This window comes from Nocardioides sp. WG-D5 (assembly GCF_054031175.1).
In genome coordinates this window covers 5814436-5869728 of record NZ_CM132928.1, presented here as the reverse complement: position 1 = coordinate 5869728, position 55293 = coordinate 5814436, and the positions used below count along the sequence as shown (strand labels likewise).

Annotated in this window: 51 protein-coding genes and 1 riboswitch (2 of these 52 cut by a window edge); of the genes, 23 read left to right on the top strand and 28 right to left on the bottom strand. The window is 70.8% G+C overall.

Features of this window, described 5'->3' with window-relative positions; genetic code table 11:
* On the bottom strand, positions 1–613 hold the 5' portion of the coding sequence (locus ACWZJV_RS28265) for an LLM class F420-dependent oxidoreductase (protein WP_008359599.1). It extends 266 nt beyond the left edge of the window; only the first 613 of its 879 coding nucleotides appear in the window; the start codon lies at positions 611–613; its stop codon lies beyond the left edge, outside the window.
* Positions 614–677: 64 nt separating this feature from the next.
* Positions 678–2099 (bottom strand): alpha/beta hydrolase family protein, encoded by a 1422-nt coding sequence (locus tag ACWZJV_RS28260; protein WP_196874171.1) that lies wholly within the window; start codon positions 2097–2099, stop codon positions 678–680.
* 153 nt (positions 2100–2252) lie between these two features.
* Here ACWZJV_RS28260 and ACWZJV_RS28255 point away from each other — a divergent pair, with 153 nt between their 5' ends.
* Entirely contained in the window at positions 2253–2675 is a 423-nt protein-coding gene (locus ACWZJV_RS28255; RefSeq protein ID WP_196874172.1) for a PPOX class F420-dependent oxidoreductase, read from the top strand.
* Positions 2676–2753: 78 nt separating this feature from the next.
* On the opposite strand, the gene ACWZJV_RS28250 is transcribed toward ACWZJV_RS28255, so the two are convergent.
* Positions 2754–3188, bottom strand: a complete 435-nt coding sequence (locus ACWZJV_RS28250; protein WP_457179746.1) for an SPW repeat protein — start codon at positions 3186–3188, stop codon at positions 2754–2756.
* 137 nt (positions 3189–3325) lie between these two features.
* Between ACWZJV_RS28250 and ACWZJV_RS28245 the strand changes: the two genes are divergently transcribed.
* From ACWZJV_RS28245 to ACWZJV_RS28220, 6 genes are all read left to right on the top strand, one after another.
* Positions 3326–3691 (top strand): MmcQ/YjbR family DNA-binding protein, encoded by a 366-nt coding sequence (locus ACWZJV_RS28245; RefSeq protein WP_457179745.1) that lies wholly within the window; start codon positions 3326–3328, stop codon positions 3689–3691.
* 95 nt (positions 3692–3786) lie between these two features.
* Entirely contained in the window at positions 3787–4062 is a 276-nt protein-coding gene (locus ACWZJV_RS28240; RefSeq protein ID WP_040755562.1) for a hypothetical protein, read from the top strand.
* Between the two features lie 124 nt (positions 4063–4186).
* Entirely contained in the window at positions 4187–4936 is a 750-nt protein-coding gene (locus tag ACWZJV_RS28235) for a VOC family protein (RefSeq protein WP_008359588.1), read from the top strand.
* Between the two features lie 9 nt (positions 4937–4945).
* The gene (locus ACWZJV_RS28230; RefSeq protein WP_457179744.1) at positions 4946–6070 is read left to right on the top strand and encodes an endonuclease/exonuclease/phosphatase family protein; all 1125 of its coding nucleotides are present in this window, start codon (positions 4946–4948) and stop codon (positions 6068–6070) included.
* 103 nt (positions 6071–6173) lie between these two features.
* Positions 6174–6365 carry a hypothetical protein gene (locus ACWZJV_RS28225; protein ID WP_008359586.1) on the top strand — a complete coding sequence of 64 codons (192 nt, stop codon included), beginning with the start codon at positions 6174–6176 and terminating at the stop codon, positions 6363–6365.
* Positions 6362–6904 (top strand): MauE/DoxX family redox-associated membrane protein, encoded by a 543-nt coding sequence (locus tag ACWZJV_RS28220; protein ID WP_196874177.1) that lies wholly within the window; start codon positions 6362–6364, stop codon positions 6902–6904. The genes ACWZJV_RS28225 and ACWZJV_RS28220 overlap by 4 nt, the downstream gene beginning before the upstream one ends.
* Here the strand turns inward: ACWZJV_RS28220 and ACWZJV_RS28215 are convergent.
* Entirely contained in the window at positions 6859–7329 is a 471-nt protein-coding gene (locus ACWZJV_RS28215) for a GNAT family N-acetyltransferase (protein WP_457179743.1), read from the bottom strand. The genes ACWZJV_RS28220 and ACWZJV_RS28215 overlap by 46 nt on opposite strands.
* Before the next feature lie 187 nt (positions 7330–7516).
* On the opposite strand from ACWZJV_RS28215, the gene ACWZJV_RS28210 reads away from it, so the two are divergent.
* The gene (locus ACWZJV_RS28210; RefSeq protein ID WP_457179742.1) at positions 7517–8245 is read left to right on the top strand and encodes a peptidylprolyl isomerase; all 729 of its coding nucleotides are present in this window, start codon (positions 7517–7519) and stop codon (positions 8243–8245) included.
* Positions 8246–8342: 97 nt separating this feature from the next.
* Here the strand turns inward: ACWZJV_RS28210 and soxR are convergent, their stop codons facing one another.
* A complete protein-coding gene (gene soxR / locus ACWZJV_RS28205) occupies positions 8343–8816 on the bottom strand; it encodes a redox-sensitive transcriptional activator SoxR (RefSeq protein WP_457179741.1) in 474 nt (157 codons plus the stop codon).
* Positions 8817–8876: 60 nt separating this feature from the next.
* Here soxR and ACWZJV_RS28200 point away from each other — a divergent pair, with 60 nt between their 5' ends.
* Positions 8877–9575, top strand: coding sequence for an SDR family NAD(P)-dependent oxidoreductase (locus tag ACWZJV_RS28200; protein WP_457179740.1), 699 nt, complete (start codon positions 8877–8879; stop codon positions 9573–9575).
* On the top strand, positions 9572–10633 hold the full coding sequence (locus ACWZJV_RS28195; protein WP_457179739.1) for an S-adenosylmethionine:tRNA ribosyltransferase-isomerase: 1062 nt from the start codon (positions 9572–9574) through the stop codon (positions 10631–10633). The genes ACWZJV_RS28200 and ACWZJV_RS28195 overlap by 4 nt, the downstream gene beginning before the upstream one ends.
* A 10-nt stretch (positions 10634–10643) precedes the next feature.
* Here ACWZJV_RS28195 and ACWZJV_RS28190 read toward each other — a convergent pair whose 3' ends face one another.
* Complete coding sequence (locus ACWZJV_RS28190) at positions 10644–11081, bottom strand: OsmC family protein (RefSeq protein WP_457179738.1); 438 nt, start codon at positions 11079–11081, stop codon at positions 10644–10646.
* A 37-nt stretch (positions 11082–11118) separates the two neighbouring features.
* On the opposite strand from ACWZJV_RS28190, the gene pepN reads away from it, so the two are divergent.
* From pepN to ACWZJV_RS28170, 4 genes are all read left to right on the top strand, one after another.
* Positions 11119–13569: an aminopeptidase N gene (gene pepN, locus ACWZJV_RS28185; RefSeq protein WP_457179737.1), complete on the top strand. Its 2451-nt coding sequence runs from the start codon at positions 11119–11121 to the stop codon at positions 13567–13569.
* Between the two features lie 60 nt (positions 13570–13629).
* Complete coding sequence (locus tag ACWZJV_RS28180) at positions 13630–14829, top strand: exonuclease SbcCD subunit D (RefSeq protein ID WP_457179736.1); 1200 nt, start codon at positions 13630–13632, stop codon at positions 14827–14829.
* Positions 14829–17750: an AAA family ATPase gene (locus tag ACWZJV_RS28175; RefSeq protein ID WP_457179735.1), complete on the top strand. Its 2922-nt coding sequence runs from the start codon at positions 14829–14831 to the stop codon at positions 17748–17750. Before ACWZJV_RS28180 ends, ACWZJV_RS28175 begins: the two co-directional genes overlap by 1 nt.
* Positions 17751–17873: 123 nt before the next feature.
* Positions 17874–19097, top strand: a complete 1224-nt coding sequence (locus ACWZJV_RS28170) for a hypothetical protein (protein WP_457179734.1) — start codon at positions 17874–17876, stop codon at positions 19095–19097.
* A 76-nt stretch (positions 19098–19173) separates the two neighbouring features.
* Here the strand turns inward: ACWZJV_RS28170 and gcvP are convergent, their stop codons facing one another.
* From gcvP to ACWZJV_RS28155, 3 genes are all read right to left on the bottom strand, one after another.
* Positions 19174–22062, bottom strand: coding sequence for an aminomethyl-transferring glycine dehydrogenase (gcvP, locus tag ACWZJV_RS28165; protein WP_457179733.1), 2889 nt, complete (start codon positions 22060–22062; stop codon positions 19174–19176).
* 58 nt (positions 22063–22120) lie between these two features.
* A riboswitch (glycine riboswitch) is annotated at positions 22121–22212 on the bottom strand.
* 82 nt (positions 22213–22294) lie between these two features.
* Positions 22295–22906 carry a MerR family transcriptional regulator gene (locus ACWZJV_RS28160; protein WP_008359558.1) on the bottom strand — a complete coding sequence of 204 codons (612 nt, stop codon included), beginning with the start codon at positions 22904–22906 and terminating at the stop codon, positions 22295–22297.
* Positions 22907–23051: 145 nt separating this feature from the next.
* Positions 23052–24458, bottom strand: coding sequence for an MFS transporter (locus tag ACWZJV_RS28155; protein ID WP_457179732.1), 1407 nt, complete (start codon positions 24456–24458; stop codon positions 23052–23054).
* Positions 24459–24638: 180 nt separating this feature from the next.
* On the opposite strand from ACWZJV_RS28155, the gene ACWZJV_RS28150 reads away from it, so the two are divergent.
* Entirely contained in the window at positions 24639–25466 is an 828-nt protein-coding gene (locus ACWZJV_RS28150; RefSeq protein ID WP_196874188.1) for a helix-turn-helix transcriptional regulator, read from the top strand.
* A 15-nt stretch (positions 25467–25481) separates the two neighbouring features.
* Here ACWZJV_RS28150 and ACWZJV_RS28145 read toward each other — a convergent pair whose 3' ends face one another.
* From ACWZJV_RS28145 to ACWZJV_RS28100, 10 genes are all read right to left on the bottom strand, one after another.
* A complete protein-coding gene (locus tag ACWZJV_RS28145; protein WP_040755456.1) occupies positions 25482–25949 on the bottom strand; it encodes a bifunctional nuclease family protein in 468 nt (155 codons plus the stop codon).
* Between the two features lie 42 nt (positions 25950–25991).
* Positions 25992–26744: a transcriptional regulator FtsR gene (ftsR, locus tag ACWZJV_RS28140; RefSeq protein WP_008359552.1), complete on the bottom strand. Its 753-nt coding sequence runs from the start codon at positions 26742–26744 to the stop codon at positions 25992–25994.
* Between the two features lie 3 nt (positions 26745–26747).
* A complete protein-coding gene (locus tag ACWZJV_RS28135; protein WP_008359550.1) occupies positions 26748–27230 on the bottom strand; it encodes an FHA domain-containing protein in 483 nt (160 codons plus the stop codon).
* Positions 27231–27354: 124 nt separating this feature from the next.
* Positions 27355–27741 (bottom strand): glycine cleavage system protein GcvH, encoded by a 387-nt coding sequence (gene gcvH, locus ACWZJV_RS28130; RefSeq protein ID WP_008359548.1) that lies wholly within the window; start codon positions 27739–27741, stop codon positions 27355–27357.
* Between the two features lie 93 nt (positions 27742–27834).
* Positions 27835–29145, bottom strand: coding sequence for a DUF881 domain-containing protein (locus ACWZJV_RS28125; protein WP_457179731.1), 1311 nt, complete (start codon positions 29143–29145; stop codon positions 27835–27837).
* A gap of 19 nt (positions 29146–29164) precedes the next feature.
* Complete coding sequence (locus tag ACWZJV_RS28120) at positions 29165–29497, bottom strand: small basic family protein (RefSeq protein ID WP_008359542.1); 333 nt, start codon at positions 29495–29497, stop codon at positions 29165–29167.
* A complete protein-coding gene (locus tag ACWZJV_RS28115; protein WP_457179730.1) occupies positions 29494–30405 on the bottom strand; it encodes a DUF881 domain-containing protein in 912 nt (303 codons plus the stop codon). The genes ACWZJV_RS28120 and ACWZJV_RS28115 overlap by 4 nt, the downstream gene beginning before the upstream one ends.
* Complete coding sequence (locus tag ACWZJV_RS28110) at positions 30398–31090, bottom strand: CDP-alcohol phosphatidyltransferase family protein (protein ID WP_196874192.1); 693 nt, start codon at positions 31088–31090, stop codon at positions 30398–30400. Before ACWZJV_RS28110 ends, ACWZJV_RS28115 begins: the two co-directional genes overlap by 8 nt.
* A gap of 49 nt (positions 31091–31139) precedes the next feature.
* Entirely contained in the window at positions 31140–32198 is a 1059-nt protein-coding gene (locus tag ACWZJV_RS28105; RefSeq protein ID WP_457179729.1) for a hemolysin family protein, read from the bottom strand.
* Positions 32198–33541, bottom strand: coding sequence for a hemolysin family protein (locus tag ACWZJV_RS28100; protein WP_457179728.1), 1344 nt, complete (start codon positions 33539–33541; stop codon positions 32198–32200). The genes ACWZJV_RS28105 and ACWZJV_RS28100 overlap by 1 nt, the downstream gene beginning before the upstream one ends.
* Positions 33542–33838: 297 nt before the next feature.
* Between ACWZJV_RS28100 and ACWZJV_RS28095 the strand changes: the two genes are divergently transcribed.
* On the top strand, positions 33839–35455 hold the full coding sequence (locus ACWZJV_RS28095; RefSeq protein ID WP_457179727.1) for a GMC oxidoreductase: 1617 nt from the start codon (positions 33839–33841) through the stop codon (positions 35453–35455).
* A 148-nt stretch (positions 35456–35603) separates the two neighbouring features.
* On the opposite strand, the gene ACWZJV_RS28090 is transcribed toward ACWZJV_RS28095, so the two are convergent.
* The 3 genes from ACWZJV_RS28090 to ACWZJV_RS28080 all read right to left on the bottom strand — a co-directional run bounded on the left by ACWZJV_RS28090 (position 35604) and on the right by ACWZJV_RS28080 (position 39484).
* A complete protein-coding gene (locus tag ACWZJV_RS28090) occupies positions 35604–35939 on the bottom strand; it encodes a DUF1048 domain-containing protein (RefSeq protein ID WP_457179726.1) in 336 nt (111 codons plus the stop codon).
* Positions 35940–36070: 131 nt separating this feature from the next.
* Complete coding sequence (locus ACWZJV_RS28085; protein ID WP_457179725.1) at positions 36071–37366, bottom strand: DUF222 domain-containing protein; 1296 nt, start codon at positions 37364–37366, stop codon at positions 36071–36073.
* Positions 37367–37693: 327 nt separating this feature from the next.
* A complete protein-coding gene (locus ACWZJV_RS28080) occupies positions 37694–39484 on the bottom strand; it encodes a gamma-glutamyltransferase family protein (RefSeq protein WP_457179724.1) in 1791 nt (596 codons plus the stop codon).
* A gap of 66 nt (positions 39485–39550) precedes the next feature.
* Between ACWZJV_RS28080 and ACWZJV_RS28075 the strand changes: the two genes are divergently transcribed.
* Positions 39551–40672: a calcium:proton antiporter gene (locus ACWZJV_RS28075; protein ID WP_196874196.1), complete on the top strand. Its 1122-nt coding sequence runs from the start codon at positions 39551–39553 to the stop codon at positions 40670–40672.
* Between the two features lie 10 nt (positions 40673–40682).
* On the opposite strand, the gene ACWZJV_RS28070 is transcribed toward ACWZJV_RS28075, so the two are convergent.
* The 3 genes from ACWZJV_RS28070 to ACWZJV_RS28060 are packed head-to-tail and all read right to left on the bottom strand — an operon-like array spanning position 40683 to position 46295.
* Positions 40683–44039: an ATP-binding protein gene (locus tag ACWZJV_RS28070; protein ID WP_457182010.1), complete on the bottom strand. Its 3357-nt coding sequence runs from the start codon at positions 44037–44039 to the stop codon at positions 40683–40685.
* Between the two features lie 2 nt (positions 44040–44041).
* Positions 44042–44794 carry a DUF4194 domain-containing protein gene (locus tag ACWZJV_RS28065; protein WP_457179723.1) on the bottom strand — a complete coding sequence of 251 codons (753 nt, stop codon included), beginning with the start codon at positions 44792–44794 and terminating at the stop codon, positions 44042–44044.
* The gene (locus ACWZJV_RS28060) at positions 44787–46295 is read right to left on the bottom strand and encodes a DUF3375 domain-containing protein (protein WP_457179722.1); all 1509 of its coding nucleotides are present in this window, start codon (positions 46293–46295) and stop codon (positions 44787–44789) included. Before ACWZJV_RS28060 ends, ACWZJV_RS28065 begins: the two co-directional genes overlap by 8 nt.
* A gap of 99 nt (positions 46296–46394) precedes the next feature.
* Between ACWZJV_RS28060 and ACWZJV_RS28055 the strand changes: the two genes are divergently transcribed.
* On the top strand, positions 46395–47567 hold the full coding sequence (locus tag ACWZJV_RS28055) for an Ig-like domain-containing protein (RefSeq protein ID WP_457179721.1): 1173 nt from the start codon (positions 46395–46397) through the stop codon (positions 47565–47567).
* Here the strand turns inward: ACWZJV_RS28055 and ACWZJV_RS28050 are convergent.
* Both ACWZJV_RS28050 and ACWZJV_RS28045 read right to left on the bottom strand, forming a co-directional pair.
* Positions 47564–47998, bottom strand: coding sequence for an SRPBCC family protein (locus ACWZJV_RS28050; RefSeq protein ID WP_457179720.1), 435 nt, complete (start codon positions 47996–47998; stop codon positions 47564–47566). The genes ACWZJV_RS28055 and ACWZJV_RS28050 overlap by 4 nt on opposite strands.
* Before the next feature lie 24 nt (positions 47999–48022).
* Positions 48023–49699 (bottom strand): putative PEP-binding protein, encoded by a 1677-nt coding sequence (locus ACWZJV_RS28045; RefSeq protein WP_457179719.1) that lies wholly within the window; start codon positions 49697–49699, stop codon positions 48023–48025.
* A 122-nt stretch (positions 49700–49821) separates the two neighbouring features.
* Between ACWZJV_RS28045 and ACWZJV_RS28040 the strand changes: the two genes are divergently transcribed.
* The 5 genes from ACWZJV_RS28040 to ACWZJV_RS28020 all read left to right on the top strand — a co-directional run bounded on the left by ACWZJV_RS28040 (position 49822) and on the right by ACWZJV_RS28020 (position 54642).
* Positions 49822–50589, top strand: coding sequence for a DeoR/GlpR family DNA-binding transcription regulator (locus tag ACWZJV_RS28040; RefSeq protein ID WP_457179718.1), 768 nt, complete (start codon positions 49822–49824; stop codon positions 50587–50589).
* Positions 50586–51545 (top strand): 1-phosphofructokinase family hexose kinase, encoded by a 960-nt coding sequence (locus tag ACWZJV_RS28035; RefSeq protein ID WP_457179717.1) that lies wholly within the window; start codon positions 50586–50588, stop codon positions 51543–51545. The genes ACWZJV_RS28040 and ACWZJV_RS28035 overlap by 4 nt, the downstream gene beginning before the upstream one ends.
* Positions 51542–53602 (top strand): PTS fructose transporter subunit IIABC, encoded by a 2061-nt coding sequence (locus ACWZJV_RS28030; protein ID WP_457182009.1) that lies wholly within the window; start codon positions 51542–51544, stop codon positions 53600–53602. Before ACWZJV_RS28035 ends, ACWZJV_RS28030 begins: the two co-directional genes overlap by 4 nt.
* Before the next feature lie 28 nt (positions 53603–53630).
* Positions 53631–53888 (top strand): HPr family phosphocarrier protein, encoded by a 258-nt coding sequence (locus ACWZJV_RS28025; protein WP_008359516.1) that lies wholly within the window; start codon positions 53631–53633, stop codon positions 53886–53888.
* Positions 53889–54054: 166 nt separating this feature from the next.
* A complete protein-coding gene (locus ACWZJV_RS28020; RefSeq protein ID WP_457179716.1) occupies positions 54055–54642 on the top strand; it encodes a DUF5134 domain-containing protein in 588 nt (195 codons plus the stop codon).
* A gap of 10 nt (positions 54643–54652) precedes the next feature.
* On the opposite strand, the gene ACWZJV_RS28015 is transcribed toward ACWZJV_RS28020, so the two are convergent.
* A protein-coding gene (locus tag ACWZJV_RS28015) for a pyridoxal-phosphate dependent enzyme (RefSeq protein WP_457179715.1) crosses the window boundary here: on the bottom strand, positions 54653–55293 show its 3' portion. The gene runs 637 nt beyond the window's last position; the window shows 641 of its 1278 coding nt (coding positions 638–1278); the start codon falls outside the window, past its right edge; its stop codon occupies positions 54653–54655.

Genomic DNA, 55293 nt, shown 5'->3' with positions numbered 1-55293 from the left:
TGGCGGCGCCGAAGAGGTTGGTGCCCTGGCCGTACTTGGCGACCAGGCGGAGCGTCTTCTTCTCCCCGCCCCCACCGATCAGGACCGGCACCGTGCCGTTGACCGGCTGCGGCAGCGAGATCGTCTCGGCGAGCTGGTAGTGCTTGCCCTCGTAGGCGCCGTCGTTGTCCGACCACATCTGGCGGCAGATCTCGATGGTCTCCTCCAGGCGCTCGAACCGCTCGGCGGTCGGCGGGTAGGGCACGCCGAGGCCCTGGTGCTCGCGCTCGTACCAGGCCGCGCCGATGCCCAGCAGCGCGCGGCCGCCGGAGAGCCGGTCGAGGGTCGTGACGGTCTTGGCGAGCAGCCCGGGGTGACGGTAGGTCACTCCGGTGACAAGCAGGCTGAGGCGTACGTTGTCGGTGATGCCGGCCAGGTAGCCCAGCGTGGTGTAGCCCTCGAGCATCGGCTCGAAGGGGCCGCCGGCCTGCTCCATCTGGAACCAGTGGTCCATGACGGTGAGCAGGTCGACGCCACCCTCGTCTGCGATGCGGGCGGTCTCGGTCAGCTTGTCGGCGAGCGTGGTCTCCCACTCGGGGTGGGTGAACGTGAAGTAGTGGAGTCCAAGATCCATACCTCAGACGCTAGAGCTTCGAGCGCGCTCTAAGACAAGCCCCTTTCCTCGACTCAGTGGCAACTCACGGACGCATCCGCCGCTCCTCGCGCAGGTCACGCTTGTCGAGCTTCGCGTCGTACGCCGCCAGCGGCTTCGCCTTCGTCGCGTCGGCCTCGACGGCCGCGGTCGCGACGCCGGCCCACTCCAGGATCCGGGCGGTGGCGAGCTCACGCTCGTCGGCGACCAGACCGGCGACGTTGGCACCGTGGTTCATGCCTGGGGCGGTGAAGACGTAGGAGTCGGTGGCGAAGAATCCCGGGCGGAAGCGCTCGGCGCCCCACGGGTCGGCCTCGCCGTAGACGAAGAGCATCTGGTGAGCGTGCTTGCGCACCCACGAGTCGACGTCACGCATGGCGGAGGGGTCGAACCGCATGTCGATGTCGCGCGGGACGAAGCTGCGCGGCGGCTGGTAGCCGTAGCGGATCAGCTCGTCCTCGATGTGCGGGAAGCCGATCGTCGGCGCGCCCAGCTCGGTGCCGGCCTGATAGTAGTAGGGCGTGTAGGGGCTCAGGCCCTGGTCGGTGTAGAAGCTGAAGCCCGAGTAGTAGTCGATCGAGTCCCAGATCGCCTGGTCGGTGGCGGTCGCCGCGTCGGCGGGGATGTTCGAGCACTGTGAGGTGCCGGCGTACTGCCAGAAGGCCCACACGTAGTCGAGCACCACCATCTCGTACGCAGCGTCCAGGCTGCCCACGGTGTCGAAGGTGTAGCCCTCGGCTGCCGCCAGGTCGGCGTATTTCGCCTTCAGCGCCTCGCGTCGGACGAGAGCCTCGCGCTGCACACCGTTGAGCCGGTCGCGGCAGTCCTCGGTGCCGACGGTGGCGAAGAACTCGTCGTAGGCGGAGTCCTCACGGTTGACCACGTCGTTCGGCGCGACGTAGGCGACGATGCCGTCCATGTCGCGGGGGTAGAACCGCTCGAAGTAGGTCGCGGTCATGCCGCCCTTGGAGCCGCCGGTGGCCAGCCAGTTCGCGGAGTAGATCGGCTTCAGCGCCTTGAAGATGGCGTGCTGGTCGCTGGCCGCCTGCCAGATGTCGAGGTCGTCCCAGTCGGCGGGGTCGGGACGCGACGGGGTGAAGAAGCGGTACTCCATCGAGACCTGGTTGCCGTCCACGATCCGGGTCGGCTCGCTGCGGCCCGGGTTGGTCGAGACGTTGTAGCCACTGGTGTGGAACACGGTCGGGCGGGCGGTGTCCTTGTGGAGCACGGTGAAGCGCTGCTGGAAGGTGTCGCCGTCGGGACGCCGGTGGTCGACCGGCTGGGTGAAGCTCAGGACGAAGTAGCGGTAGCCGGTGACCGGCTTCTCCTGGATCAGGCTGACGCCCTCGATGGCGAGGAGGCGGTCGAGGATGTCGTCCTCGGCGGCGGTCGCGGGGTTGGCGGGTGTGACGAGGAGCAGGGACACCAGCCCCATCGCCACCAGAATCCGGCCGATCAATGCACGCATGTGGGGTCTCCTTCGGTGCGGGGTGCTCGGCAACCTAGCCGACCCGCGCGGGGCGCACCTCCGAATTAGGAACGCGGGAAGGAAGTCGCGGCCCGGTGCCTTCTAGAAGGCAACGACCATCTGGGCAACGCCCGCCAAAGGAGGCGCTTCACCATGACGTTCGACCCGCATGAGCTGCTCGCCACGACCCGCCACGGGATCCTTGCCACGATCAAGGCGAACGGGCTCCCACAGCTCTCGCCGGTGTGGCAGTACTACGACCGTGAGCGCGGCGAGATCCTGATCTCGACCCGCGAGGGGCTGGTGAAGACGAAGAACCTCCGCCGCGACCCGCGGGCTGCGATCGAGGTCGACGGTCCCGGCGGGCGCTCCTGGGCCACGGCCGAAGGCACGGTCACGCTGACCGGACCGGGCACCGCTCCCGACGGACCGGAGGTCGACGCGCTCGTCGACTACTACCGGCGCGGTGCCGGCGAGCATCCCGACTGGGACGAGTACCGAGAGGTGATGGTCAAGGACCGCCGGGTGCTCATCACGATCGCCGTGACGAAGGTCTACGGCGCGGACCTCGGCTGAACCCGGTCGCCCGAATCCACCTGAGGCCGGCCGAGCGCTCCTCGCTCGGCCGGTCGATTCGGGACGATTCCGCGAGCGCTACCTACGCGGATTGAAGAACGTGCCGAACCCGGACGAGCCGAGCCCGCACAGCATGATGACGGCCCCAACGATGACGTTGGAGGCGATCATCCCCCCGGTCGTGTCGACGCCGTTCATGAGCCACGGCGAGACGATCGCCCATGCCCCCATGAGCGGAACGGTCCAGGCCAGACCGTGTGTGCGGCCGAACGCCGACGCGAACCCGAGCGCCAGCAGTGCAACCGTGAGACCGATGATCAGGTTGCTGATCATCAGTGGCGATGCCGTGGTGTTGAAGCCCACGATCCACGGCGATACGGCCAGATAGAGGCCGGCCAGCATCGTGACACCATCGACCACCTGAGCGGTGGCGGAGGATCCGGTCAGATCGAACCGGTCCCGAAGTGCCGCGATGTCGGGGTGTTCCTGAATGGACAGGTTTTCAGACGACATTTGTATTTCACCTCCTCAGCCCCATGCCAAAGGAAGAACGACTGTCCTCGGCCAATATTCTAGGCCTGCCGTCTCGCATTTGACCCACCGGAAATCGCGGCCCACGACGACGCGCGGGCGGTGGCAGGATGGGCGCCATGGACGTGACCTCGCTGCAGGCCTACTGCCTCGCCAAGCCCGGCACCTGGCCCGACAACCCGTGGGATCACGAGCATCCGGTGATCAAGGTCGGGCCGGGTGAGCGCGGCAAGATCTTCGCGTTCCTCGGAGCCGCGAAGGTCGGGCTCAAGTGCGGTCCGTCGCGCGAGGTCGCCGACGAGTGGCTGCTGCGCTATCCCGACGACGTGACGGTCACCGGCTACATCGGGCGGTCGGGGTGGAACGACCTGTCCTGGGGCGGTGAGATCCCGGACGAGGAGATCCTGGAGGCGGTCGACGAGTCGTACGCCGCGGTGGTCTCGAAGCTCCCGAAGAGCCTTCGTCCGGAGGGCTGGGACGCCTGATCCCGGGCGACCCGCGGCCCCACGGGCTTGAATGAGGCCGATCGGTGAGGAATGGTGGAGCGGGTACTCCGTACCCAACCATGGAAGATCTCGACATGCTTCAGCTGACCGAGAACGCCACCACGATCGTCCGCTCGATCTCCGAGCAGTCCCAGGGCGCCGGCCTTCGCCTCGCCTCCAACGCAGAACCGGACGGTGCGTTGAGCGCCGCACTGGTCCCCGAGGCCGAGGCCCAGGACCAGGTCATCGAGCAGGAGGGCGCACGCGTCTTCCTCGACCAGGGCGCCGCCGCCGAGCTCGACGACAAGGTCCTCGACGCCGGGATGGATGCCTCCGGCAACGTACAGTTCGGGATCTCCCAGCAGGGCTGATCCCCGACTCTCGACACGCCGGGGCGCGCCGCACTCGCGGTGCGCCCCGGCGTGTCTCATTCAGTCCCCGCGAGTCTCCTCGTGCGCCTGCGCGGGCCTCGTCGCACGCGTAGGGTCGACAGACATGAGCACCGCTGGCGTACCTGCCTGGTTCCATCTCTTCCTCGACGTCCCGCGCCCGCGTTGGGAGGAGGCGGTCGCGTTCTGGTCGGCCGCGACCGGCTGGGCGATCTCGCCGCCGCGGGGCGAGGACAAGCAGTTCGTCACCCTGGTGCCGCAGACGGGTGATGCCTGGCTGAAGCTCCAGGCTCTCGAGGACGGCGAGCCACGGGTCCACATCGACCTCGACGCGGCCGATCGCGAGGCCGCCGTCGAGCGGTCGACGTCCCTCGGCGCACACCCGGCATGGACGTACGACGAGGTGCCGGTCATGCGCTCCCCCGGTGGGCTGCCCTTCTGCCACACCCTCGGCGACAGCTCCGCGCCCCGGTTCGCGCGCTCGGAGCCCGAGCGGGTGGTCGACCAGATCTGCATCGACATCCCCCGTGGTCGCTGGGACGAGGAGGTCGCCTTCTGGGCGGCGGTCACCGGACGGACGGCGGAGCCGGCCAAGACCCCCGAGTTCGTACGCCTCGCCGACCCCGACGCTCACGGCGGCCTCCGGATCCTGCTGCAACGGCTCGAGGACGAGGACGGCGAGGTGCGGGCACACCCGGACGTCGCGGTCGCCCACCGCGCCTCGGAGACCTGCCGTCATGAGGCGCTCGGCGCCGAGACCGTCGGGGTCTTCGAGTGGTGGACGGTCATGCGTGCTCCGTACGGGCAGGTCTACTGCCTCACCGATCGCGACCCGCTGACCGGTCGGGTGTCCTAGCCTGGAGGTATGCGGCTCGCATCCTTCAATGTCGAGAACCTCTTCGCCCGGCCGAAGGCGATGGACACCGACGCGGCCGACGCCAAGACGCGGCGGGCGGTCCTGACCGCTCACTCCCGCGTCTCCACCCTCCTCGCCCAGCCCAGCTATGCGGGCGACGAGCAGGAGATCTTGGACAACCTCGCGAAGCTCGGCCTGCTCAAGAGCGACGAGGGCGAGTTCGCGCGGCTGCGGAAACTGCGGGGCGCGCTGCTGAAGCGGCCGCGGTCGGGCGACGTGCAGCTGGTCGCGAAGGGTCGCAACGACTGGGTCGGCTTCGTCGAGCTCAAGACCACGGCCGTCGACGAGGTCGCCACCGAGAACATCGCGCGCGTCTTCGCCGAGCTGCGTGCCGAGGTCGCGGTGGTCGTCGAGGCCGACGACCGGCCGGGGCTGCACATGTTCTCCGAGACGCTGCTGCCGGAGGTCGGCGCCGAGGCGTACGAGCAGGTGATGGTCGTGGAGGGCAACGACGAGCGGGGCATCGACGTCGGCGTGATGGTCGGCGACGGCTACCGTCTCGTCCAGCTCCGCACGCACATCTTCGACCGCGACGAGGAGGGCGTGATCTTCTCCCGCGACTGCTGCGAGTACCACCTCGAGGCTCCCAGCGGCGCGCGGATCGTGGTGCTGGCCAACCACTTCAAGTCCAAGGGCTACTCGGAGAAGGGTGATCCCCAGGGCGCCAAGCGGCGCGGACGGCAGGCGACACGGGTCGCGGAGATCTACCGCGGGCTGCTCGAGGAGGGCATCGAGCACATCTGCATCGCCGGCGACCTCAACGACTCCCCCGCCAGCGAGTCGCTGAAGCCCCTCCTCTCCGTCGACGGCCTCGTCGACGCCAGCGAGCACGAGCACTGGGACTGGAACCACCGCCGCGGAACGTACGGTTCCGGCAACGAGGACGACAAGATCGACTACCTCCTCCTCTCCCCCGCGCTGCGCGCGAAGCAGACCGGCGGCGGCGTCTTCCGCAAGGGCGTCTGGCACGGGCCGCGCACCAAGGACCCGTGGGACCTCTTCCCCACGTTGACGGCCGAGCAGCACGCGGCCTCCGACCACGCGTGTCTCTACGCCGACTTCACCGACCTGTGATCTGGGCGCCCCGTTCCTGAGAAGGCGGCCCGCAGCCTGAAGATGCGCTGAAGGCGGGCGTCCGGGCGGTGGTTGCGGCCCTGGACTGTGGCACGCTGGCCGCGTGAACGAGGTGTGGTACGTCGTCGGGCTGGTCGCGGTCTCCGTGGCCGTGCTGGCGCTCGGGGTGTGGTTCGTGCGGCGCGAGATCCGGGACGAGGTCTCGCCCGCGCCGCTGCTGTGGACCGGCTACGCGGTCGTGGCCGCGTTCGTCGTCTTCGGAGTCCTGCGCACGTCGTGGGTGGTGCTCTCATGAGGACCCGCGCAGCCATTCTCAACGAGCACAGCCTGGGCTGGATCGGCCTCGCCGGCCGCCTCTACCTCGGCTTCGTGTTCCTCGCCGCCGGGCTCGCCAAGCTGCCCGAGCCGACGATCACCGAGCAGGCGGTGCGTGGCTACCAGCTGCTGCCGTGGCAGCTGGCCCCTGCGTACGCCATCGCGATGCCGATCGCCGAGATCGTGCTCGGCGTGCTGCTCATCCTCGGCCTGTTCACCCGGACGGCGGCGGTGGCGACGGCCCTCGGCCTGTGCTCGTTCCTCCTCGGGATCACCTCGGCGTGGGCGCGCGGGCTCAACATCGACTGCGGCTGCTTCGGCGGTGGTGGCGCGTCGGCCGACCCCAGCTACCTCGCCGACACCTTCCGGGACCTGGGCTGGCTGGCGATCGCCGTCTACCTGATCCTCGTACGCCGCACCAAGCTCGCTCTCGACGACCTGCTGTTCCGACGGAGCACTCCGTCGGTCGAGGACTACAGCGAGAGCTCGAAGAAGACCGAGTTGGGGTCGAGCACGTAGCTGCCGAAGGGCGGGCGCTCGGTGAAGCCGTTGCCCGCGTAGAGCCGTCGGGCGGGCTCGTAGAAGGCCTCCGTCCCCGTCTCCAGGAGCACCCGGCGGCCGCCCTGTGACCTGGCCTGCTCGATCAGGTGGCGCAGCACCGCGGTCGCGATGCCGCGGCCACGGGCGGCGGCCGTGGTGCGCATCGACTTGAGCTCGTAGTCGCCCTCGCCGAGCGACTTCAGCGCACCGCAGCCGACCAGCTCGGTGTCCTCCCAGGCCGACCAGAACGCGATCTCGGGCACCTTCAGTGCCTCGAGGTCGAGCGCGTGCACCGATTCGGCCGGCGTCACCGCGTACATGTCCTCGAGATGCTCCTCGAGCATCCGGATCACCTCGGGACGGGTCATGTCGTCGAGCTCGAAACGCAGCGAGAGCAGTGGCACGGCTGGAGGCTAGCCGAGCCCTCCCCTGTCGTGGCGTTTCGGGGTGCGGTGAGGCTGGTGCAGTATCGCGGCACGCAACCAGGCTGTGCGATAGTGCGCGGCACCGATGCTGGTGACGGATGTCGGTGGCATCGCTGCCGCGGGGTCGGTCGCGAGTGGATTCGGGCGGCTCCCCTAGCATCTGGGCATGCTGACTCGTATGCTCCCGGCCGCTGCCGCCGCTGCCCTGCTTCTGACGCTCTCCGCCTGTGGCTCCTCCAGCGGTTCCGGGGACTCGGGTGAGGCTCAGGAGAGCAAAGGCCCGAAGTCGAGCGAGTCGAGCGACTGGAAGTCGATCGTGAAGGCCGGTTCCACCAGCTGCGACTACGCCGAGGACCCGATGGGCGCCTCGAAGGAGGTGGACGCGCCGGAGAAGACCGCGCAGTACACTGGCAAGGTCGCCGCCACCATCAACACCTCCGTCGGCCCGCTCGCGGTGACCCTCGACGCCGACAAGGCGCCGTGCACCGTCAACTCGTTCCTCTCGCTGGCCTCGCAGGACTACTACGACGGCACCAGCTGCCACCGCCTCGGCGCCAACCCGGGCTTCGAGCTGCTGCAGTGCGGCGACCCGACCGGCCAGGGCACCGGCGGCCCGGGGTACACCATCCCCGACGAGTTCAAGCCCAGTGACACCTTCCCGGCCCGCACCCTCGCCATGGCCAACACCGGCCAGCCCGACTCCGGCGGCAGCCAGTTCTTCATGGTCTTCGGCGACACCCAGCTCGAGCCGGCCTACACCGTCTTCGGCACCCTCGACGAGGCCGGCATCAAGACCCTCCAGGAGGTCGGCGAGGCAGGTGTGGCCGAGGCCGGCGGCGACGGCACCGGTGCTCCCAAGACTCCCGTCGAGTTCGAGACGATCACCGTCGGCTGATCACCCTCACGCCGAATCGGTGGTTGTGGGCGACGAAACTGTTGTTTCGTCGCCCACAACTGCATTCTCGGCTCGCCAGTTCGGCGGATTCGGCGGGTCAGGGGCGGCGGCGGGGAGGGTCGCGGCGCAGGACCTTGGGGAGGTACGCGGCGCCGGAGCTCTGGGCGGCAGCGGCGTCGCCGGGGTTGGAGATGCGGCAGCGCTGGAGCGAGAGGCAGCCGCAGCCGATGCAGGAGTCGAGGTTGTCGCGCAGACGCTCCAGGGCGTGGATCTGCTCCTCGAGGCGGCGGCGCCAGTGCTTCGACATCCGGGCCCAGTCGGCCTTGGTCGGGGTCCGGTCCCCCGGCAGACAGTCGAGCTCGGCCTTGATCTCGTCCAGGGAGAGCCCGACGTTGGCGGCCGCCCGGATGAAGGCGAGGCGGCGCAGGACGCTGCGCTCGAACGTACGCTGTCCCCCGGCCGATCGCTCGGCCTGGATCAGGCCCTGGCTCTCGTAGTAGCGGACCGCGGAGGCCGCGTAGCCGCTGCGGCGGGTCACCTCGCCCATCGTGAGCTGGTCGTGGGTGTTCATCTCACTCTTTTCTGTCGCAGCCCTTGATCTCGAGTTCACTTTAGGTTGAATCCTAGCGGCATGAACCGATCACACAACCACGTCGCCGTCATCACCGGCGGCTCCGCCGGCCTGGGCCTCGCCCTGACCACGGCGCTCCTCGAATCAGGGTGGAGCGTCGTCACCGACGCCCGCCACGCCGACCGCCTCCACGCCGCGCTGCCGGACAGCGCTCGGGTGACGACGCTGGCCGGCGACGTACGCGACCGGGACCACCAGGACGCCATCGCCGCCGCCGTCGCGCGGCACGGGCGTCTGGACCTGCTCGTGCACAACGCCAGCGAGCTCGGCCCGATGCTTCCCCTGGCCGAGGTCCCCGAGAGCCTCTTCTCCCAGGTCCTCGAGACGAACCTGCTGGCGCCGCTCGCGCTCACCCAGCGGCTCCTCCCCTACCTGATCGCCTCCCGCGGCACCCTCGTCGGCATCTCCAGCGACGCGGCCGTCGAGCACTACCCGACCTGGGGGACGTACGCAGCCAGCAAGGCCGCGCTCGACCACCTTGTCCTCACCCTCGGCGAGGAGAACGGGGTCCGCGCCTACGCCGTCGACCCTGGCGACATGCGCACCGCGATGCACCAGGCCGCCTTCCCCGGCGAGGACATCTCCGACCGCCCGCTCCCGGAATCGGTCGTTCCGCACCTGCTCGCACTGCTCACGAGCACGCAGCCCTCAGGGCGCTACCGCGCCACCGACCTCGCACCCGCAGGAGCAAGCCGATGACGATGCTCGCCGAACGGCCCACGACCACCTTCCCCTTCCCCGAGGACACCACCGCTCCCGCGCCCGCGGAGTGGCGCGGCCTGGAGCGCGACGGCGTGCGCCTGCTCGTGGCGACTCCGGGCGGCGTACGACATGCGCGGTTCCGCAATCTTGCCGACCACCTCTCCCCCGGCGACCTGGTCGTGGTCAACGACTCGATCACCGAGGCGCGTCAGCTCGATGCCGACATGGTCGGTCGTGGCCGGGTCGTGCTCCACCTCGCCCAGCGCCTCGACACCGGCTGGGCGGTGGAGATCCGCTCGGCGCCGGACGCCGCCCGGTCCGTGCTCGACGCGGCCGAGGGCGACGTGGTCGTGACCGCGGGGCTCCGGGTCACGCTGCTCGAGCCCTACCCCGACGGTCGCCCATCCTCCCCCACGGGCAAGGGAAACCGGCTGTGGCGCGCGGAGGTCACCGGCGACGTGACCGCCGAGCTGGCGCGGGCCGGCCGGCCGATCGCGTACGGCTATCTCGACCGGCGCTACCCGCTCGACGCCTACCAGACGGTCTTCGGGCACCGCCCCGGGAGCGCCGAGATGCCCTCGGCCGCGCGACCGTTCACCCATCCCCTGGTCACCGAGCTGGTCACGCACGGCATCCAGATCGCACCGGTCACCCTGCACACCGGCGTCTCCTCCCAGGAGGCCGGCGAGGCCCCCGGCGCGGAGTGGTTCGAGGTCTCCGAGACCACGGCCAGGCTGGTGGAGCAGACCAGGTACGCCGGTGGCCGCATCGTCGCGGCCGGCACCACCGTCACCCGGGCCCTGGAGTCGGCCGTCGTCCCGGCGACCGGTGCGGTGAGAGCAGCCAGCGGTTGGACCGACCGGGTGATCACGCCCGCCAACCCGCCGTACGTCGTCAACGGGCTCATCACCGGCTGGCACGACCCACAGGCCAGCCATCTCCTGCTCGTCGAGGCGGTCGCCGGTCCCGAGCTCACCCAGGCGGCCTACGACGCCGCGGTCGCCGAGGGCTACCTGTGGCACGAGTTCGGCGACTCCGCCCTCCTGCTCCCCTGAACCCTGAGTGCTAGGACAGGGCGCCCTCGCCGTAGGTGACGGGGGTGCCGACCGCGACGGTGCGGCCGACGGTGCACAGCCGGGTCTCGGACTTCTTGATCGCGTCCGGGAGGACGGTGCGGGCAGCGTCGCCGGCCTCACCCTCGGGGAAGGTGATGTCGAAGGTGACCGAGATGTCGACCAGGCGGTTGCCCTGCTCGTCGCGGATCTTGGTGGCCGCGGCGAGGGCCTCGAAGGTCTCCATCGGCGACCGCTTTCCGGTGATGAAATCGACGTCCAGGGCGCTGCAGCCGGCCAGGGCGGCGAGGAGCAGCTCGACCGGCGTGAAGTCCGGGTCGTCCCCGTGGCCGATCACCACGGTGCCCCCGCGCGCGTTGGTGGCACGGAAGCGGTGCTCGCCGATCTTCTCCAGAGATACCGAACGCTGGTCTGCCGAAGACGAAGTCATGGGGTAAGAGTGCCACCCGCCCGTTAGCCTGTGCGACGTGACCACCCAGAGCCTGCCCCTACGCCGCGACGAGGCCATCGCCCGTGCCGGACTGCTGAAGATCGAGGACTACGACGTACGTCTCGACCTTGCCTCCAGCGAGGAGACCTTCCACTCGGTGACGACGATCCGGTTCACCTCGAAGGGCGGGTCGACGTTCGTCGACCTGAAGCCGGTCTCGGTGGCTCGGATCAGCCTCAACGGCAGCCCGGTGGACCCGGCCACGCTCGCCAAGGGACGCCTCCCGATCACCACGGTGGAAGGCACCAACGAGCTCGTCGTCGAGGCCACGATGCCGTTCCGCAACGACGGCGAGGGGCTGCACCGCAGCGTCGACCCGGCCGACGGGCGGGCCTACGTCTACGGGATGTGCTTCATGGACGCCGCCCCGACGATCTTCGCCTGCTTCGACCAGCCCGACCTGAAGGCGCCCTACACCTTCCACGTCACCGCGCCCCAGGACTGGACGGTGATCGGCAACGCGCCCGGCACCCAGACCTCCCCCGGTGAGTGGGAGTTCGAGCGGAGCCAGCCGCTCTCGACGTACTTCGTCACGCTCGTCGCCGGTCCCTGGCACATGATCCACGACGAGCACGACGGCATCCCGCTCTCGCTGAGCTCGCGGCAGAGCATCGCCGCCGACCTCGACAAGGACGCCGAGGAGCTCTTCACCCTCACCAAGCAGTGCTTCGACGAGTTCCACCGGCTCTTCGGCATCCGCTACCCCTTCGGCAACTACCACCAGGCCTTCGTGCCGGAGTTCAACGCCGGCGCGATGGAGAACCCGGGCTGCGTGACCTTCCGCGACCCGCTCGTCTTCACCTCGCGGGTCACCCGTGGCATGCGGATCCAGCGCGCCACCACGGTCGCCCACGAGATGGCCCACCAGTGGTTCGGCGACCTGGTCACCCCGCAGTGGTGGGACGACCTGTGGCTCAACGAGTCGTTCGCCGAATACATGGGCAACCGGGTCACCGCCGACGTGACCCAGTACGACGACGCCTGGGCCGACATGTCCTACGCCCGCCGCCAGTGGGGGCTCACCGCCGACCAGCGTGGCTCGACCCACTCGGTCGCCGGCAACGGCGCCGAGGACGCGGTCTCCGCGCTGCAGAACTTCGACGGCATCTCCTACTCCAAGGGCTCCGCGATCCTGCGCCAGCTCGCCGCCTCCCTCGGCGACGACGTCTTCTTCGCCGGCGCGATCGACCACTTCACCCGGCACCGGTTCGGCAACGCGACGATGCACGACCTGTTCGCGTCCTGGGCCTCGGCCGCGGACGAGGCGGGCGTCGACTTCGACCTCGACACCTTCACCTCCCAGTGGCTGCTCACCGCCGGCCCCGACACCCTCTCCTGGGACCCGGCGAAGATGGTCGTCAACCGCACCGCACCGTCGCTGCACCCCGCCGACCGCCCCCACACGTTCCGCGCGGCGATCCTCAACGGGACCCGGTGGACCACCGAGGAGATCACCGTGGCCGGCGACCAGACGCCGCTGAAGGTCGCCGCCAACGCGGTCGTGCTCGACCCCTACGACGACACCTGGGCCGCGGCGATCCCCGACTGGGAGACGGTCCAGGCGCTCAAGGCGGCACTGCCAGACGTCACCGACGGCGGCCTGCGCGCGGGCGTGTGGAACAACCTGCGCAGCGCCTGGTTCAACGCCGCGGTCGACCCTGCCGACGTCATCGACATCGCCGAGGCGTCGCTGCCGATCGAGGACGTCGAGGACAGCCCCCGGCGCACCATGCCGTGGCTCTTCGGCTCGGTGGTGCCGCTGGCGCCCGCCGGAGCCCGCGAGCGGCTCCACCAGGCCGCTCTCCGCAAGCTCGAGGAGGTCGCCCCCGGGTCGGAACTGCAGCTGTCGGCCTTCCGTGCGGCGATCCGCTCGGCGACCTCCGAGACGCTGCTGCGCGAGTGGCTGGCCGCTCCCCCGGCCGGCATCGAGACCGACCTCGACCTGCGCTGGCGCATCCTCGCCAAGCTCGCCGAGAACGGCTTCGCCTCTCGTGAGGAGCTGCAGGCGGCCTATGACGCCGAGCCGGCCAACGACGCCCGCATCCACCTCAACGGCGCCCTGGTCAGCATCCCCGACGCGGAGGCGAAGGCCTACGGCTGGTCGGTCTTCACCGGTGAGACCGACCTGCCCAACTACGACATCCTGGCCGCCGGGCGGGCGTTCTGGACCGGTCCGGCCGAGCTCACCGCGGGCTATCTCGAACGCTACTTCGCCGAGCTTCCCGCCACCGCCGAGAAGCGCTCGGGCTGGAGCCTGGCCGAGGCCGCCGAGGCGTTCTTCCCGAGCGGGTCGGTGACCAAGGAGACCCTCGCTGCCGCGAGGGCGGTCATCGAGCTGGATCTCGACCCGGGCGTACGCCGCCGGGTGTCCGATGCCGCCGACAACCTGCAGCGTCAGCTCGCGGTGAAGGTGACCTATCCCGCGTAGCCGAGGCGTCGCGGTGAGTCGGCGGCACGAGTGTCCGTACTCACCGATAGTTTTCGTTTCATGCGGATCCTGCACACCTCCGACTGGCACCTGGGCCGGTCCTTCCACCGGGAGGGCATGCTCGGGCACCAGGCGGCGTACGTCGACCATCTCCTCTCCGTGGTGGAGCAGGCAGAGGTCGACGTGGTGTGCGTCTCCGGCGATGTGTACGACCGCGCGCTTCCGCAGGTCGACGCGGTGCGGCTGGCCTCGGAGGCGCTCGCTCGGCTGGCGGCCTCTCGGGCGAAGGTGGTCATCACCAGCGGCAACCACGACTCCGCCCAGCGGCTGGGCTTCGGCTCCGAGCTGATCGACGCCGCCGGCATCTTCATTCGCACCGACCTGGCCGGCGTCGGCCGCCCGGTGATGCTCCCCGACGAGCACGGCGAGGTCGCCTTCTACGGCCTCCCCTACCTCGACCCCGACGCCGCCAGGGCGTCCTGGGGCCTGGAGTCGCGCTCCCACCAGGCGGCGCTCGGCGAGGCGATGCGCCGGGTGCGCGCCGACCTCGACCGGCGGGGTGCCCGCAGCGTGGTGATGGCGCACGCCTTCGTCACCGGGGCCGAGCCGTCCGACTCCGAGCGCGACATCTCCGTCGGTGGTGTCTCGATGGTGCCGGCCAGCCTCTTCGAGGACATCTCCTACGCCGCCCTCGGCCACCTCCACGGCCGCCACACGATCACCGAGACGGTGCGCTACAGCGGCTCGCCGCTGGCCTACTCCTTCTCCGAGGCCAACCACCTCAAGGGCTCCTGGCTCATCGATCTCGACGAGTCCGGGTTCGTCGCCAGCGAGTTCGTGGAGGCGCCGGTCCCGCGCGCGCTGGCCCGGCTGCGCGGCACCCTCGAGGAGCTGCTGAGCGACCCGCGCCACGAGGCCCACGAGCAGTCGTGGCTGCAGATCACCCTGACCGACCGGATCCGCCCGGCCCAGGCGATGGAACGGCTGCGGAGGCGCTTCCCGCACACCCTCGTGCTGGGCTTCGAGTCCACCGCGCCGGTCCTGGGCGCGCTGTCCCAGCCCGACCCGTCCCGGCCGCGGCGTGACATCGACCTCGTCACCGAGTTCGTGACCGAGCTGCGCGGCGAGCCCGCGGCCAAGGCCGAGCTCGCGCTGCTGCAGACCGCCGTCGACGCCTGCTGCGAGGACCCCGAGGTCGACTCCCTCGACTCGCGCGCCGGTGCGGCCGAGGAAGAGGAGTGGCTCGAGGTGCTCTTCTGATGCGCCTCCACCACCTCGAGGTCACCGCGTTCGGCCCGTTCACGGGCACGGTGACCGTCGACTTCGACCAGCTCTCCGAGGCCGGGCTCTTCCTGCTCTCGGGCGCCACCGGCGCGGGCAAGACGAGCGTCCTCGACGCGGTCTGCTTCGCACTCTACGGCGACGTTCCCGGCGACCGTTCGGTCGCGAAGCGACTGCGCAGCGACCGGGCCCCGGCCGAGGTCGCCACGCGGGTCGTCCTCGACGCGACGCTCGCCCAGCGCCGCTTCCGGATCACCCGCTCACCGTCGTGGGAGCGCCCCAAGCGACGCGGCTCCGGCACCACGACCCAGCAGGCGTCCGTCGTGCTGATGGAGCTGGTCGGCGAGGAGTGGCGCACGCTCACCAACCGCCTCGACGAGGCCGGCCACCTGGTCTCCGACCTCCTCGGCATGACACTGACCCAGTTCGTGCAGGTCGCGATGCTCCCCCAGGGCCGCTTCCAGGCCTTCCTCCGCTCCAGCACCGAGGAGCGCAAGCGGCTGCTGGAGCGGCTCTTCCGCACCGAGCGCTTCGCCGACGTGGAGCGCTGGCTCCGTGAGCGCCGTGTCGAGCTCCGCCGTCGTTCCGAAGAGCTCAACGCCGGCGTCGCCGAGGTGGTCAGCAGGATCAGCGAGACGGCCGCCGTGACTCTCCCCGACGACTGGGACGTCCACGACCTCGGCCTGCCCGCCGGCGACGGAGCGATCGCCACCTGGGCCCGCACCCTCACCGAGGAGGCCACCGAGGCGCAGGCCGTCACCTCCGGCGCCGCGATGGAGGCCCTGGCCGCGGAGTCCGAGACCCTGGCCGCCCTCGACGCCGCCCGCGCGATGGCCGAGAAGCAGCGCGGCCTCCGCGCCGCCGCCGCGGCCGAGAGCCGTCTCGTCGCGACGGCCGAGGAGCAGGCCGAGCGCCTACGCCGCGTCGAGGCCGCCCAGCGCGCCGAGGCCGTCGCCGGGGTCAGCGACCTCGCCGAGCAGGCGCGCCGCGAGCACGCCCGGGCGGTCGCCCTCGCGCCGAGCGACCTGACCCTGACCGAGGCCAAGGCAGCCGTCGACCGGATCGCGGCGCGCCTGGCCCAGGCCCGCGCCCTCGTGCCGGTCCAGCGCCGGCTCAGCGAGGTCGTCCGCGAGCTCGCGACGACCGGCGCACAACGCGACCGCGTGGTCGCCCAGACGCAGGAGCAGGCACGGCTCACCGAGCAGCTACCGCAGCAGACCGAGGCCCTCGCTGCCGAGCTGGTGGCGGCCACCGAGGCGGCCGCCGCGATCCCGGTGCTCCGCGCTCAGGTCGCGGCCGAGACGGAGGTCGGCCGGCTGACCCGGGAGCTCGCCGATGCCCGAGCCCGGCACGAGTCGGCCAGGACGGCCGCCATGGAGGCGCGCACCCACTATCTCGACGTACGCCAGGCACGGCTCGACGGCATCGCGGCCGAGCTCGCCGGCGCCCTCGCCGTCGGCGCGGACTGCCCGGTGTGCGGCTCCCACGAGCACCCGCACAAGGCCTCTCCCGCAGAGGGTGCCCCGGACGCCGCGGCGGAGAAGGCCGCCCAGACGGTCTACGACAACGCCAGCGCCGAGGAGCACGCCCGCGACCAGCACGTGCGCGACCTCAGCACGCGTCTCCAGCTCGCCCAGGAGGCCGCCGGTGAGACCGACGAGCCTGTCGAGTCGCTGGCCGAGCGCCTCGCCGGGCTGGAGCGTACGGCTGCCCGCGAGGCCGACCTCCGCGCGAAGCTCACGTCCGCCGAACAGGCGCGGGAGCGCTCGGTCGCGCTCCGCGCCGAGCTCGAGACCCGCGCTGCCGAGCTGGAGACCACGCTGCGTCACCTCACCGAGGAGCGCGAGCGTCTCGAGGAGCAGCTGAGCGACGTCCGCAACGAGCACCCCGACGTCGACGCCCTGCTCACCGCGCTCGACCGCGACCACCGGTCGGCAGCAACCGCCCTCGAGCGGCTCGAGGCGGCCACGCGTGCCGCCGAGGCGCTCGCCGGGGCCGAGCGCACGCTCACCGCCACCGCCGACCGGGCGGGCTTCGACAGCCCGGAGAGCGCCCTCGCCGCCGCGCTCCCGCCCGAACGGGTCGCGGCGCTGAACAGCCAGATCAAGACGTACGCCGACAGTCTCGCGGCCGCCCGCGCGACCCTCGACTCGCCCGGCGCCGCCGAGATCCTGGCCACCGACGAGCCCGACCTGCCGGCGCTCTCCGACGCTCACCGCAAGGCCGCCGACGCCGCCGACGCCGCCCGCTCGGCGGCCGACACCGCCGCCAACCGAGCCGCGCGTCTCGACTCGTTGCAGCGCGATCTGACCCGCGCGCTCTCGACCTGGGCGCCCGTACGCGACGACCTCGAGGTCGCGGCCCGGATCGCCGCCTTCGCCGAGGGGAAGAGCAGCGACAACCAGCTCCAGATGAGCCTGTCGGCCTACGTCGTCGCCTACCGCCTCACCCAGGTCGTCGCCGCCGCCAACGAACGGCTGGCGAAGATGAGCGACCAGCGCTACGCCCTGGAGCACTCCGCGGCCAAGGGCGCCGGTGACCGTCGCGGCGGACTCGCGCTGATGGTCCGCGACGACTGGTCGGGCGAGTCGCGGGACCCCGCCACCCTCTCCGGCGGCGAGACCTTCGTGGTCTCCCTCGCCCTGGCGCTCGGCCTGGCCGACGTGATCATGAACGAGGCCGGGGGCCAGATGCTCGACACCCTCTTCGTCGACGAGGGTTTCGGCTCCCTCGACGCGGACACGCTCGACGACGTGCTCGATGTCCTCGACACGCTCCGCGAGGGCGGCCGGATCATCGGCGTGGTCAGCCACGTCACCGAGATGCGCGAGCGCATCCCCACCCAGCTGGCGGTCACCAAGGGCCGCGAGGGCTCCACCCTCCACGTCCTCGGCACCTGACCCGAAAATTAACCGTCGAGGCGACGGTTATTACCCAGCAGTAGTTCCCCGGGAGTGACGTACGTCACTAGCCTGAGGCGGCTCCGCGTCGCGGAAGCCGTCCCAGACCACCCGGAGGTTTCCGTGCCACGTCTCACCACCCGTGTCGCCCAGGTCGCCGCAGCCCTTCTCCTACCCGCGTCCCTGCTCTCAGCAACGACGATGCTGGCCTCGCCCGCGCACGCCGACGGCCCCGGCAGCGGCACGCCGTGGATCGTCACCGTCGGTGACAGCTACGTCTCCGGCGAGGCCGGTCGCTGGGCCGGCAACAGCAACTCCGGCGAGTCGCTGATCGACGCGGGCGGCAGCGCGACGTACTTCGACAACGCCACCCACACCGCCGAGACGATCAACCGCTGCCACCGCAGCACGGCCGCCGAGGCGTACGTCGGCGGTGGCGTGAACGGGCTCAACCTGGCCTGCTCGGGCGCGAAGGTCGCCACGACCACGACCAGCGAGGGCTACTTCAAGCCCGGGATCGACTTCTACTCCAGCGGCGGCAACCAGGGCCAGGCCCTCATGCTGCAGAGCTTCGCGGCGAGCCACAACGTCAAGGCGGTGACGATCGGCATCGGCGGCAACGACTTCAACTTCGCCGCCATCGTCACCCAGTGCGTCCAGGACTTCCTGGCCTCGCCCTCCTGGTTCAAGGACTACTGCAAGGACGACGCGGTCGTCACCAACGCCATGGCGGCAAGCAACGTCGCCGCGGTGCGCGCGCGGATCGCCACCGCCTTCCAGAACGTACGCACCGCCATGCGCAACGCGGGCTACGCCGACGGCGCCTGGACCCTGATCGTCCAGAACGTGCCCTCGCCCCTGGCGACCTCCTCGGTCTACCGCTACAGCGAGTCCGGCTACACTCGTCAGAACACCGGCGGCTGCGGCTTCTGGAACGCGGATGCCGACTACGCGTACAACACGATCCTGCCGACGATCAACAACGCGATCTCGGGGGCGGCGACCGACTCCGGGCTGACCAACATCAAGAAGGTCGACGTCACCGGCGCGTTCGCCGGCCGCCGTCTGTGCGAGAACACCGTGGGCCTGCTCGAGGAGAAGGGGCTCTCGAGCTGGCGGCCCTCCGGTGCGGTCGACAACACCGAGTGGGTCAACCAGATCCGCACCGTGTCCACCGCGAGCGGCAACTACTACATCCAGGAGAGCCTGCACCCCAACTACTGGGGACAGCTCGCCCTGCGCAACTGCCTGCGCCAGGCCTACAACGGGGGCACACCGAGGTCCGGCACCTGCACCCACGGCACCGGCCTCAACGCCAACGGCGAGCCCGTCATGACCCTGAACTGACCCGCCGAGCCGTCACTCCGGTCGGCCGAGCCGTCACCTGGGTGACGGCTCGGCCGGCGTACGTGACGCCTCGCGCCTACTCGGCGAAGGACTCCACCGGCGGGCACGAGCAGACCAGGTTGCGGTCGCCGTAGGTGTTGTCGATACGGGCGACGGGCGGCCAGTACTTGTCGGGGTCGATACCGCGCGGGAAGACCGCCTCCTCGCGGGAGTAGGGACGGTCCCACTCACCCACGAGCGCCCGGGAGGTGTGCGGGGCGCCACGCAGGACCGAGTTCTCCGCGGTCCACTCCCCCGAGGCGACCCGGTCGATCTCGCCCTTGATCGCGATCATCGCGTCGATGAACCGGTCGAGCTCGGCGAGGTCCTCGGACTCGGTGGGCTCGACCATGAGCGTGCCGGCGACCGGGAAGGACATCGTCGGCGCGTGGAAGCCGTAGTCGATGAGCCGCTTGGCGACGTCGTCGACGGTGACACCGGTCTCCTTGGTCATCGGCCGCAGGTCGAGGATGCACTCGTGCGCGACCAGGCCGGTCTCACCGCGGTAGAGCACCGGGAAGTGCTCGTTGAGGCGCGCGGCCACGTAGTTGGCCGACAGCACCGCCGCGGACGTCGCCCGGGTCAGACCCTCAGCGCCCATGAGCCGGACGTAGGCCCACGAGATCGGCAGGATGCCCGCCGAGCCGTACGGAGCGGCCGAGATCGCGCCGATGCCCGAGCGCTTCGAGGCGTCCGGGTGGAGCGAGTGCGACGGCAGGTAGGGAGCCAGGTGGGAGCGGACCGCGACCGGACCGACACCCGGGCCACCACCGCCGTGCGGGATGCAGAAGGTCTTGTGCAGGTTGAGGTGGGAGACGTCGCCGCCGAACTCGCCGGGCTTGGCGTAGCCCAGGAGCGCGTTGAAGTTGGCACCGTCGATGTAGACCTGACCACCGGCCTCGTGCACCAGCGAGCAGACCTCGGTGATGCCCTCCTCGTAGACCCCGTGGGTCGAGGGGTAGGTCACCATGATCGCGGCGACGTTCTCGCCATGGGCGTCGAGCTTGGCCCGCAGGTCCTCGAGGTCGACGGTGCCGTCCTCGGACGACTTCACGACCTCGACCTTCATCCCCGCCATCACGGCCGAGGCGGCGTTGGTGCCGTGGGCCGAGGACGGCATCAGGCAGATGTTGCGGTGGCCCTGGCCCTGCGCGTCGAGGTAGCCACGGATCGCCATCAGCCCGGCGAACTCACCCTGCGACCCGGCGTTCGGCTGGATCGAGACCTCGTCGTAGCCGGTGACCTCGGCGAGCCAGCCCTCGAGCTCGCCGACGAGCCGGGCGTAGCCGGCGGCGTCCTCGGCCGGGACGAACGGGTGCAGGTCGGCGAAGCCGGGCAGCGAGATCGGCTCCATCTCGGTGGTGGCGTTGAGCTTCATCGTGCACGAGCCGAGCGGGATCATGCCCTGGTCGAGCGCGTAGTCGCGCGCGGCCAGCTTGTGCAGGTAGCGCAGCATCTGGGTCTCGCTGTGGTGCGCGTTGAAGACCTCGTGGGTGAGGTAGTCGGTGGTGCGGACCAGGCCGTCGGGCAGCGCGCTCGCCGTGGTGCGGTCGATCTCCTCCAGGTCCACGCCCGAGACGCCGAAGGCGTTGAGCACGGCCGACAGGGTCGAGCGGGTGGTCGCCTCAGAGGTCGAGATGCCGACCGTGTCTGCGTCCACGAGACGCAGATGTACGCCGAACCCACGCGCCGCGGCGACCACATCGGCCGCGCGCCCGGGCACGTTGACACCCAGCGTGTCGAAGAACGTCTCCGAGACCAGCGGGAGCCCGGCCGACCGGAGAGCGGCGGCCAGCACGGCGGCGTAGCGGTGGGTGCGGGTCGCGATCGTCTTCAGCCCGGCGGGGCCGTGGTAGACGGCGTACATCGACGCGCCGACGGCCAGCAGCACCTGCGCGGTGCAGATGTTGGAGGTCGCCTTCTCCCGGCGGATGTGCTGCTCCCGGGTCTGCAGGGCGAGCCGGTACGCAGGCCGCCCCTCGGCATCGACGGAGACGCCGACCAGGCGACCGGGCAGGTGCCGCTCGATCCCCTCGTGGACGGCCATGTAGCCGGCGTGCGGGCCGCCGTAGAAGAGCGGGATGCCGAAGCGCTGGGTCGATCCGACCACGACGTCGGCGCCGAGCGCGCCGGGCGCCTCCAGGACGGTCAACGCGAGCAGGTCAGCCGCGACGACGGCCAGCGCGCCCCGCTCGTGAGCGGCCTCGATGATCGGCTTCAGGTCCGGAACACGGCCGGAAGCGCCGGGGTACTGCACCAGCACGCCGATCACATCACCCTCGGGCAGGCCCTGGGACAGGTCGGCGACGACGACCTCGAGACCCATCGCCTCGGCGCGGACCTTGACGACCTCGATCGACTGCGGCAGCGCGTCGGCGTCGATGACGAACGGTCCGGATCCCTTCCGGTTGGCCCGGTGCACGAGGGCCAGCGCCTCGGCGGCCGCGGTGCCCTCGTCCAGGAGCGACGAGTTGGCCACCGGCAGACCGGTCAGGTCACCGACCATCGTCTGGAAGTTGATCAGCGCCTCGAGACGGCCCTGGGAGATCTCGGGCTGGTAGGGCGTGTAGGCGGTGTACCAGCTCGGGTCCTCGAGCACGTTGCGACGGATCACCGGCGGCGTCACGGTGGCGTGGTAGCCCAGGCCGATCATCGCCTCGCCGGGCTTGTTGGAGGCGGCGATCTCGCGAGCGAGCGAGGCCACCTGCGCCTCGCTCAGCGCAGCGGGCAGGTCCAGCGACTCGACGGACCGGATCCCGGCCGGAACGGCCGCATCCATCATCGCTGCTACCGAGTCGTAGCCGAGCCGCGCGAGCATGGTCGCCTCGTCGGCGGCCGAGAGTCCGACGTGGCGCTCCACGAACGGGGAGGCGGCGTCGAGCTCGGACAAGGTGGGCGTGTCGGACACAGTGGCTCCTGAGGGCATCTAAACAACTCGTAAGCCCTCCCCCTCTGTCACCGCGCCTTCGCCGCTTCAGAGTTGCCTGGTCCGCACAGTCGTGGGTGCCTGAGAGTTTCCGGGGAGGAATTGCCCCTTCGGCGCCCCAACGAGTTGGGGCTCTCCCGTGCGGGATGGTCAGCACCACCAGCATAAAGGACAGGGCCCCGAGGTCCCGCCTCTGCGGGGCCTCGGGGCCTGGTGTCGACTGAGTCCTACGTCACCCGGCGTTGCGGGCGGCGCGGCGGGCGGCCAGCTCGTCGGACGCCGAGGCGACCTGCTCACCGTCGTCGGTCGTACGCTCGCTGGGAAGCTCGGACAGGGTCCCCTCGATCTCTCGCCAGACACCGCCGATGGCGATGCCGAAGACGCCCTGACCGCCCTGGAGCAGGTCGATGACCTCGTCGTTGCTGGTGCACTCGTAGACCGAGGCGCCGTCGCTCATCAGGGTGACGCGGGTCAGGTCGTCGGTGCCACGCTCACGCAGGTGGTGTACCGCAGCGCGGATCTGCTGCAGCGAGATGCCGGCGTCGAGGAGTCGCTTGATGACCTTGAGGATCAGGATGTCGCGGAAGGAGTAGAGCCGCTGGGTGCCGGAGCCGGTGGCGCCGCGCACGCTCGGCTCGACGAGGCCGGTGCGCGCCCAGTAGTCCAGCTGGCGGTAGCTGATCCCGGCGGCGTTGCAGGCGGTCGGCCCGCGGTAACCGGTGTCGCTCGGCAGTGGCGAGACATCGTCGGTGAAGAGAAGTCCCTGCTCGTCGGCCTGCTCCGCCGCGCGTTGCGCGTCGTCGGCGCCGGGCTTCTGCTCGTGGTCGAACACGATGTCCTCCATCGTCTACTCCGTTGTGCGTAACTCCACTCGGGGAATGAACGGCTGCGGCGGGGGGACCACACCGTTGGAGTTACAACAGAGACAACTACAAGGTAAGCGCCGCAAGGGCCCTGGTCAAAGAACCCCCTCCGGCGTGTCGTCCAGCCTAACCCTCATGTAGAGAATGAGACTTTCGACCGCTGCCCGTCGCGATCAGAGCGGTCAGCACCAGCACGACGGCTCCGACGAGGAGGCACGCCCGCATCCCGGGCAGGGTGAGGACCCCGCTCGCACCGGCACTCAGTCCCCCGAACACCGCGACCGAGATCGCGCCTCCGGTCTGCCGGAACGTGCTGAGCGCGCCGGTCGCGACCCCCACCCGCGCGGGCTCGACGGCGTCGATCAGCTCCGCGGTCACGACGGTGATGGCCAGGGCACCACCGGTGGCGAGCGGGACGAGCAGGACGAGGACCAGCCAGACCGGGGTCGCCTCCGTCACCGGGAGCAGGACGAGCATCCCGGCCGCGAGGATCAGCTGGCCACCGACGATCAGCGGCCGCCGCCCGATGACCGTCGCGAGGCGCGGTGCCACCACGTTCGCACAGGTGGTCAGCGCCGCCGGGACGACGAACATCAGGCCCGCCTCGGCACCGGTCCATCCCCGCACCTGCTGGTAGTAGAGGCCGAGCAGGAAGACCCCGCCGTAGAACCCGAAGTTCACGCCGAACCCGGAGACCAGCGTGACCGCTACCCTTCCGCGAGCGATCAGGCCGAGCGGCAGCACCGGTGCCGGCGAGCGGCGCTCGACCAGGACGAAGGCGAGAGCCGCCCCGATCGACGTCACCCCCGCGACCAGCGCTCCCGAGTGCCAGCCGGTGTGGCCGGCCTCGATCACGGCGTACGTCAGCGCGGACAGCGCGACCACGGCGAGCACCTGGCCCGGGAGGTCGAGCGGCGCCCGGCGACGCACCGGCCGGAACCGCAGGCCTGCCAGCAGGGCCACGATGAGGATTCCGATCGGGACGTTGACCAGGAAGACCCAGCGCCAGCCGGCGTACTCGCTCAGCAGTCCCCCGGCCACCGGGCCCACCGCCATGGCGGCCGACCCGCCGATGGTCCACACGGCGATCGCCTGCGCTCGGGCCCGCGCGTCGTCGTAGGCGACCCGGACCAGCGCCAGCGAGGCCGGCATCACCAGCGCGGCGGCGGCGCCCTGGAGCACCCGCGCCGCGATGAGCACGGGCATCACCGGGGCGGCCGCGCAGGCCAGGGACGCGGCCGTGAACAGCACCACCCCGAGCGTGTAGGCCCGCACCGGACCGAACCGGTCGGTCACCGCACCCGCCGAGAGCATCAGCGCCGCGAACATCAAGGTGTACGCATCCACGACCCATTGCAGGCCGACCATCCCGCCACCGAGATCCCGGTGGAGATAGGGCAGCGCGATGTTCACCGCAGAGACGTCGACGGTGATCACGGTGAAGCCCAGGAGCGCCGCGAGCAGGGCCCGAACGCTCCCCGGCCGCGCGGCCGCCGCACCTCCGCTCGATGCCTCGGTCGCAAGCACGGTCATCGGTTCCTCCTCCGGTCGACGTGCGGGCGGCTCCGAGTGCGGCCGCCCGCATCACCGAAGAGTCTGGTCGCGCGCCGGCGGGTGAGGCAGACCGCGCGGCGCCGGGGTGCTGCCAGGGGTGGGTATGACACGGCCCCTCACACGAACCGGTCCTGAGGCACACTGGTGAGGATGAGCGACATGGCTGCGACGGAGCTGGGGCGCTACCTGCGCGCCCGCAGGGCACGGGTGACCCCGGAGGAAGCGGGTCTGCCCGCGGGCACGGGCGTGCGGCGTACGCCTGGGCTGCGACGTGAGGAGCTGGCTGCCCTCGCCGGCGTGTCCGTCGACTACTACACCCGGCTGGAGCGAGGACGGGAGACCAACCCGTCGACCGCCGTGCTCGACTCGCTGGCACGTACGCTCCGCCTCACCGGCGACGCCCACCAGCGGCTGCACGAGCTCGCCGAGGTCGCCTCGGGACGCTTCAGCGAGCCGCGGGCGACCACCGACACGACCGTACGTCCCTCGGTCCTCGTCATGCTCGAGACGCTGCGGCCGCTGCCGGCCTTCGTGTTCAGCCGCCACAACGACATCCTGGCGGCCAACCGTCCGGCCCGGCGGCTCTACCCGGGCCTGTGGGACGGTCCCCGCGAGCACCGGAACCTGACCCGCTACCTCTTCCTCGACCCGGTCGGGCGACACCTGCTCGACCCGTGGTACGCGACCGTGTCGAGCTCGGTCGCCAACCTACGTGCCGTCGGCGGCACCGACGTCGACTCGCCCCGCCTGGCCGCGCTCGTCGGCGAGCTGCTCCTCAAGTCACCCGAGTTCGCCGAGATCTGGGAGCGCTACGACGTGTGCGAGCGCAGCGGTGGCACCAAGACGTTCGAGCACCCGCGGGTCGGCCGGATGACACTGACCTACGAGGTCATGCGGTTGGCCCGCACCGGCGGCCAGCGGATGATCGTCTACCAGGCGGAGTCCGACACGGTCGACGAGAAGGCGATGCTCGCGCTGGACGAATGATCCAGCCGCGACCTCTCAGTGGGACTCGAAGTCCTCGGGAGTGATCTCGTCGAGGAACTCGCGGAACTTCTCGATCTCGTCCTCCTGCTCGGCCGGGACGGCGAGCCCGGCCTCGTCGAGGACCTCGTCGGCGACCACGATCTTGGTCCCCGTACGCAGCGCCAGCGCGATCGAGTCCGAGGGCCGCGCGCTCACCTCGACGCCCGAGGCGAAGACCAGGTTGGCGTAGAAGACGCGGTCGGTGACCGAGGTGATCTGCACCTCGGTCAGCTCGTTGCCGGTCGCCTCCACGACGTCCTTGAGCAGGTCGTGGGTCAGCGGCCTCGGCGGCACCACGCCCTGCTGGGCGAAGGCGATCGCGGTCGCCTCCACCGCGCCGATCCAGATGGGCAGGTATCGCTCACCGGCCACCTCGCGCAGCAGCACGATCGGCTGGTTGGAGGGCATCTCGACTCGGACTCCGAGCACATCGACCTCGCGCATGTCATCCACCCTACCCGTCTCCGGGTCGCGACAGCAGCCCGGTCAGCGGGCGCGCAGCCCGGACTTCACCAAGGTGGCGTGCAGACGGACCGCCAGGGCGGCGATCTCGCTGCCGATCTCCTCGGCCCGGCCCTGCGCCCCGGCGTTGCCCGGGCGCCGCAGCGGCGCCACGATCTGCTCGATGAGACCCACCTCGCGGTCGGCGGCGGCCTTCATGCCGCGCAGGTGACGGGGCTCGATGCCGAACTCGGCCAGCTCCTTGGCGGTGCGCGCGATCGCCAGGGCGTCGGTGTCGTAGTGGCCGCTGCGCAGCGGCACCACCAGCGCCATCTTCTCCAGCTCGGTCAGCAGCGAGTCGTCGACCTCGGCGATCTTGAGGAGCTCGCGTCGCGAGATCCGCATGTGGTCCGTGCGCCGGAACGACTCCGCCCCCGGCGCGCCGTCGGGCGTGAGGGCGACCGTCGGGACGGTGGGCACGGTCGGCTCGATCGCCGGCGGCTCGAGGCCGCGGTCGATCGCGTCGAGGTGCTCGCCGATGACCTTGAGCGGCAGGTAGTGGTCACGCTGCATCCGCAGGACGTAGCGCAGCCGCTCGACGTCACGGCGGGAGAACTTGCGGTAGCCCGCGGGAGTGCGCTCCGGCTTGATCAGTCCCTTGTCCTCGAGAAACCGGATCTTCGGGATCGTGACCGTGGGAAAGTCAGGACGCAGCTGGTCCAGGACCTGCCCGATGTTGAGCCGCTCCCCCGAGTCGCTAGCCGGCCGTTGAGGGTCAGGCATCGCGGCGGCGGCCATCGGCTACGCCCCTTCGTGCCCGGCGTAGAAGACGAGCCGGAACTTCCCGACCTGCACCTCGTCGCCGTCCTTGAGGACGACGTTCTCGATGCGGTCGCGGTTGACGTAGGTGCCGTTGAGGCTGCCGACGTCGGAGACCTCGAAGGTATCGCCGGTGCGCTTGAACTCGGCGTGGCGACGCGAGACGGTGACGTCGTCGAGGAAGATGTCGCTGTCCGGGTGGCGACCCGCGACCACGGTGTCCTGGTCGAGCAGGAAGCGGCTTCCGGCGCCGGGACCACGCTGCACGACGAGCATGCCGTTGCCGCGCGGCAGGGCCTCGACGGTGGCCGCCTCGATCGGGCTGAGCACCCGGTCGGAGGTGTCGGCGTCAGCCCCGAGCTGAATCGTCGAGGTCTGGTCGGTCCCGGTCAGGCTTACGCCACACTGCGAGCAGAACCGCGCTTCGTCGGGGTTCTGGCTGCCGCAAGCGGGGCACACGGACATTTTGTAGCTCCAGGTTCATCGAGGGCCGGCACACACCCTCAAGTTCACGTTGAGGGATGTATCCGCAACCTATCAGGTCGGCCCAGGTGTTCGGTTGGGCTGCGCCAATTCTTAGCGCAGGGGCCTAGGCGTCGAGCGATGCCTCGTACGCCGCGGCGTCGAGGAGGCTCTCCAGCTCGGCAGGATCGGCCGGGGCGACCTCGAAGAGCCAGCCACCGCCGTAGGGGTCGTCGTTGACCAGCTCGGGCGTCGCGTCGAGCGAGCCGTTGACCGCGACGACCTCACCCGAGATGGGCGCGTAGATGTCGCTGACCGACTTGGTCGACTCCAGCTCACCGCAGCTCTCGCCGGCCTTGATCGTGTCGCCGAGCGCGGGCATCGAGACGTAGACGATGTCGCCGAGGGCGTCCTGGGCGTAGTTGGTGATCCCGATCCGTACGGAGCCCTCGGTCTCGCCAGGGTTGCGCAGCCACTCGTGCTCGCTGGTGTACTTCAGGTCCTCGGGGTACACGGGCATCTCCTCATCAGGCGTACTGGTCTGGCCACGGAAGATCGTCCCGCGAGCCGGTTGACGAAACCCTACTGCGCCCCACCGACGAAACGGTCAGCGGGACACGGTGTGAATCGACTCGATGTCGATCTTCTCCTCCGACTCGACCTTTACCTCCGCGCCCTGCTCCTCGAGCTGGTCCTGCGGGCCCTGGTAGAAGTCGATCGCGCCCGCCAGCGTGTCGGGCGGACCGATCACCTGGAGGCGGTAGGGAGGGCTGATCAGCTCGCCGCCGACGTTGAGGCCGGGAGCGGGCTGGCTGACCTCGATCGAGGTGGACGCGACCAGACGTACGGCCTCGCCGTCGGCCCCTTCGATCTCCATCGCCTCGGCACCGCTCGTACGCAGCTCCTCGATCAGGTCGAGGAGGGCGGTCAGCCGGAGCGGGTCGGCGCCGGGGTCGATCTCGATCGTGATGCCCGGCCCGCTGACCGGCACCGTCCCGGCGATCACCCGGAGGGTGTCGACCTGCTCCTCGGCCCGCTGCAGCGCGGTCTGCTGTTGGAGGGTCTGGTCCTCGAGCTCGTCGCGGGTCGCCTCGAGCTCCTCGATCTGCTCCTGCGCCTTCTGCGTCGTGCCGGCCAGGCCGGAGAGGATGTCGATCAGCTCCTGCTCGCGCAGGCCGGCGTAGGTCGAGTCCTCGGTGTTCGTCTGGACCTGCACCACGGCGGCATAGCCGAGTACGCAGAGCAGGACCGCCACGGCCACCTGGCCGCGCCGGAAGTGGGTCAGCGCGTCGAAGAGGCGGGCCCGGCCGACCAGCGGCGCCGGCTCCTCCTCAGGCTCCTTCTCAGACTCGTCGGACTCATCGGGCTCATCGGCCTTCTGGGTCGTCGGCAGCTCCTCGGCCTCGGCGACCTCGGCGTTCTCCTCGGCGTGCTCGTCGCCCGTCGCGTCCTCGACCTCGTCGGGCTCCGTGGCGTCGGCCGCGTCCACCTCGTCGGCATCCTCGGCGCCGTCGGCGTCCTCCGTCGCAGGATCCTCCACACCGGCTGACCCGACAGGCTCGTCAGGCTCCACGAAGTCGACGGGCTCGACAGGCTCGACGTCGTCCGACTCCTCGGGCTCCTTCTCGGAACCCTCCTCGGCGACCGGCTGCTCAGGCTCGTCGGCGGCCTCGTCGGCCCCGGCCTCCTGACCCTCCTCGGCCTTCTCCTCGGCCACCTCCGTCTCCGACGGCTCCTCGGCGTCAGGGGCGTCGGTCGTCTCGACAGACTCCGTGGGTTCCTGCTCAGCAGGCCGCGTACCTTCGTCCGAGGCTTCGGGCGTGGTGACGTCCTCGGTGACGGTCTCCTCCGCCGGGGTGGCGGGCTTCTTCGCCGGTGCCTTCTTCGCGGGGGTCCGCTTGGCCGCGGTGCGCTTCACCGGTGGCCTCCTCTTCCGGTCAGGCATGGAAGATGTGCCTCCGGATGGCTGCGACGTTGGTGAAGATGCGGATACCGAGGACGACGATCACGCCCGTGGACAGCTGGCCACCGACGCCGAGGCGGTCACCGAGGTAGACGATGCCGGCGGCGATGACGACGTTGCTGATGAACGAGACGACGAAGACCTTGTCGTCGAAGATGCCGTCCATGAACGCCCGCAACGCACCGAAGACGGCGTCCAGCGCGGCGACGACGGCGATCGGGAGGTAGGGCGCCAGACCGACAGGCACCTCGGGCTGGAAGAACAGTCCCAGCACGATGCCGATCACTAGGCCGATGACGGCGATCATTCTTCGCGGTCCCCTTCGCTGTTCTCTTCGGTGTCTTCGTCGTTGTTGTCGTTGCGCTTCGAGCCCTTGTCGGAGTCGGCCCCCAGCTGGGTCAGCTCCAACAGGTCGGCCGGCGCCGCCGGTAGGGTCAGCCGGTCGATGTTCTCGACGTCGTAGGGCATCCCGTAGTCCTGCGTCGTCGTGTGGATCATCGCGCCGGAGACCGTCTCGGCAAAGCGTGCGGCCAGCGTACGCGTGTCGCCGATCGCCGACACCTCATAGGGCGGCGAGAGCGAGACGTCGTTCATCCGGAGCGTGGCGCCGGAGGTGATCACGCCGCTGCGCGCGGTGACCCGCTGGCCGTCGACGGACACGGCGGTGGCCCCCGCCTCCCACAGTCCGTTGACGATCACGGCGAGATCGTAGTCGCGGACGGTGCCGCCCTCGTTGCCATCGGCGGCATTGTCGATGGTGATCCTGATCCCCGAGCCGGTCACCGGGGCGAACCCGGTCTCCTCCGCGGTCTCGACCGCGGTCGAGGAGGCGGACTTCGCCCGAAGACGGAGCGAGTTCAACGACCCCTCGCTCCGCTGGTTGTCCTCCCGGAGAGCGGAGATCTGGCGGTGCAGGTCGGCGATCCGGTCCTGGCGCTGCTCGATGCGGTCGACCAGGACCTGCCTGCTGGTCTGGCGGATGTCCTCGTTGCGGGAGGTCTGCACCGCCGCGGTGGTGGCCAGCAGCGCGAACAGCCCGACGACCACCATCGCCCACACGCCCGGTCGGCGCCGCCGGCCCAGCTCCTCCGCCGAGGGCTCCCGCCGCGCGGCCGCGGCCTTGTAGTCGGAGTCGATCGACTGGTCGGTGATGCGGTCCAGCAGCGGCTTGGTGACGTAGGCGCGCAGGTCCTCGCCAGGGATCTGGTCAGGCACGGGCCGACCCGCCCTTCTCCAGCGGCGGGGTCGTGGCCATCAGGCGACGCACCTCCTGGGCGTAGAGGACCAGGCTCCACCACAGCAGCAGGATCCCCCACAGCGCGAACGCCCAGCCGAACGCCTGCGCCACCTGGATCGGCAGGCTCGGCTCCAGGCCGAGGTCGAGCTGCTCGGGGATGTCGTGGCTGAGGTAGAGCAGCGGGAAGGAGGCCAGCAGGCAGAAGGCGGCCACCTTGCCGAGCAGATGCACCGGCAGCGTACGCACCCCACGGCTGCGCAGCGCCGGGATCATCGCGAGCAGGCCCACGAGCCGCAGCGGCACCAGCAGCGCGATCGGCCACGGGATCACGTCGATCTGCCAGAGCGCGAGCGTCGCGGCCAGGACGAAGACGGTGTTGGCGACCACGTCGAGCAGCTCGCCCGCACGGCGGCCGCCGAGCTGCTTGCGGTTCAGCCAGCTGTCGAGCAGGTCGGTGACCACCGCGAGGCCGAACGCGGCCAGCGCGATCGTGTCGTCCTCGGCGATCATCACCGCCCACAGCACCACCGGGGCGTAGACCAGCCGCAGGATGCTGAGCAGCTTGCCGAGTACGGGCTGGTTGCGGTCTGCCGAGCCCGGCGGTCGCTGCCGCGAGCCCCGGCCATGTTGCAGGCGGGGATCACCGGATCGACGGTTGGGCATCTGCAGGCTCTCCTCTGTCACCAGACGCGGCACGGACAAACCCTAGTGCTTACTCGGCAGGGGTGGAGTCATCGGCATGGGCGGCGTCGCGGATCTCGCCGACGAGCTCCTCGATGACGTCCTCCAGCGTCGCCAGTCCGATGGCGCTGCCGTCCTCGCGCACGACCCGGGCCATGTGGGCGCCGCGGCGCTGCAACGTCTCGAGCGTCTCGTGGAGCGCGTCGTCGGGCGTGACCGTCGCGAACGGGCGGATCCACTTGTTCTGGACCGGCTGACGCCGGCGTGCCTCGTCGGGCTCGAGCACGTCCTTGATGTGCAGGTAGCCGACCAGCTCCCCGCCGTCGTCGGCGACCGGGAACCGGCTGTAGCCGGTCGAGGCGCACACCGCCTCGATGTCGGCGCCCGAGGCACCCCGCGGCACGATCGTCCAGTCGGCGATCGGGATGGTGACCTTGGCGACCGTCTTCTCGGTGAAGCCGAGCGCGCCGGTCAGGCGGCCGTACTCGTCCTCCTCGAGGAGCCCCTCGCCGCGTGACTCCTCGACCATGGCGGCCACCTCGGCACGGGTGAACGCAGAGCTCACCTCGTCCTTGGGCTCGATGCCGAGCGCCCGGATGCAGAGATTGGCGGCGTAGTTGAAGGCCACGATGATCGGCCGCAGCACGTAGACGACCGCGTAGATGGCCGGGCCGAGCACCAGGGCGGCCCTGTCCGGGCCGGCCAGGGCGATGTTCTTCGGCACCATCTCGCCGATGACCACGTGCAGGTAGGTGACCACGAGCATCGCGATCACGAACGCGACCGGGTGGTGGAACGCCTCGGGCAGGCCGATCAGGTCGAAGCCGGGCTCGAGCAGGTGCGCGAGCGCCGGCTCGGTGATCGCCAGCAGCAGCACCGAGCAGACCGTGATGCCCAGTTGGGCGCCGGCCATCATCAGGCTGATGTTCTCCATCGCGCGCAGGGTGATCCGGGCCATCTGCGACCCGGCCTGCGCGGCCGGCTCGATCTGGCTGCGCCGGGCCGAGACCAGCGCGAACTCCGAGCCCACGAAGAAGCCGTTGGCGAGCAGCAGCACCAGGCCGAGAAGGAGCCCCATCGTCGTCGACATCAGCCGATCACCTGCATCGAGATCCGGTCGATCCTGCGCCCGTCCATGACCTCCACGGTCAGCTGCACGTACCTCGCGTAGACGTCGTCGTCATCGGAGTCGGGCGGCGGGTTGCCGGGCACGGTCAGCTCGGCGGTCGCACCGCGCTCGGGGATGCGGCCCAGCAGGCTCAGCATCAGGCCCGCGACGGTGTCGTAGTCCTCCCCCTCGGGCAGGGCGACGCCGGTGATGTCCTCGACCTCGTCGGGGCGCAGCAGCCCCGAGAGCGACCAGCCGCCGTCACGGCGCAGCCGGGCGCGGGCACTGAGCGGGTCGTGCTCGTCTGCGATATCGCCGACGATCTCCTCGATCACGTCCTCGAGGGTGACGATGCCGGCCTGGTCGCCGTACTCGTCGAGCACGACGGCCAGCTGGAACCCCTCCGCGCGCAGCAGCGCCATCAGCGGATCCAGCCGCAGCGAGTCGGGCACCACGACCGGCGGCACCATCAGGTGCTTGACCTTGGCCGTGGGCCGCTCGTGCACCGGCAGCGCCACGGCCGCCTTGACGTGCACCGTGCCGACCACGGCCTCGTTGTCGTCGAGCACCGGGAAGCGCGAGTTGCCCGTACGCCGGGTGAGCTCGATCAGCGTCTCGGCGCGGTCGTTGTGGTCGAGGCTGTGGACGCGTACGCGCGGGGTCATGATCTCGCCGGCCGTGCGGGTGCCGAACTCCACCGAGCGCTCCATCAGCTCGGCCGTGTCGGCGTCGAGGGTGCCCTCGTGGGCGCTGCGCTGGATCAGCGAGGAGAGCTCGGCCGAGCTGCGCGCCGAGCGCAGCTCCTCCTGCGGCTCCATGCCCAGGCGGCGGACGATGGCGTTGGCGGTGCCGTTGAGCACCTTGATCGGCCCGCGCATGATCCGGGTGAAGGCCCGCATCGGACCCTGGGTGACGCGGGCGGTCTGCAGCGGCAGGGCCAGAGCGAGGTTCTTGGGGACGAGCTCACCGAAGAGCATCGTCACGATGGTGGAGAGGATCAGCGCGACGGTCAGCGCAATCGGCGTCACCGCACCCTCCGGAAGTCCGGTGGCGAGCAGCGGCGCGTCGATCAGCTCGGCGATCGCCGGCTCCGACATCCAGCCGATGCCGAGGTTGGTCACGGTGATGCCGACCTGTGCGCCGGAGAGGTTGCTGGAGAGCTCCTTCATCGCGCGCAGCACGCCCTGGGCACGCTTGTCACCCTGCTCGGCGGCCATCTCCACCTGGGAGTGGTCGACGGTGACCAAGGAGAACTCGGCCGCCACGAAGACGCCACAGGCGGCGACCAGCAGCAGCGCCAGGAGAATGAACAGGACCTCGGTCATCGAGCCGACCTCGCTCGGTACAGCCTCGAATCAGACGGCGGGCATGGATATTGGCCGGGTTGCGGTCCGTCCATCGGGGTTCAGATCGTCCTTACCTGTTGGAAGTGCCGTCAGCCTACATGGCTGTGGTTGCGCCGCCTGCGTTGCTGGGTCGCCCGCTCGGCGAGGTGTCGCGTACCGGACACAGTTGTCCAGAACGGCGCAGTGAGCCTTGACACACCAGGCCCGTTCGTCAACTCTTACGCGGCAACAGCCGACGATCCGCGAGCCGAGGGAGCCCCCTTGACCATGTCCTCGTTGTCCATATCTGCCACCAGACGTACGTTCCTCGCCGGGGCCGCGGGTGCGGCCGGCGCCGCTGCGACCGGGCTGCTTCCCGGTCCGGCCGCGGCCTTCTCGCCCCGCCGCGTACGACTGGTTCGGGAGGAGCACCGCGCGGTCGTCATCGGCTCCGGGTTCGGCGGCGGCGTGGCGGCCCTGAGGCTGGCCGAGGCGGGCGTACCGGTCACCGTGCTCGAGCGCGGTCGCCGCTGGCCGACAGGTCCTGACGCGCAGACCTTCCCGACGATCCGCTCGCTCGACAAGCGGGTGCTGTTCCACACCACCGCGCCGGCGGCGCTCAAGCCGCTGCAGACGCTGCTCGGCACGCCGCTGAACTTCGGCCCGTACGTCGGTCTCCTCGAGCCCGTCCTCGGCCAGAACATGCTCGCCATGTGCGCGGCCGGGGTCGGCGGCGGCTCGCTGGTCTACCAGGGCATGACGCTGCAACCCTCCGCGGAGGTCTTCAACACCTGGTTCCCGAACGAGCTCGACTACGACCTCATGGACCGGGTCCACTACCCGCGCGTGGCCCGGATGCTCGGTGCCGCGACCGCGCCCGACGAGCTGATCGCCTCGGACAACTACCGGGTCTCGCGTACGTTCGGCGCCCGCGTCCGAGCCGCCGGCTACGACCTGCGGAAGATCCCGATGCCGATCGACTGGTCCTACGCGCTCGCGGAGCTGCGCGGCGAGATGGCTCCGTCCTACACCAACGGCGACTGCGCCCTCGGCGTGAACAACGGCGGCAAGCACTCCGTCGACGTCACCTACATCCAGCAGGCCGAGGCCACCGGGCTCGTGCATGTCGCGACCCGCCACAACGTCACCTCGGTCGCGCGCGCCGCGGACGGTCGCTGGGAGGTCCACGTCGACCGCACCGACGACACCGGCGACGTGGTCGAGCAGAAGATCATGACCACCGGGGCGCTGATCATGGCGGCGGGCTCGCTCAACACCAGCAAGCTCCTGGTCCGCGCCGCGGCCACCGGGACCATCCCCGACCTTCCCGAGCAGCTCGGCCAGGGCTGGGGCACCAACGGCGACCGGATCTACATGTGGCGCCCCTTCGACGAGAATCTCACCGGTACGCAGGGCGGGCCCGTCGTCTACCAGAGCCAGGAGTGGGCAGACCCCAAGACGGCCAACACCGTCATCCAGGCGTCGCTGCCACCACTCCCCCTCGGCCTCGACCTGGGCGGCACGATGCTGGTCGGCTTCGGGGTCAGCGCCGACCGTGGCAGCTTCCGCTACAGCTCGCTGACCGACTCGGTGAGCCTGCGCTTCCCCTTCGGCGGCGACGCGGCGAGCTACCGGGCCATCCACGAGCGGGTCTCCAAGATCAGCGGTGGGCTCGGTGCCCTGATCGACACCAACACCATCGTCAACAGCACCTGGCACCCGCTCGGTGGCGCCAACATGGGCACCGTTTGCGACCTCGACGGGCGGGTCATGGGCCAGGACGGTCTCTACGTCCTCGACGGCGCCCTCATCCCAGGCACCACGGGCGCCTGCAACCCGTCGATGACCATCGCCGCCGTCGCCGAGCGCGCCATGGACAACATCGTGGCCAAGGACGTCGGGGCGGTCATCTGAGCAGCTCCTGACGAGCCACAGAACTCTGCAATGCAAAATTCTGCAGAATTTCTCGAAAAGGGGTGACAACCTCTTTGGTGATGCGGCAACATTGTTCTTGCCCCGCTGGTGACCCGAGACGCCAGCGGGGCTCTTACGTTTTCGGACGTCACGACAGCTTCTGGGCGACCTCGTTGAGGCTGACCCGGAGCTTGTCCCGGTAGACGTCCTGCTGCTCGGGCAGTCGGGCGTCGCAGAACGCGGCCAGGTCGGGTCCGGTGACCTCGACGACGCTGCGGCCGGCGGCGGCTTCGGTCTCGAAGAGGTCGAGGATGTCGCGCAGGATGTCGACGATGTCCATGCCGTCGCCGGTGGTGAAGCGCCACATGTAGCTCTTCATCTCGGCATACACGGTGCGGTAGTCGGCGGGGAGTTCGTTGGCACGGGCTTCCATGCGCTTCCAGTCCTTCTTGTCACCGATGAGCCGGGTGAGGATGTTGTTCATGTTCTGCTTCTTTCTTCGGTGGTTTCGGCTCCCTGTTTTGGGGCCGTGGAAGAAGCGTGCAGGGCTGACGTAGCGTCAGGGTCAAGCACTGATCCGAAGAAAGTTCTCGAAGCCTCGAGCCTGCCTGGTCGTCAGGCCGCAAGGGTGTGATCGAGGAGCACGTCGCGCAGCGTGAACTCTGCCCGAGACAAAGGTGGTGGATCTTGTGCCCAGGTGTCGGGTGGTGGGCTGGTGTAGGTGTGCCCGGTGGGTGTGACCGTGATGATGCTGCCATCGGGTCCGGGTCTGGCCTGCCAGCCGATCGCTTCCTTCGCCTGGTTGCATCGTTCGCACAGCCCCTGCAGATTCTGGGCGCTGGTTTCTCCGCCATCCGCGTGACGCTCGATGTGGTCGATGTTGCGGATCGGGGCATCACACCCGACGGTGCGGCAGATGCCGCCGTCGCGGGTGGTGATGAACTCGGCCAGCCCGTCGGGTGCCTTCCGTGAGCGGGACTCCATCGCGACCAGCTGGCCGGCGTGGTCGGTGAACAGGCGTCGGACGAAGACCTCGGCGTCGGCCAAGGCCTCCCGGGCCCAGGTGGCGGGGACGGGGCCGTAGCCCTCGACCAGGGCGGGCTGATCGGTATTGTTGGTGAGGGCGTCGGCGGTCATGACGATCTTGACCTCGATCCGAGGCTTCGCCTCAGCGGTACTGCGTCCGGTGATCCGGTCGACGAGGGTGTCGGCCATGACCTGGCCCCGGGTCCGTTCGTCACCGGCGGCACGGGCGGCATTGGCCGCCTGGTCCAGGGCAGCGAAGACCGCGACGCCGTCCTTGACCGGCAACAGCGCACCCAACCAGGTCATCGTGTCCGGTGCCGGCCGCAGGCTGACGCGGCGGTCTTTCTCTGCGTTGGCGGCGCGGGCGACCACGGAGGCTTGGTCGAGGGTGATGGCGAGCTTCTTGGCGGCGCTCTCTAGTTGCCGTAGCCCCATCACCATCGCCCGGGCGGGTTCACCTGCGGGCCCGGTCGCGCACAGTTCGTGGTCGATGACCCGGCGGTCCTCGCGTGAGAGGCAGGCGGTCTCCCTGGCGAGGATGGTGGCCTGCCACTGCGAGAACAATCCGGCCTTCATCAACGCGAAGGTGTGCGGCATCTCGGCGAGGAGGACCTTCGCCAGCCCGAGCAGCTTCGCACCCCGATCGGGCGAGACGCGTCGCGCGAGCGCGACCTGGGAGGCCACCCCTTCGCCCAACTTGCGGGCAGGGACCCCGGCCTCGAGCTGGCGTGCCCGAGCGGCTTCCTCAAGACGTACCGACGCTTCTGCCTGGACGGCCTCCGCGGTGCACTTGACCTCTTCGAGGCGGGCGATCCAGTCGACCAGCTCCCGCTCGGACGCACCGGGAGGTGGCCCGTCGAGGAGGCGATCGATGGTCTCGTACATAGTGCTTATTATATGCATTCGAACGCGAACCTGCTACTCATTTATGCTGTTCAGAGGCCAGTTACGCAGTCAGCGAACAAGTCACGTGAGTGCTGCGCCACACTCTCGCCGCCGCCCCGATATAGGCGAAATCTTTCTCGATCGGGTGCCGGGTCAAGGACCGCGAAGCGGCCGGCGAAGCCGGCGCCCGAAGGGCGTCCTTGACGCGGCGCGCGATCGAGAAACACTAGAGATCGGGTCGGCGGCGAACCCTGAAACGAAGCAACAGTCGCCAAGCGAAGTTTCCTCAAGGGTGGTCTCGACAAGCTCGACCACCGGTGCCGGGACCTACCGCCCGACCGCGTACCCCTGCGCCCCCCGAGGATTCGCAGCAGCAGAAAGCACGCCGGTCTCAGGATCCCGCGTGACCGCCGAGAGCCGCCCCAGAGACCAGTCACCGCTCAGCTCGACGGCATGACCACGACGTCGCAAATCCTCGACGACCCCAGGACCGAGCCGATCCTCGAGCACCGCGCCAGCAGGAACCCAGGTGCGCGGCCAGAACGACCCCGGGAACGACGTCGAGTGAAGCGCCGGGGCGTCGATGGCCTCCTGGGGCGAATAGCCGCCGACAAGAGTGCGCAGCAGATAGAGCAGCTGCCACTGGTCCTGCTGATCCCCACCCGGCGAACCGACGGCGGTGACGGCCCGCCCGTCGCGCAGAACCAGGGTCGGGGTGAGCGTCGTGCGCGGCCGACGCCCAGGGGTGAGCGTCGAGGGTAGCCCCGGCTCCAGCCAGGTCATCTGCAGCCGGGTGCCGAGGCAGAAGCCGAGCTCGGGGATCGTGGGCGAGGACTGCAGCCACCCGCCCGAGGGGGTCACGGCGATCATGTTGCCCCAGCGGTCGGCGACGTCGATGTGGCAGGTGTCGCCGCGGGTCTCGCCGTCGCGCGAGACGGTCGGTTCCCCCACGCCCGACGCGGCGGCGGCCGGGTCGTAGCTCTCGCGCAGCGGCGGGAAAGCGGTCGCACCCAGCCCGGGCCTCACCTCGGCCGAGGAGACATCAGCGATCAGGGGGCGGCGGGTGGCTGCGTACTCCTGGGAGAGGAGGGTCGCGATCACCGCCGGATCGGCACTGTCGCCGTAGTGGGCGTCCCGGTCGGCGAACGCGAGCTTGGTCGCCTCCAGGATCGTGTGCGCCCCGGCCGGGTTGCTCGGGTCGAGCAGCGCGTCGTCAAGCGGCTCGAGCAGGTTGAGCGTCTGCAGGAGCACCGGCCCCTGCGTCCACGGCCCCGCCTTGGCGATCGTGTGGCCGCGGAACTCGGTCGTCACCGGCTTCTCGTACGCAGCCGAGAACCCGGCCATGTCGGCCGCCGTGATCACCCCGGAATGATCGGTTCCGGAGGAGTGCCGGTGCGGGGTGCGTACGAACCGCTCGATCGCCTCGGCGACGAAACCGCTCCCCCAGGCGGCACGCGCCCGATCGATCCGCTCCTCACGGGTAGCGGCACCGTCACCGGCGGCCACGAGGCGGTCGAGCACAGCCGCGTAGGCCTCGTTGCGGACCATCGTGTCGGGCTCCGGGGGCTGGCCGTCGACGAGCCAGTGCGCGGCCGAGGTGGGCCAGTGGTCGCGGAACAGGTCGGCCACGGTCGCGATCGTGGCGACCGCACGGCCCAGGATCGGGTGGCCGTTGCGGGCGTAGTCGATGGCGTAGGCGAGGACCTCACCGAGCTCCCAGGTCCCGTGGTCGCGCAGCAGCATCAGCCAGGCCTCGACAGCCCCCGGTACGGCGGCCGCCAGCGCACCCGAGCCCGGGACCAGGTCGAGGCCCTCGGCGCGCATGTGCTCCACGGACGCCCCGGCAGGTGCGGGCCCCTGACCCATCAGCACCGTCGCCTCGCCGCCGGCGGGCGCGAAGATCCCGACCAGGTCGCCGCCCGGCCCGTTGAGGTGGGGTTCGACCACGTGCAGCACGAACCCGCCCGCCACCACCGCGTCGAAGGCGTTGCCACCGCGCTCGAGCACCGCCTGCGCCGCGCCGCTGGCCAGCCAGTGCGTCGAGCCGACCATGCCGAACCTCCCCAGCAGGTCGGGACGGGTCTTGAAAGCTGCCGGAGGGGTGTAGGTGGAGGACACCCGCTCAGGCTACGAGCGCGTGTCGGGCATCCGGACGGTGGCCCCGCACCGGGATAGGGTCGGCCCATGAGCGCACCAGCGGTCCGGGGCCGCCTGCAGTGGTCAGTGGTCGTGCCGATCCTCGCCCTGGTGGTGCTGGTGTTCGCATGGCTGCGCCACGACCACTGGACGATCCTCGCCGTGGTGGCGGCGGTGCTGATCGGTGCGGTGCTGAGCGCGGTCCACCACGCCGAGGTCGTGGCCCACAAGGTCGGTGAACCGTTCGGGTCGCTGATCCTCGCGATCGCGGTGACCGTGATCGAGGTCGGCCTGATCGTGATGCTGATGACCAGCGGCGGCGACAACACCAGCACCTATGCGCGCGACACCGTCTTCGCCGCGGTGATGATCACCCTCAACGGCATCGTCGGGCTCTCGCTCATGGTCGGTGCCCTCAAGCACGGGCTGGTCAGCTTCAACGCCGCCGGCACCGGCTCGGCGGTCGCCACCGTCATCGCCCTGGCCGGTCTCACCCTGGTGCTGCCCAGGTTCACGACGTCCGCGCAGGGCCCGCAGTACTCACCCTCGCAGCTGGCCTTCGCCGCCATCGCCTCGCTGGCGCTCTACGTCGCCTTCCTCTTCACCCAGACCGTCCGCCACCGCGACTTCTTCCTGCCCGTCACCAGCGACGAGCACGGCCGGATGACGGGAATCGTCGACCTCGACGAGGACAGCCACGCCGACCCGCCCTCGGCCGGCGAGGCGGGGCTCAGCCTGGCCCTGCTGCTGGTCTCCCTGGTCTCGGTGGTCGGCCTGGCGAAGGTCCTCTCCCCCACGATCGAGAGCACCGTGAAGAACCTCGGCTTCCCCTACGCCGTCGTCGGCGTCGTGATCGCCCTCCTCGTCCTCGCCCCGGAGTCGATCGCCGCGGTCCGCAACGCCTCGCGTGACCGGGTGCAGACCAGCCTCAACCTCGCCTACGGCTCCGCGATGGCCTCGATCGGTCTCACCATCCCGACCATCGCCGTCGCGATGATCTGGCTCAGCGGCCCGCTCGTGCTCGGCCTGGAGCCGACTCAGATCGTGCTGCTGGTGATCACGGTCTTCGTCACCGGGCTGACGGTCGTCCAGGGTCGCGTCTACGCCCTCCAGGGGTTCGTCCACCTGGTCCTGATGGCGTCGTTCCTGTTCCTGTCGATCCAGCCGTAGGCGGCGTCGCTCAGCCGGCCGGAACCTCTTCGAGGCCGACCTCGAGCTTCGGGAACGAGTGGCCCTCGGCGTCCTTGAGCACGGTGTACTGCACGTCGACGTGCGGCTCGATGGCGCTGTGCTTGTCGTTCGGCGCGCCGATGATGAGCTGAAACCCGAGACCCCGCCAGGCGCCGATCGCGCGGCCGGTGAAACGGGCGTCGGCCTTGATCAGCGCCTCGTCGAGGAAGACAGGTGCGTAGCGCGGTCGCTCGGCACCGGCGTCGCCGAGCTGGTAGCGCAGCGCGGCGCCCACGATGAAGGCGACCAGCTCCTGCGACTCGCCCCCGGACTTCTCGCCGATGTGGTCGTAGAGGGCGACGTGCTCACCGGTGTCGGCGGTGACCTTCTCGGCGCTGACGCGGACGTGGTTGCGTACGTCGATCAGGTCGGCGAAGTCGGGCGCCGTGCGGCGCATCCGGTCGATGAGTCGCGACATCCGGGTGTAGGCCTGCTCCCGGGTCTCGTTGGTCGAGGCCCTCTCGATCAGGTCGCGCACCGCGCGGAGCTCCTTGCGGAAGCGGCCGCGGACAGCCGACTGGCCCTCCTGGGTGTCGATCCGCAGCCGGTGGTCGTCGTCGTTGAACGGCAGCTCGGCGAGGATCTGGTTGATCGGGTCGATCCGGTCGCGGATCTCGCGCACGGCCCGCGACAGGGTCGAGTCGAGGTTGGTCAGGTCGTTGCCCGACAGGTTGAGCAGCGAGTCGCGCCACTCGACCTCGAGCTCGTGCAGGCCGCTGGTCTGCAGCTCGTCGAGGAGGCGGTCGAAGTCGGCGTAGGAGGCGTCCGGGTCGGTGTGGAGGTTGGGGTTGGGCCAGCGCTCGAGGAAGGACTCGAAGGTCTGCTGGAGCTGCACGCGGGCGGCGCCGATCGTCTCCTGTGCGCCGACACGGTCGGCGTCGAGGCTCTCGCCCGCGCGGGCGAAGACCGCGTCGAGCTCGGCGAGTGCGTCCTCGCGCCGGCCGGCCGCTTCACCGCCGGCCGCCTTGAAGAGCTGCTCGAGGTAGTCGGCCTGGGCCGGGGCGATCTCGGTGCCGGAGGCGGCCGCCTCCTCGAGTGCGTCCTTGGCGCGGTCGACCTGCTCGACCACGTCGCTCCAGCGCGCGTCGAGCTCCTTGAACGCGCTCTTGGCGGCGCCGATGCCCTCGCGCAGCGTGTCGACCTTGGCCCGCGCCTCCTTCAGCCGCTTCTGGAGCGTGGCGATCTCCGGGTTGTCGGCGGTGACCTCCTCGATCACCGCGGCCCACCGGTCGCGCTCGGCCTCGGCCCCGGCGACGTCGACCTGGTCCCAGGTCAGCGCGGAGACCGCCTTGAAGGACGTACGCCGCAGATCGAGCTCCTTGATGGCCCGCTCGGCCTCTCCGACCGCCGTCCGCGCCTTCTCGGCATCGCGACGGGCGGTCTCGAGCACGTCGGTGAGCTCGGCGACGCGCCGGGTGTTGGTGAAGCCGAGCACGTTGCCGCCGCCCTGGCCACCGTGAGCACCGCGCGACCCCTGTGAGACCTGGCCGGTCACGGTCAGTGCCATCCGGTGCTGGCCGAGCAGCGCGGGGGTCTGCACACAGACGTAGCCGTGCCGTTCGGCCAGTCGCTTCTTGAGCCAGCCGGTGAACACGCCGCGGCGGTAGTCGAGGCGTCCCGGCAGGGTGCCCTCGTCGAGGATCGTGGTGTCCTTCGTCCCGGTGGGGACCGCCTCGTAGCGGATCCGGGTGCGCTGCCGCACCGAGTCGATCGCCGCCCGGAACGCGCCGACGTGCGCCGCGTCGACGAGCATGGTGGTCGCGAAGCCGCCGAGCGCCAGGTTGAACGCCTCGCGCCAGGCCTCGTGCTCGGTGCGCACCTCGACCAGCTCGCCGACGAACGGCATCTCGGCGGGGCTCAGTCCGGCCGCCTCGGCCAGCACCGCGCGGGCCGCGCGCAGCGGCTCGGGGATGTTGTTCTTCGTCTTCTCGGCATCGGCGAGCTCACCCTCGAGCCGGCTGACCAGCTTGATCGCCTCGGCCTCGGCGGACCGCGCGGCGGCGTACGCGTTGAGGGCGGTGGTGCGGGCGTCGTCGTCGACCAGGGCATCGTGGGCGCTCGTCTGGAGGGCCTCGAACTCGGCCTGGGTAGTCGCCTCAGCGCCGAGGATCGCGAGCTCGGCCTCGAGCGCCTCGCGGGCGCGGCGTACCTGATCGGCGCGGCTCTCGGCGGCCTTGATCTCGCGGGTGGCCTCCTCGAGGCGGCGACCGCCGGAGGCCGCGACGGTGACCGCCAGGCCGTCGCGCTCGGACTCGGCGGCGTCGATCAGCGCCTGCTTCTCGGCCACCGCCTTCTCCGCGGCGCTCCTGCGGGAGCTGAGGTCGGACTCGAGCTCGCTGAGCAGGTCGACCCGCTTGCCCGCCCGCCACAGTCCGGCGGGGGTCGTCTCGTCGCCGAAGGCACCGATCCCGTCGATGACCTCCAGCCGGGAGGCGGCGTCCTCCATGGCGACACGGAGCTCGCGGATCGGGGTCAGCGCACGCACCTGCTGCTGCGCGGTGACCATCCGGTCGCGGGTCGCGGAGAGCTCGTCGAAGTGGGCGACCACGCCGTCGGCGGTGGCGATGGTCTCGGGCTCCTCGAGCACCATCTTCTTGTAGAGGTCGTCGACCGTGGTGATCTGCTGGCCCGCCTGGATCCTTCCCAGCAGGTTGACGGCCTTCTCCCCGTCGCCGGCCGCACCGATGCCGAGCGCGGAGTGGATCCGCGCGGTGAAGTCGCGGTCGGTGTCGATCGGGGTCAGCCCGACCTCGGAGACCGCGGTGCGGGTGAACCGGTGGGCCGCGACCGGCTCCAGGTCGCGTACGTCGAAGCCTGCCTCGGCCACGGCACGGAGCTTGGTCACGTCGTCGAGGTTCTTGGCGGAGGCGGGGACGTACCAGGCACGGACCGCGGTGAAGCGGGCGCCGGTCTGGTCGGCCCAGGTCATCGCGATCGCCGACCAGGTGTCGCGGCCGTCGCCGCGCAGCACCCGGATCTTGGTGCCCTCGGCGGTCTTCGCCTCGTCGATCTTGCCGCGCGCATAGGAGAGGATGTTGCGCTGGTCCTGACCCCGTGGCCGGCCCACGACGCCGCCGTTGGAGGCGCCGTTGAACGGTGTCGTGTGCGGCATGATGAGGGCGATGTAGGCGTCCATCAGGGTCGACTTGCCCGACCCGGAGCCTCCGGTCAGCAGCGTCGCGGTCGGCGAGAAGCGCACCCGGTGGGCGCCGTCGTAGCCGCCCCAGTTGACCAGCTGCAGCTCGCTCGCGACCCACTGCCGCCCGGTCGAGCGCTCCGGGATGAGGCCGAAGAGGCTGTCGATCATGTTCACCGCTCGGTCTCCTCCGCCTCGTCGCCGCTCTTCGGGTCATCCAGATCGTCAGTGTCGTCAGGCTCCTCGGCCTCGCCCGCGACCTCGACCCGGGTCGTACCCGTCGGGTCCTTCAGCCACGCCTTGAGCTCGGTCAGCTTCTCGACGCTCAGCACGATCTCGACCAGGGGCGTGATCCGGTAGCGGTCCTCGGACTCCTCCTCGAGGAGCCCCTCGCGGGCGAGCCGCTCGACGGCCCGGCGGATCTCGCGGCGCGGGGCCGCGTCACCGCTGGCGACGTCGAAGTAGGTGAGCACGGTCTGCTCCAGCTCGTCGGCGTCCACGCGCGCGGAGCTCTGCCCCGCGCCACGCTCGCGCTGGAAGACGGTGCGCAGATGGACCAGGACGAGCGTCTCGGCGCGCGAGTAGGCGTCGTCCTTGAGGAGCACCGGCACGTCGAGCTCCTCCGAGCGCACCTGTCGCTTGTAGGCGATCCCGCGGTCGTGGTCGACCACGAGCCGGACGAACAGGTCGTGGAGCCGTGACTCGATCACCGCCTGGTGGTCGAGCAGCGTACGCCACTGACGCGGGCTCCGCTCCGCGGTGATGAACCGCCGCCGCAGGAGCTGGACCAGCACCCGGCGTACGTCGGCGTCCAGGACACCGCGGTCGCCGACGAAGAGCTCGGTCGGGTCGTCCTCCATCGAGACCGGCTCGATGAAGCCCTCCGGCTCGCTGCCGTAGGCCACGTCCGTCACGGTGTCACTCATCGTCATCCCCTTCGCCGTCTTCCGCCATCATCGGGCCGAGCCTCACCCCGCCGAACGCGAACCTGCGCCGCACCCCGTCGGCCCGGATCGCCTCGATGGTGGAGATCTCCCCCGTCTCGGCCATCCCGCGACGGTGGGCGATCTCGAGAAGCCCGAGCAGATCGACCGGTCGCCTGATCTCCTCCGGCGCTGCCGCGAAGACCTCGGCCAGGTCGACCGGCCCCTCGGCGGCCGCCACATAGGCGTCCAGGTGGGCCTCGATCGCCCGGTATCCCGGCCCGCCCCACGCCTTGGTGTCCTCGACGGCGCTCTCCACGTCGCCCCAGTCGGCCAGCGGCGCCGGCGGCTCGGGCGGGCGCAGCTCGCTGACCGACTGGCGCAGGTGGCCCAGGTCGGCGAGCGGCAGCCGGCGCAGCGGCTCGATGGCCTCGGCGGGCCGCGAGGACGGCATCCAGGCCTGGAAGCCGACCATGACGTCGCGCAGCAGGTCGTCGACCTGCCGGTCGCGGGCCGGGTCGTGCGTACGCACCTGGGTGGTGATCACGTGGGAGGCGGTCTGCTGGGCGGCCAGCACCTCGGCGACACCCGTCTCGATCCGCCGCCCGACCGCGGCGAGCTCGGCCCGCTCGGTCGGCCCCATCTCCTTCGTGAACCGATGCCGCAGCACCGCACGCAGGTTGGTGGCCAAGTCGTCGAGACGGCGCGGGTCGCCGATCATCCGCAGCGCACCGGCGAACGCCTTGCCCTCGGGCGTCGAGGCCATCACGTCCTTGCCGCGCTGCAGGTACTCACGCAGCACCTCGCCGGCCGGGCGTACGTCCTGGCGCAGGTCGGTCACCACGTCGCGCTGCATCGCCCGGATGGACTCGACCACCCGCGCGAAGTCGGCCGGGAGCTCGCGGGTCAGATGGAGGATGTTCTCGGCCTGCTCGAGCAGGGTGTCGTCATCCACGGTGTCGACCACGCCGGTGCGGTCCAGGCGGGCGATCTCGGCGCGGCGCTCGGCGATCTCCTCGGTCAGCCGGGCCACCCGGGTGAGCACGTCGGGGTCGGCGTCCTGGGCGAGCCGCTCGACCGCCTCCAGCAGCGTCCGGACCCGGGACTCCGAGACCCGGGCCCGCGAGCCGCTCGCCCTCCCGGCGATCTCCAGGGCACCCACCGCGTGGGCGGAGAGCCGGTAGACCTCGTCCTCGCCCTCGATCTGGCGCAGCAGCCACCCGGCCCGCACCCACTGGCGGCACAGGTCGCGCGCCGTGCCGACCGGGAGCATGACCTCGCCGCCCTCGCCCTCGGCGTGGCCGGTGGCCCGGAGCCGGTCGAGCATGTCGCCGATCTCGGCGTGCGCGTCCACCACCGGGACCGCGGCCCGCTCGGAGGTGAAGGTCACCGAGAGCACCGCCACCACGAACGGCGCGAACCGGCCGTGCAGGAGGTCGAGCATCGGGTTCCTGAAGGCGGCCAGAGCCCCGGCGTACGCCGCCTCGACGCGAGTGTCACTCATCGGCAGATACCGTACGTGGCAGCACCGACAACACCACAACCTTCAGTACACGCGCGGACACGCCGAGAATTCGGTTGCCTCCTACCGCATAGTTATCCCATGCGGGTTCGTTCCTTCCCTGTCGTGGCCGCCGTGGCCCTGTTCGTGCTCTCGGGCTGTGCCGAGGTCCCCGAGTCCCCCGACTCGGCCGCCAAGGGCGAGCCGAGCGCCTCGCCGTCGGCGAAGCCGCTCACCGCCAAGATCTTCCCCGCCGACGGGGCCAAGGACGTCGCGGTGGACAGCACCGTGACCGTCACCGCGACCTCGGGCGAGTTCACGAGCGTGAAGGTCGCCAAGCCCGACGGCCGCACCGTGCCCGGCTCGCTCTCGACGGACAAGAAGACGTGGACCGCCAACGACCTCCTCGACCCGGCGCTGCGCTACACCGTCACCGCCACCGGGGAGACCGGGAAGGTCACCAGCAGCTTCAGCACCCGCTCGCTCTCGCTGGCCCAGCAGACCTTCGCCACCATCGTCCCCGTCGACAAGTCCGAGGTCGGCGTCGGGATGCCGGTCGCGGTCTACTTCGACGTCCCGGTCAAGGACCACGCCTCCTTCGAGAAGCGCATGCACGTCACCGCGACCCCGGCCCAGACCGGCTCCTGGTACTGGGTCTCCGACACCGAGGCCCGCTACCGCCCGCAGCACTACTGGAAGCCCGGCACCACCATCAAGGTCGACCTCGACATCAACGGCGCCTCCGCGGGCGCGGGTGTCTACGGTCAGCACAGCCGCACCGCCACCTACAAGGTCGGCGACGCGCACGTCTTCAGGGTCAACGCCCGCACCCACCGGATGAAGGTGTTCAGCAACGGCAAGCTGCTGCGTACGATCCCGGCGACCACCGGCAAGCCCGGCTTCATCACCCGCTCGGGCATCAAGGTGATCTCCGAGAAGCACCGGGTCAAGGAGATGCGCTCGGAGACGATCGGCATCTCCGACCAGGGTTCGAGCGACTACTACTCCCTCGACGACGTCGAGTACGCCATGCGCCTGACCAACTCCGGCGAGTTCATCCACGCCGCCCCGTGGTCGACCGGCTCCCAGGGCTACGCCAACGTCTCCCACGGCTGCACCGGCATCTCCACCGACAACGCCGCCTGGCTCTACGGCCTGGCCCGCATCGGCGACGTCGTCGAGACCACCGGCACCGACCGGAAGATGGAGTGGGACAACGGCTTCGGCGACTGGAACCTCTCCTGGGCCGAATACCAGAAGGGCTCGGCGCTCTAGGCCGAACCGACGGCGGCGGGCAGTCCCTGCCGGCAGCCGAGCATCATCTGCCGGTGGTTCCAGGCCAGGACCGGTCGCAGTGCGAGGGAGGCCAGGCCGAGCAGGCCGCGTACGACGACCTCCTGCTCGAACATCATCCGGCTCCCGCTCGGCGCCGGCGTCAGGGTCCAGCGCGCGAACCCGTCGAGGTCGCCGCCGATGCCGACCTCCAGCGTGGGCAGGTCGCGGCTGACGGCGTGCAGCACGATCTCCAGGTCGTAGGGCAGCACCGAGCGGCACACGAGCAGGGCATCGTCCTCGCCGAGCTTCGCCACCGCCCGTACCTGCGGCCACCACCGCGGGTAGCGCTCGACGTCGACCAGTGCGTCCCGCACCGTCTCGGGTGACAACGGGAGCTCCCAGGTCTCGGTGAACACGTAGCGCGCGGGCATGAGCCCAGTGTGCCCGGCACCCGATCAGGCGAGGAGCTTGGCGACCGCCTCGCGGCCCTCGGCGGGCGACAGCGCGCCGAGCGCGGCCTCGGCGGCTTCGTCGCAGAGCCCTGCGGTCACCGATCCGAGCCGGGCGCCGACGGCCGGGACGGCCGCAGGAGCCATCGACAGCGAGGTGATGCCGAGGCCCACGAGCACCGGCGCGAGCAGCGGGTCGGCGGCGGCCTCGCCGCAGATCCCGACGGGCTTGCCGGCCGTACGTCCCGCCTCGGCGGTGATCGCGATGAGCTGCAGCACCGCGGACTGCCAGGGATCGGTCAGGTGGGCGAGGTCGGTGGCCAGCCGGTCGGCGGCCATGGCGTACTGGGTCAGGTCGTTGGTGCCGATGGAGAGGAAGTCGACGACCTCCAGCATCCGGTGGGCCATCAGCGCGGCCGCCGGCACCTCGACCATGACGCCGGGCTTGAGGCCGCGGGCGCGGACGAGCGCGGCGAAGTCGGCTGCCTCCTGGACGGTGGCGACCATCGGCGCCATCACCCAGGTCTCGGCGCCGGTCCGCTCGGCGGCGATCGCGATGGCGTCGAGCTGGCGCTCGAGGAGGCCGGGGTTGTCGGCGGCGAGCCGCAGGCCGCGTACGCCCAGGGCGGGGTTCTCCTCACCCTCGTGGGTCGCGAAGGCGATCGGCTTGTCGGAGCCGGCGTCCAGGGTGCGTACGACGACGTGGCCGCGGCCGGCGAAGGGCGCGAGCACCTCGGCGTAGACGTCGGCCTGCTCGGCGACGGTGGGCTCCTCGCGCCGGTCGAGGAAGCAGAGCTCGGTGCGGAAGAGTCCCACGCCCTCGACCTGGCCGGCCGCCGCGTCCCGTGCCGAGGAGCCGTCGGCGACGTTGGCGAGGAGCGCGACCGGGTGGCCGTCGGCGGTGCGTCCGGGACCGGTCCAGGCGGCGATCGCCTGCCGCCGGGCGAGGTCGGCCTCGGCGTTAGCGGCGGCGTCCGGTCCGGGCTCGAGCTCGACGATGCCGGCCTGGCCGTCGACGAGCACGAGGGTCCCCGGGGCGATGCCGGTCGCGCCGGCCACCCCGACCAGGCACGGGATGCCGAGCTGGCGGGCGATGATCGCGGTGTGGCTGGTGGGGCCGCCGCGCTCGGTGACGAGGGCGACCACCCGGGCCGGGTCGAGGGCGGCGGTGTCGGAGGGCGCCAGGTCGGCGGCGACCAGCACGCTCGTCCCCTCGGGCACGTCGACACCGGGCTCGGGCTCACCGGCGAGGTGGGCCAGGACCCGGCGCTCGATGTCGCGCAGGTCGGTGACCCGCTCGGCCATCAGACCGCCCATCCCGCTGAACAGCGTCGCGAACTGCTCGACCGCCGCCCCGACGGAGGCCACCAGGCCCTCCCCCGCACGCAGGTGCTTCTCCACGGCGACGCGCAGCCCCTTGTCACGAGCCAGCCCGGCGCTCGCGCTCAGCACGGAGGCGGCGGCTCCCGAGGCGGTCTCGGCGCGTCGTGCGTAGCCGTCGGCGACGGCGGTGGCGGCCGCCTCGTAGGCCGCGAGGGCGTCCTCCGGGTGCTCGAAGCCGCGCCGTTCGAAGGCGGCCAGCGCGAGCGGGTCGACCTCGGTCCGCACCACGTGGACGGGCGCCAGCACGATCCCCGGGACGACCGGCGTGCCGGAGAGAACAGATGAGTGAGACGTGACCATGGCCACAAATATCTGCCCTAACCCCTTGACGAGTCAACACATTCGGGCATAAAACAACATATGTGGGCATTCACAAGGCCGAAACCCACTCGAAACCACACCGATCCCTGAAGGAGGCCGCGATGTACGCCGAGGAGCGGCAGATCGCGACGGCCCGTCTCGTCGCCGAGCGCGGGCGGATATCCGTGGCCGACATCGCCGAACGGTTCGAGGTCACCACCGAGACCGTCCGTCGAGACCTCTCCACGCTGGAGCGACGCGGCCTGGTCCGCCGCGTGCACGGCGGGGCGGTGCCGGTGGAGACCATGGCGGTGCTCGAGTCTGCGCTCGGCGAGCGGGAGCAGACCTTCACCGCCCAGAAGGACCGCATCGCCGAGGCAGCCCTCGACCTCCTCCCCACCGCCGGTGGCACCATCGCCATCGACGCCGGGACGACCACCAGCAGGTTCGCCCGGGCCCTCCCCCGTGACCACCAGCTCACGGTGGTGACCCACGCCGTCCCGGTCGCGGCGATGCTGGCCGGCAGTCCCCAGATCGAGCTCCACCTGCTGCCCGGACGCGTCCGCCCGGCCACCCAGGCCGCCGTCGGCGCCGAGACCGTGGACGCGCTGAGCCGGCTCCGGGTCGACGTCTGCTTCGTGGCGACCAACGGGCTCACGTTGGCCCACGGGCTCTCCACCCCCGACCACGACGAGGCCGCGACCAAGCGAGCGCTGGTCAACGCCGCCCGCCGGGTCGTGTGCCTGACCGACTCCAGCAAGATCGGCGTCGAGACCACCCTCCGCTTCGCCGCGCTGGGCAACGTCGACGTGCTCGTCACCGACAGCGACATCGACGACGACGTCGCCGACGAGCTGCGCGAGAGCGGCCTCGAGGTGCGGATCGCATGATCGTCACCCTGACCGCCAACCCGAGCATCGACCACACGGTGATGCTCACCAGCCCGCTGCGCCGCGGCGAGGTGCTGCGTGCTGTGGCGACCAGCTCCCAGCCCGGCGGCAAGGGCGTGAACATCTCCGGGGCCGCGTACGCCGCCGGGGTGCCGACGCGCGCCGTGCTCCCGTGCCCGGACCTGGACCCGATGGTCACCGAGCTGCGGGCCACCGGCCTCGACGTGGTGGCGGTCGGACCGGCCGGACGGCCGCGGATCAACACCACCGTGACCGAGCCGGACGGCACCACCACCAAGCTCAACGGCCCCGGCACCACCGCGACACCCGCGCTGCTCGACGCACTCGCCACCCGGCTCGTCCAGGAGGCCGAGGTCGCCGGCTGGGTCGTCCTCGCCGGCTCGCTGCCGCCGGAGGCACCGGCCGGCTGGTACGCCGAGGTCGTGAGCGCGCTGCGCTCCACCAGCGCCCGGATCGCGGTCGACACCAGCGAGGCACCGCTCGAGACGCTCGCCGCCGGACTCCCGGCCGGCGCCCCTGACCTGCTCAAGCCCAACGCCGAGGAGCTGGCCTCGATCACCGGCGCAGACCCGGCCGCCCTCGAGGATCCGGCTGCCGCCGCGGCGGCAGCCCGGTCCCTGGTCGAGCGCGGGGTCACCGCCGTGCTGGCGACCCTCGGCGGAAACGGTGCCGTCCTTGTGACCGAGGAGGGTACGTGGCACGCCACCCCGCCGCCCACCGACGTCGTCAGCACGGTCGGTGCCGGTGACAGCTCCCTGTTCGGCTATCTCCTCGCCGACCTGCGCGGACTCCCCGCGCCTGAACGTCTCGGGCTCGCCGTCGCGTACGGCAGTGCAGCCGCCGGCCTCCCCGGCACCACCCTCCCCACCCCACCCCAGGTGCGCGCCGACCTCGTGTCGGTACGCGACCTCGACCCCATCACCGGAGGACTCTGATGTCCGCACTCATCGCCCCCGAGCTCGTCGCCCTCGACGCCGACCTCGGCACCGACAAGCACGGTGTCATCCGTGCCCTGGCCCAGCGCGTGGCCGACTCCGGCCGGGCCGGCGACCTCGACGCGCTGGTCGCCGACGCGCTGGCCCGCGAGGAGGTCTCCGCCACCGGTCTCCCCGGCGGCCTGGCGATCCCCCACTGCCGTACGTCCGGGGTCGACGAGCCCGTGGTGGCGTTCGCGCGGCTCTCACCTCCGGTCGACTTCGGCGCGAAGGACGGCCCGGCCGACCTCGCCTTCCTCATCGGCGCACCCGCGGGCGGCGACGCGACGCACCTGACCATCCTGACCAAGCTGGCTCGTGCCCTGGCCCGTCCCGAGTTCGGCCGGCTGCTGCGCGAGACCGACTCGGCCGAGGAGGCTGCCCGGACCATCCTCGACGCGGTCAGCGACGCGCCGGCCCCGGCTCAGGCCCCGGCTCCGGCCGCCGCTCCGGAGGCGGCTCCTGCGCAGAAGCGCTCGCTCGTCGCGGTGACCGCCTGCCCGACCGGCATCGCGCACACCTACATGGCGGCCGAGGCCCTCGAGGCGGCCGCCGCGCGGGCCGGGGTCGAGATCGCGGTCGAGACCCAGGGATCCGCCGGGGCGACGCCGCTGCCCGCCGAGACCATCGCCCACGCCGACGCGGCCATCTTCGCCGTCGACGTAGGCGTCCGGGACCGGTTCCGGTTCGCCGGCAAGCCGCTGATCTCCTCGGGCGTGAAGCGCCCGATCGACGACGCCGACGCGATGATCGCCGAGGCGCTCGCCGCGGCCGAGGACCCGAACGCCGCCCGCGTCGAGTCCGGCCGGGGCGACTCCTCCGAGTCCGCCACGACCGCCTCGGAGAGCTGGGGCGGCCGGACCCGCCGGATCCTGATGACCGGTGTCTCCTACATGATCCCGTTCGTCGCCGCAGGCGGGCTGCTGATCGCACTGAGCTTCCTGCTCGGCGGCTACGACATCACCAACGTCTACGGCGCGGTCATGGTCGACAACACGCTCACCAACCTCCCCGACGTACAGGCCCTCGGTCTCGAGCACGCCCTCTTCGACAGCGGCCTCGCCGTCTACCTCGGCGCGCTCTTCTTCGTCATCGGCAAGACGGCGTTCATGCTGTTCATCCCCGCGCTGGCCGGCTACATCGCGTACGCCATCGCCGACCGTCCCGGCATCGCCCCCGGCTTCATCATGGGTGCGCTGGCCGCCAACCTGTTCGGTGTCGTCAACGCCGACGGCGTGGCAGCGCCGGCGACCGGCTTCCTCGGCGCGATCGCGGGCGGTGTGCTCGCCGGCGTGATCGCCCACTGGGTCAGCGGCTGGCGCGTGCCGAGCTGGGCACGCGGCCTGATGCCGGTGCTGGTGATCCCGCTGGTGACCTCGATCCTGGCCGGTCTGGTGATGATCGTGGTGCTCGGCAAGCCGATCAACTGGCTGATGGAGCAGCTGACCGACGGCCTCGCCGCCCTGGACGGCAGCAGCGCCGTCGTCCTCGGTGCGGTGCTCGGGCTGATGATGGCCTTCGACATGGGCGGCCCGCTCAACAAGGTCGCCTACAGCTTCGCCGCGACCGGTGTCGGCGCCGCCTCGCTGGCCGCGAACGCCCCCGAGCTGCGGATCATGGCCGCGGTCATGCTCAGCGGCATGGTGCCCCCGATCGCGCTGGCGCTGGCCACCGTCGTACGTCCCCAGCTCTTCACCACCGCGGAGCACGAGAACGGCAAGGCCGGCTGGCTGCTCGGCGCCTCGTTCATCACCGAGGGCGCCATCCCGTTCGCCGCGGGCGACCCGATGCGCGTCATCCCGGCGATCATGGTCGGCAGCGCCGTGACCGGTGGGCTCTCCCAGCTCTTCGAGGTCGGCGTCCGCGCACCGCACGGCGGCATCTTCGTCCTCTTCGCCGTCACCAACGTGCTCGGCTACCTGATCGCGCTGGCCGTCGGTGTGATCGTCGGTGCCGCCACCGTGATCGCCCTCAAGTCCGTCGGCCGCGCCCCGGTCCCGGCCGCCGCCGCCAGCTGACCCACATCCCACCAACCGAAGGAGCATCATGCCCACCCAGACCGTCACCGTCGGCTCCGCCGTCGGCCTGCACGCCCGGCCCGCCGCGATCATCTCCGAGAAGGTCGAGGAGCTCGGTGCCGAGATCACCCTGGCCGTCCCCGGCGGCGAGCCGGTCGACGCCGCCTCGTCCCTGCTGATCATGACCCTCGGCGCCGCCAACGGCGACAAGGTCGAGGTCACCGGCCCCGACCAGGCCGCCGTCGACACCATCGCGGCGCTCGTCGCGCAGGATCTCGACGCCTGAGCGAGGCGTCACGCAGGTCGGCCGAGGCGTCGACCAGGTCGGTCGAGTGGGCAGATACATGCCCACTCGGCCGACGTGTCTGACGCTTCGGCCGGGGTTTGCCGGCCTGCGGCACTGATCGCGGCAACCCGGCCCGCGCACGGTGTGGCGACGGTACGTTGGTCGGGTGGTCGATCCGCCTTGGGACCTACTGCTGACCGTGGCCTTCGTGCTCACCGGCACCTCGGGAATCTGGACCCTCGTGGTCTGTCCCGGGACCGGTGGGCAGGCCGTTCTGCACGTCAACCACACCGTGATGAGCGCCGCGATGATCCTGATGATCTGGGTGATCCTCTGGGACGTGGCCGTCTGGGCTCAGGTCGCGCTGTTCGCGATCCTGACGGTGGCCCTGCTGCCCGCCCTGCGCCGCACGAGCGGGCGGGCGCGCCAGGCGGACTTCGTCGGTCATCTCGCGCTCAACGCGGCGATGATCTGGATGCTCGCCTCGATGCCGTTGCTCATGGCGGACACGCATGCAGCAGGGAGCCACACCGCAGGTCATGCCGGCCACAGCGGCGCCGCGGCGGCCCTTCCGACGGCCGCGGCGCCGGGCTGGGCGATCGTGATCAATTCGCTGTTCATCACGGCCTGTGCGGCCGGGGTGATCTGGTGGCTGCTGCGCGCGGCTGCCGTACGCGAGCACCGCCTCCCTGCCCTCGGTCACGGACTCATGGCCACCGGGATGGGCACGATGCTCCTCCTCATGCCCACGTGAGACCGGAACCTCACACTCCGGCGAGCGGCCGCCCGCTGTCGCGCCAGGCGAGCACGCCGCCCTCGAGGTTGTAGGCCCGGCACCCCGTCGCGGCCGCCCGGGCCGCGAACCGCGCCGACCGGTCCCCCGTCGGGCACACGAACACCACCCGGGAGGCCTCCGAGAACGGCATCCCCGCCTCCATGACCTGCTCGAGCAGGTCGTCGCGGAGGTTGATCGCGCCGGGGAGATGGCCCGCCTGGAACGCCAGCGCGGTGCGTACGTCCACGACGACCACATGCTCGCCGGCCGCGCCCCACGCCTCCATCTCCTCGGGAGTGACCGACGGCGCGGCCTCCTCGGTGGCGGATCGGGCCGCGCCGAAGAGGTCGGGGCGGCGGTGGCGGTAGTAGGAGAGGTACGGCTCCATCCGGTCGCACGCGATGACGACCGCCGTGACCGGTCCCCCGGGCCCGGACAGGAGTCGTTCCCGTGCCGCGGCGTAGGCCGCCCCGGTGGTGGGACCGGCGAGCACCCCGTGCCGGGTGGCGAGCTCGAGGCTCGCCGAGATCGCGTCGGCGGAGTCGACGGCGGTGATCGCGTCGTAGAAGTCGGGTTCGAAGAGTCCGACCTCCCACATCTCCGCGGCCGAACGGATGCCGGGGATGAAGT

Excerpts from the sequence above, each read along its gene's own strand:
- ACWZJV_RS28260 (WP_196874171.1), bottom strand. The coding sequence starts at position 2,099 with ATGCGTGCATTGATCGGCCGGATTCTGGTGGCGATGGGGCTGGTGTCC.
- ACWZJV_RS28255 (WP_196874172.1), top strand. The coding sequence starts at position 2,253 with ATGACGTTCGACCCGCATGAGCTGCTCGCCACGACCCGCCACGGGATC.
- ACWZJV_RS28250 (WP_457179746.1), bottom strand. The coding sequence starts at position 3,188 with ATGTCGTCTGAAAACCTGTCCATTCAGGAACACCCCGACATCGCGGCA.
- ACWZJV_RS28245 (WP_457179745.1), top strand. The coding sequence starts at position 3,326 with ATGGACGTGACCTCGCTGCAGGCCTACTGCCTCGCCAAGCCCGGCACC.
- ACWZJV_RS28240 (WP_040755562.1), top strand. The coding sequence starts at position 3,787 with ATGCTTCAGCTGACCGAGAACGCCACCACGATCGTCCGCTCGATCTCC.
- ACWZJV_RS28235 (WP_008359588.1), top strand. The coding sequence starts at position 4,187 with ATGAGCACCGCTGGCGTACCTGCCTGGTTCCATCTCTTCCTCGACGTC.
- ACWZJV_RS28230 (WP_457179744.1), top strand. The coding sequence starts at position 4,946 with ATGCGGCTCGCATCCTTCAATGTCGAGAACCTCTTCGCCCGGCCGAAG.
- ACWZJV_RS28220 (WP_196874177.1), top strand. The coding sequence starts at position 6,362 with ATGAGGACCCGCGCAGCCATTCTCAACGAGCACAGCCTGGGCTGGATC.
- ACWZJV_RS28210 (WP_457179742.1), top strand. The coding sequence starts at position 7,517 with ATGCTGACTCGTATGCTCCCGGCCGCTGCCGCCGCTGCCCTGCTTCTG.
- soxR (WP_457179741.1), bottom strand. The coding sequence starts at position 8,816 with ATGAACACCCACGACCAGCTCACGATGGGCGAGGTGACCCGCCGCAGC.
- ACWZJV_RS28200 (WP_457179740.1), top strand. The coding sequence starts at position 8,877 with ATGAACCGATCACACAACCACGTCGCCGTCATCACCGGCGGCTCCGCC.
- ACWZJV_RS28195 (WP_457179739.1), top strand. The coding sequence starts at position 9,572 with ATGACGATGCTCGCCGAACGGCCCACGACCACCTTCCCCTTCCCCGAG.
- ACWZJV_RS28190 (WP_457179738.1), bottom strand. The coding sequence starts at position 11,081 with ATGACTTCGTCTTCGGCAGACCAGCGTTCGGTATCTCTGGAGAAGATC.
- ACWZJV_RS28180 (WP_457179736.1), top strand. The coding sequence starts at position 13,630 with ATGCGGATCCTGCACACCTCCGACTGGCACCTGGGCCGGTCCTTCCAC.
- ACWZJV_RS28175 (WP_457179735.1), top strand. The coding sequence starts at position 14,829 with ATGCGCCTCCACCACCTCGAGGTCACCGCGTTCGGCCCGTTCACGGGC.
- gcvP (WP_457179733.1), bottom strand. The coding sequence starts at position 22,062 with ATGCCCTCAGGAGCCACTGTGTCCGACACGCCCACCTTGTCCGAGCTC.
- ACWZJV_RS28160 (WP_008359558.1), bottom strand. The coding sequence starts at position 22,906 with ATGGAGGACATCGTGTTCGACCACGAGCAGAAGCCCGGCGCCGACGAC.
- ACWZJV_RS28155 (WP_457179732.1), bottom strand. The coding sequence starts at position 24,458 with ATGACCGTGCTTGCGACCGAGGCATCGAGCGGAGGTGCGGCGGCCGCG.
- ACWZJV_RS28150 (WP_196874188.1), top strand. The coding sequence starts at position 24,639 with ATGGCTGCGACGGAGCTGGGGCGCTACCTGCGCGCCCGCAGGGCACGG.
- ACWZJV_RS28145 (WP_040755456.1), bottom strand. The coding sequence starts at position 25,949 with ATGCGCGAGGTCGATGTGCTCGGAGTCCGAGTCGAGATGCCCTCCAAC.
- ftsR (WP_008359552.1), bottom strand. The coding sequence starts at position 26,744 with ATGGCCGCCGCCGCGATGCCTGACCCTCAACGGCCGGCTAGCGACTCG.
- ACWZJV_RS28135 (WP_008359550.1), bottom strand. The coding sequence starts at position 27,230 with ATGTCCGTGTGCCCCGCTTGCGGCAGCCAGAACCCCGACGAAGCGCGG.
- ACWZJV_RS28120 (WP_008359542.1), bottom strand. The coding sequence starts at position 29,497 with ATGATCGCCGTCATCGGCCTAGTGATCGGCATCGTGCTGGGACTGTTC.
- ACWZJV_RS28110 (WP_196874192.1), bottom strand. The coding sequence starts at position 31,090 with ATGCCCAACCGTCGATCCGGTGATCCCCGCCTGCAACATGGCCGGGGC.
- ACWZJV_RS28105 (WP_457179729.1), bottom strand. The coding sequence starts at position 32,198 with ATGTCGACGACGATGGGGCTCCTTCTCGGCCTGGTGCTGCTGCTCGCC.
- ACWZJV_RS28100 (WP_457179728.1), bottom strand. The coding sequence starts at position 33,541 with ATGACCGAGGTCCTGTTCATTCTCCTGGCGCTGCTGCTGGTCGCCGCC.
- ACWZJV_RS28090 (WP_457179726.1), bottom strand. The coding sequence starts at position 35,939 with ATGAACAACATCCTCACCCGGCTCATCGGTGACAAGAAGGACTGGAAG.
- ACWZJV_RS28085 (WP_457179725.1), bottom strand. The coding sequence starts at position 37,366 with ATGTACGAGACCATCGATCGCCTCCTCGACGGGCCACCTCCCGGTGCG.
- ACWZJV_RS28075 (WP_196874196.1), top strand. The coding sequence starts at position 39,551 with ATGAGCGCACCAGCGGTCCGGGGCCGCCTGCAGTGGTCAGTGGTCGTG.
- ACWZJV_RS28070 (WP_457182010.1), bottom strand. The coding sequence starts at position 44,039 with ATGATCGACAGCCTCTTCGGCCTCATCCCGGAGCGCTCGACCGGGCGG.
- ACWZJV_RS28065 (WP_457179723.1), bottom strand. The coding sequence starts at position 44,794 with ATGAGTGACACCGTGACGGACGTGGCCTACGGCAGCGAGCCGGAGGGC.
- ACWZJV_RS28060 (WP_457179722.1), bottom strand. The coding sequence starts at position 46,295 with ATGAGTGACACTCGCGTCGAGGCGGCGTACGCCGGGGCTCTGGCCGCC.
- ACWZJV_RS28055 (WP_457179721.1), top strand. The coding sequence starts at position 46,395 with ATGCGGGTTCGTTCCTTCCCTGTCGTGGCCGCCGTGGCCCTGTTCGTG.
- ACWZJV_RS28050 (WP_457179720.1), bottom strand. The coding sequence starts at position 47,998 with ATGCCCGCGCGCTACGTGTTCACCGAGACCTGGGAGCTCCCGTTGTCA.
- ACWZJV_RS28045 (WP_457179719.1), bottom strand. The coding sequence starts at position 49,699 with ATGGTCACGTCTCACTCATCTGTTCTCTCCGGCACGCCGGTCGTCCCG.
- ACWZJV_RS28040 (WP_457179718.1), top strand. The coding sequence starts at position 49,822 with ATGTACGCCGAGGAGCGGCAGATCGCGACGGCCCGTCTCGTCGCCGAG.
- ACWZJV_RS28035 (WP_457179717.1), top strand. The coding sequence starts at position 50,586 with ATGATCGTCACCCTGACCGCCAACCCGAGCATCGACCACACGGTGATG.
- ACWZJV_RS28025 (WP_008359516.1), top strand. The coding sequence starts at position 53,631 with ATGCCCACCCAGACCGTCACCGTCGGCTCCGCCGTCGGCCTGCACGCC.